Origin of the sequence: Nocardiopsis sp. CNR-923, assembly GCF_001942255.1 — a bacterium.
In the GTDB taxonomy this organism is placed as follows: domain Bacteria; phylum Actinomycetota; class Actinomycetes; order Streptosporangiales; family Streptosporangiaceae; genus Nocardiopsis.
Genome location: NZ_MKKC01000044.1, coordinates 55,500 through 113,170 on the forward strand (window position 1 = coordinate 55,500; position 57,671 = coordinate 113,170).

Consider the following 57,671-nt stretch of genomic DNA (forward strand, 5'->3'; position numbering starts at 1 on the left):
GGAGTGAGCCGTCCCCCCGCGCACGCGGAGTCCACGCTGATCTCGGGCCCCTCCACGCATCGCTCCACGAGCACGCCCGCGTGGTACCGGCGGGCGATGGACACGTGCGCGGCGCGGGCGTGGGCGTAGGCGGCGGGGACGTCCCCGGGCGCGTCCGCGCGGACCACCCCCATGCTCGCCCCCAACGCGCGGGGTTTGAGCACGACGGGGAACCCGATCCGGTCCGCCGCGACCCCGGCCTGCTCGGGCGAGGCGACGAGCAGGGAGTCGGGTTGGCCGACCCCCGCGTCCGCCAGGGCGCGGCGGGTGCGGTGCTTGTCCCGGCAGCGGTCGATGACGTCCGGGTCCTCGCCGGGCAGCCCCAGTTCCGCGGCGACCATCGCCGCGTGGGCCATCTTGAGCTCGTCCCAGCACAGCACGCCGGCGACGGGGTGGCGCGCGGCGACCTCGCGTGCCGCCGCCAGCAGGGCCGCCCCGTCCGAGGTGTCGACCACGGTGTGCCCGATGAGGTGCTCGTCCTCCCAGGTGGTCTCGCGCTCGGCCAACAGCCACACGTCGGCGACCTCCGCCACGGCGCTCAACAGGTGCCCCCGGTAGTGGCGGAAGACGACGCCGACGAGGAGGACGACGGGACGGCGGGCCGGACGCGGGGCGGGCGGGCTCACGCCGCGCCCTCCCGGTCCAGGACCGCGGGCCGGATCGCGCGCAGGGCCCTGCCCGGGAAGTCGCAGTACCACAGCAGTCGCCCGTCCCAGGTCATGCCCGTGGGGTTCCCGGCAGCGGGCAGCGTGACCACCCCGCGTTCGGTCCGCACGTCGTAGCCGCGGATGACGCGTTGCTCGAAGTCGGAGTAGAAGACGATCCCGTGCGCGTACGTGAGTCCCGAGGGGTTGCCCTCGACCGGGAACTCACGCAGGACGGTCATGGTGGCGAAGTCGCGCAGCTGCACGACCGGAGGGCGACGCAGGCACATCCACACGCCCTCGGGGCCGGCCTCGGTGCCACACAGGCGTCCGTTGGAGGGCCGGACCGCCTTGTGCCCGGTGACCTCGCCCGTGTCGGGGTCGACCAGCAGCAGCCGCTTGGGGCGCATGCCCACCTGGCAGAGCCGGCCCTCCACGTGAGTCAGGTCGGCCCTGGCCGAACGGCACGCGAAGCGCCGGACGACGGCTCCGGTGTCCGGATCGAGCGCGTAGAGTTCTCCGGCTCTTTGGTCCGAGTGCCAGAACCTGGTCCCGTCCCAGGTCAGCCCGCACAGGTAGGTCCCGGGGGTGGGGAGTGAGGCCATCACCGAGCCGTCGTCGGTGTGCTGCGCAGTCATGGAGGTGCGCTCCGTTCGTGATCGGTGCCCGCGCCGTCCGGGACGACGTCGGGTTCCGACGTCCTCCCCTTGTCAGACCAGGGGTGTGCAACTTTATATAGATATAGTCAACATGCCGACACGGGAAGTCAACCCGTCCGGCCACGCGCTCACCCCCACCGCCCGACCCGCATTCGAGGGAGAAGGACCATGGACGACCACCAGTCGGCGCTGTTCCTGTACGACGAGGCGATGGCCTTCGCCTACTCCGCCGCCCTGCGCGTCGCGGCGGCGATCGGCGTCGCCGACCACCTCGTCGAGGGACCGCGTTCCGTCGACGAACTCGCCGAGGCGACGGGAACCCGGCCCGACGCCCTGAACCGGGTCCTGCGCGCGCTCGCCTCCAGAGGGATCGTCCACCACCACGGCGTGCGCGGGTACTCCTTGGCCGAGCGCGGCCGAGCGCTGCGCGGCGACTCCGCCGTGCCCGCGGCGACGGGCGTCCTGATGTTCACCGACACGATGTTCTGGACCATGACGCACGCGCTCGCGGCCAGCGTCACGGAGGACAAGCCGAGGTTCGAGCGGCACTTCGGCCGCACGTTGGCCGACTACCTCGACGGCGACCCCGGGGTGGACGCGCTCTACCACGAGGGCATGGCCACCGTGTCCGACGCCGAGAACGCGCTGGTGGCGCGCGCGTGCGAGCTGCCGGAGACGGGGACGGTCGTGGACGTCGGCGGGCGCAACGGAAGTCTGCTGATCGCCGCCCTGCGCGAGCGCCCCCGAACGCACGGGATCCTGTTCGACCGAGCGGGCGCCGTCGAGACCGACCGGTTGGAGGCGGCGGGCCTGGACGGCCGGTGGACCGCGGTCGAGGGCGACTTCTTCGCCGAGGTCCCCCGCGCGACGTGCTCGTGCTCAAGCGCATCCTGCACAACTGGGACGACGACCTCAGCATCGGCGTCCTGGACAACTGCCGCCGCGCCCTGCGCCCGGGAGGCCGGGTCCTGGTGGTGGACGCGATCATCCCCGAGGACGCGACACCGCACCAGGGCAGGGCGATGGACCTGATGATGCTGGCCGCGCTGACCGGACAGGAGCGCACGGCAACCGAGCTGGAACCCCTGTTCTCGGCGGCGGGACTGCGCCTGAACCGGGTGACGCCCACCGCGTCGGTCATGTCGGTCGCCGAGGGAGTCCCCGCCTGATCCGCCCGGACCACGGTCTCCCTTGTGTCCTCCCATCAATGCAGGTATATATATTTAAAGTAACTTGTGCCGATATGACCATCACCGACGCCTACGGTCCGGTGACAGTCGACCCTGCGGGAGGGGCGCATGCACACTGACGCCGAGGATCGCTCGACCCGCGCGGAGGGTCTCACGGAGCGGTTGGGGGTGTCGGCCCGAACCCGGTCGCGACGGCCGCGGGGCGCCGACGCCTGGCTGGCCGAGCGCCGTCGGCGGGGGTCCTTCCGCGTGGAGCCGACACCGCTCGACGGCCTCCGCGGCTGGGGCTTCGCCCCCGACACCGGCGACCTCGTCCACGACAGCGGCCGGTTCTTCGCGGTCCAGGGCCTGCACGTGCGCACCGGCCCCGGGCCGCGCACCCGGTGGCAGCAGCCGATCATCCACCAGTCAGACGTCGCGATCCTCGGAGTGCTGGCCAAGGAGATCGACGGCGTCCTGCACTTCCTCATGCAGGCCAAGATGGAACCGGGCAACCTCAACACCGTCCAACTCTCCCCGACCGTCCAGGCCACCTCCAGCAACTACCTGCGCACCCACCGGGGGGCCCGGCCGCGCTACCTGGAGTACTTCACCGAACAAGGGCACGGACGGGTGCTCGTGGACCTCCTCCAGTCCGAACAGGGGTCCTGGTTCCGCGGCAAGCGCAACCGCAACGTCGTCGTGGAAACGAGCTCCCCCGTCCCCGACTCCGACGACTTCACCTGGCTCACCCTCGGGGACATCCTCGACCTGCTGCGACGCCCGCACCTGGTGAACATGGACACGCGTACCGTCCTGTCCTGCCTTCCGGCGTTCTCCCGGGCGGACCGCTCGGCCCCCGACGCCGGCGCCTTCGCCGCACACGTCGAGCACTCCTTCGCGGCCTCCGACGCGGAGTCCCTGCTCCCCCACACCGCGGTCGAGGCGTGGCTGGCCGGACGCAAGGCGGCCCACGTCCTGCGCGCGCGCCCGATCCCGCTGCGCGACGTGGCCCGCTGGCGGCGCACCCGCGACGAGATCCACCACGAGTCGCGGCGCTACTTCAGGATTATCGGCGTCGACGTCGAGGCGACCACCAGGGAGGTCGCGAGCTGGAGCCAACCGCTGCTCGCACCGTGCGGGACCGGGGTCACCGCGTTCGTCGTCCAGCTGATCGGAGGCACGCTCCACATCCTGGTCCGCGCCGACCTGCGGGCCGGCTACCGGGACACTGTCGAACTGGGCCCCACGGTCCAGTGCTGTCCGGACAACCTGCGCGGTGCGCCCGCCGATCTGCGCCCCGCCCACCTCGACCTCGTGCTGTCCCAGGACCGGACCCGGGTCCACTACGACGTCGAGCAGTCGGAGGAGGGAGGGCGCTTCCACCACGCGACCACGCGCCACCTCGTGGTGGAGAGCCTCGAACCGCTCTCGGTGACGGCACCACCCGACCACGCCTGGGTCACCGCCCGCCAGCTCACCCGGCTGGTCCAGCGCAGCCACCACGTCAACATCGAGGCCCGGAGCCTGCTCCTGTCCTCAACGCCCTGCGCCAGCGCTCCTGATCCCCACCCGTGACCACGCAGGAGGAGACCGTGGCTTCCACCACGCACCCCGCCGAACCCGCCCCGTCCACCACGGGCCGCTCCCCCGGAGGTCTTCGAACGGCGTCCTGGGACCGGATCCGCGACCTGTTCGCCCTCGACCGGAACAGCGTCCACCTCAACACCGGGACCGTCGGCGCGATGCCGCACGAGGTCCTGGAGGTCAACGACCGGGTGACCAGGGAGTGGACCGGCGGTCTGATGAACGTCTATCCCCCCGCCATGTACACGGAGCACCGGGCCAACATCGCCCGCTCCTTCGGGGTCGACCAGGACGAGATGGTCATCTGCCACAGCGCCACCGAGGGCGTGGCCAGGGTCATCCACGGACTGGACCTCGCAGAAGGCGACGAGGTCCTCACGACCACCCACGAGTGCTACTCGGTGCTGTCCAACTTCAACCTGCTCCGCAACCGCCACGGACTGACCGTGCGGACCGTCACCCCGCCCTCGGGACCCGACGTGCGGGCGGAGGAGATCGTCGAGCTCTTCGAGCGGCGGATCACCCCGCGCACCAAGGTGCTCGCCTTCGCCGGGGTCACCCTGTTCACCGGAACGATGATGCCCATCCGCGACCTGTGCGAGCTGGCGCACCGCCACGGGCTGACGACCGTGATCGACGGGGCGCTCCTGCCCGGCATGCTCGACTGCGACTTCCGTTCCTACGGCGCCGACTTCATCTCCTGCTCCGGCGCCAAGTTCCAGTGCGGCCCCCTGGGAACGGGCCTGCTCTACGTCCGCAACAAGGTGCACCCCCAGCACAACCCGCTTCCGCTGCCGACCTTCTGGCCGATCATCTCCACCTGGTACCCGATGATCGGCAGCCCGCCTCCGCGCACGACGACGTCGGTCGAGAGCTGCAACATGGGCGACTACCTCCAGAGCGCCGGAAGCGCGAACATCGCCAGGGGGGCCGCCCTGGCCCGCGCGTGCGAGCTGTGGGACGAGATCGGACGGGACCGCATCGAACGCCGCGTGCGGGACCTGGCGGAGCACGCCCGGAGCAGGCTGGTGGAGGCCTTCGGCTGGAACTCCCTGTACTCCCCGTCCGCCGATCCCAGGCTCCGTTCACCGCTGATCGCCTTCCATCCCTTCCGTGACCGCGCGGACGCGTGGAACATCAAGAAGTTCGTCGAGTTCGTCGACCGGCTGGAGCACGAGCACCGGATCTGGATCCGGTGGACGGAGTTCGACGTCCCCGGCTCCCCCCACCAGCACTACGCCGCGCGCCTGTGCACGCATCTGTTCAACGACACCGCCGAGATCGACCGCGCCGTCGCGACCATGGCCGGTCTCGCACGGGAACTCTCCTGAAGGGGTGAGGACGCTGAAGGACTCGACCGACGCGCCGACCACCGGCGGCACCCTGCGCCTCAGGGGCCCCGGGGACGTCGACCAACTGGATCCGGCCCGCTCCCTCCAGTCCCCGGCCGACCAGCTCCAGCGCCTGTACGCGCGGCAGCTGTTCACCTACCCGCCGAGGGAGAACCCCGACGACTGGCAGGCGATCGACCCGGTGCCGGACCTGGCGGCGGCGGTGCCCTCGACCTACAACGCGGGTCTGGGGGCCAGCCACACCTACCACGTCGTCCACCTGCGCCGGGGCGTGCTCTGGGACACCGAGCCCGCGCGCGAGGTGACCGCGCACGACGTCATACGGGGGATCAAGCGCATGTGCGCCCCCACGGCCCGACCCGCCGCCCTGGGTTACTTCACCAGTGTGGTCCGCGGCATGGCGGCCTACTGCGCCCGCTACGCGGAGGCCGTGGGGGGAGCCGCCGCCGATCAGCACCGCCACGCCGGGTTCCAGAACGCGCACGACATCCCGGGGATCTTCGCGCTCGACGCGCAGACGCTGGTGGTCGAGCTGCTGCGGCCCACCCTCGACCTGCCCCAGATCCTGGCGCTGCCCTGCGCCGCCGCGGCGCCCGCCGAGTACGACGCGGTCGTCCCCGCGCCCGCGACTTCGCCGCGCACGCGCGCTCCAACGGCCCCTACCGGATCGCGGAGCACCGCCCCGGCGCGTCCCTGCGGCTGGAGCCCAACCCGACCTGGCGGAGGGAGACCGACCCCGTGCGGGCGCGGCGCCTGGACGCGGTGGAGGTGACCGTCGACCGCTCCGGTCCGGCGCGCCTCGCCGCGCTGATCGACGCCGGCGCGGCCGACCTGACCTGGGGATCTCCGGCGTCCCGGCCGGGCGGCGACCGCCCGGGGAGGCCGGGGCGCCGACTAGGCCACTCGCTCGACCCCTACCTGGTGTTCAACCTGGCCGGAGACCCCGGCGGCCCGTCGTCGGACGCCGCCGTGCGCAGGGCGGTGGCCGAGGCGATCGACCGGGAGGCACTGGCCGCCATCGTCACGGCCTCGGGCGGGACCGCCCGCGCCGCGGCGACGATCGTGCCCCCTGGCAACGACGGACACCGCGAGGGGACCGCCTCCCCGCGGGCCCGTGCCGAAGCCGCGCGGAGGCGATCGCGGGCGCGGGTCCCGGCGGGGTCGACGCTGACCGTGATCCACCCCGACGGCGAGCTCGACGCCGCGCTGGCCGCCTCCTACGCAGCCGACCTGGAGAAGGCCGGCGCAACCGTGCGCCTGCGGGCCCTGGACCCGGTGTCCCACCGCGGGGCCCTGGCCGGACACCGCGGTCCCGCGCTCGGCCACTGGGACCTGGCGGCCCTGTCGTGGTCACCGCCGTGGTTCCCCCACAACGCGCGGGCGTTCCTCCAGCCGTTGTGCGCCGGCGGGGCGACGGGGAGCTGGAACGTGGGGGGGTACCGGAACCCGGACGTGGACACGCTGATGGAGGAGGCACTGGCCTCGGTCGAGGATCCCCTGCTGCGCGAGACCTCCTGGAGCCGGGTCGAGGACCGGATCACGCAGGACGCCCCGATCGTTCCGCTGCTGTTCCGGCCCCCCGCGCCCCGGGGCGCGGGGCGCTCGGGTGCGCGGCGCCGTCGCCCTCCCCGCCCTCGGGTTCTCCTACGACCTGGCCACCCTCTGGCTGGCCGGGGGCGGTCAGGAAGACTGACCGGTCCGCGGCGCGGGCCACCGGTCCAGCCAGATGTGGCTCGCGTCGTACCACCGGTCCACGTGGGGGAGCGGCACGGCGCCGCGCACCCGGGCGCTCATGATGTGGGGGATCGTCGGCTCGCACACCAGGATCGGCACGATGGCGGCGTCCTCGATCACGGTTCGGTCCACGCGGTGCCACAGCTCCTCGGCGCGCTCCGGGGCGCTCTCGGTGAGGGCGAGGTCGATCAGCCGGTCGACCTCCGGGTTGCGGTACCCGCCGTAGTTCGCCGTCCCGCTGGCGAAGTGGGACTGGAAGAGCGGCTGCACGCAGGTCCGGCCGTTGTTGCCGAACCAGTCCGGGGTCCACGCCGCGGCGGTCACGTCCCACTCCCCCGCCTCGGCCCGGGCCGGGTCCTGGAGGATCCGGTAGTACTCGTCGGCGTGGCGGATCATCCGCAGCTCGGTACGGATTCCCGACCGCGCGAAGTCCGCCGCCAGGCGTTCGCCGATGTCGCGGTGCGGGTTCTCCTCGCGGTACAGCAGGCGCAGGACGAGGTCGTCGTGGCCGGCCTCGGCCAGCAGGGCCCGTGCGACCTCGGGTGATCCGCGGTCGCCGGGGGTCGGATACCGGTCGTAGGGACGGTGGCCGATGTTCCCGGGCGGGATGGCCGTGCTCGCCGTCTCCGTCACGGTGCCCAGATCCATGTCGTCGAACAGGTGGACCATCCCGGCCTTGTCGACGGCGTGGGCCACCGCGCGGCGGACCCGCAGGTCGCTCGTGGCGCACCGCTCGTTGGGGCTGCGCATGTTGAAGACCAGGTAGGGGTTCATCGCGTAGCCGACGTGCCGGTCTGAGTCGGGCACCACGCGATCGGGGCTGATCACCGGCGCCCCCCAGGACAGGTCGGCTCGGCCCTCCAACACCGCCCGTCGCACCTGGTCGTCGGTCACCCGGCGCATCCGCACGTCGATCCCGTCCACGTACTGGTGGCGCAGGGGATCCGTGGCCTGGCGCCAGACCGGGTTGCGCTCCATGGTCAGGCGGACACCCCGTTCGTAGGCGGTGAGCCGGTAGGGGCCGTTGGAGCGCACGGCCGCGACGAACTCCGGACTGTCGGGAAGGACGGCGTCGTACTCGGCCGGGGCCGCCGAGGCGAACAGGGTCGACAGGATGTTGACGAGGTCGTTGGCCGGTCGGATCAGCTCGACGACCAGGGTTCGCTCGTCCGGCGCGCGCAGACCCCGGATCTCGTGGGTGTTCTGGTAACGGGCCAGGTCGGCGGCGGTGACGGCGCCGGTGTCCACCGCATCCCGGTACCCCTCGGCGAACTCGGCCATGCCCGCGACGGTGCTCGTGAAGTAGGTGAGCGCACCCGCTCCGACGACCGGGTTGCACAGCCGTTTCAGGCCGCGGACGAAGTCGTGCGCCGTGACCTCCCGGGCGGGGTCGGTGTCCCAGAGCACCCCGGGGCGCAGCCGGAGGGTGTGGGTGAGCCCGTCCTCGCTCAGGCCGCCGTTGGCCGCGGTGGGCACCTCCCGGGCGACGTCGGGCACGGGGGTGAGCGCGGACTCGTCGAGGGCGGTGGGGTAGCCGAAGAGCTGTCGCGAGAACAGCCGGATCACCTGGTGGGAGAAGGCGTAGTAGGCGCACGCGGGGTCCACGTGGTCCATGCCCCCCGGTCCGAAGTAGCGCAGTGTCCCGCCGCGGCGCGGCCCGGTTCGTCTCATGTGACGGCTCCCTTCTCGGTCCACCACGGGTTCCGACGCGCCCATGCCACGGTCCGGGCCACTCCCTCCTCCAGGGGCACGCCCCACCGCCAGCCCAGGACCCGGCTGGCCTTGCCGACGTCGGGTACCCGGCGGTCGATGTCCTCGTAGGCGGCGCCGAGGCTGGCCCGGGTGTCCACGTCGAGGGGCGCGGCGGCGCCGGCGCCGACCGAGGCGCGTACCGCCTCCACGGCCTCGGCGATCGTCCACTCCTGGTCGCTGCCGACGTTGAACGTCTCCCCCTCGGCGGCCTCGCTGTCCGCGACCAGGAGCGTGGCCGCGACCGCGTCGTCGACGAAGGAGAAGCAGCGGGTCTGGGCGCCGCCGTCGTAGAGGAGCGGCGGCGCCCGCGCAGGAGTCGGTGCAGGGTCCTGCTGATGACGTAGGCCGGGCGTTGCCGGGGCCCGTAGACGTTGAAGTAGCGCACGACCGACGTCCGGGTTCCGTACCTGCGCGCGTGTGCGTGGACGAGGTGTTCGGCCACCGCCTTGCCGGAGGAGTAGGACCACCGGTCCGCGGAGGTGCTGCCCAGGACCCGGTCGGCGTCCTCGGCCCACGGGGTGACCGGATTCCTTCCGTACACCTCGCTCGTGCTGGCGAACACGAGCCTGGCGCCCGACCGGCGGGCGAGGTCCAGGACGTTGCGGGTGCCCAGGACGGCCGTGTCGATCACGTCGAGCGGGTCGTCGAGGTACTGGTCCACCCCCACCACGGAGGACAGGTGGTAGACCTGACGCACGCCGGACAGGTCGAGGCGGCCGAGGGCGTCGGCGTCGCGGACGTCGGCCGCGACGTGACGGACACCGCCCGGATCACAGTCCAGGTCCGGCGGGGCGTCGGCCGGGTCGAGCACGAGGACCTCGTCGCCGCGTGCCACCAGGCGCTCCACCAGGTGACTCCCGATGAACCCGAATCCTCCCGTGACGAGGGCCCTGCGGCGGCTCATCGCCCCACCCCCCGGTAGGCGAGCCCGAGTTCGCGCAGTTCGCGCGGAGTATCCGGGGCGAGGACCGCGCGTCCGTCGAAGACCAGCCCGGCGCCGGACAGCAGCGAGCGGAGCCGCGCCGGGGGGATCTCGCGGAACTCCCGGTGGCCGGCGAGCAGGGCCACCGCGTCGGCCCCGCGTACGGCCTCGTCCAGGGAGTCCGTCACTCTCTCGCCCAGCTCGGCCCTGACCTGGTCGGGCTCGGCCAGGGGGTCGAACATGCGCACCCGGACGCCGGCCTCGCGCAGGCGCTCCACCACCCCCTTGACCGGTGTGTTGCGCAGATCGCCCGTGCCGCCCTTGAAGGACACGCCGAGGACGGCCACGGTCGCCTCCTCCGGGTCGGAACCGAGCTTGACCAGTTCCTCCAGGATCGTCTCGGCGGTGTACGAGGGCATCGAGTCGTTGGCATGGCGGGCGGTGCGCACGGTCTCCAGCCGCACACCCCGGTCGCGGGCGACCCGCCAGGCCATCCACGGGTCCTTGGTCAGACACGCTCCGCCCACGCCCACTCCAGGACGCAGGATGTTGACCCTGGAGTCTCCCTTGGGCAGGGAGTTGGACGCCGCGATGACGTCCATGACGTCGACGCCGAAAGCCGCGCAGAACCGGGCGAGCTCGTTGGCGATGGCGACGTTGGCGTCGATCCACCAGTTCGTGGCCAGCTTCACGGTCTCGGCGGCGTCCGTGCCGGGCACCACGTGGGTGGGCACGCCGAGCGACTCCTCCCAGAAACGGGCGGCGGCGGCCGTGCCGTCGCGGCCGTCGCCGCCGACGACCACGGTCAGCTCCCCCAACTGGGCGAGCGCCTCGCCCTCCGCCAGGCGCTCCGGGCAGTAGGCCAGCCCGAAGTCGGTTTCGCAGGTCAGACCGCCCTGCTCCAGGAGGGGGGCCACGAGGGTCCTGGTCGTCCCGGGGACCACGGTGCTCTTGACGATCACCAGGCGTCCGGGCTCCAGTCGCGGGGCGATCTGCTCGCACACCCGCTCCAGCTGCTCGGTCACCAGGCGCCCTGCTCGTCGACCGGCGTGCCGACGGTGATCACGACGACGTCCGCCGAGTGGATCGCGTCGTAGTCGGTGGTGAAGGAGAGCGATGCCGAGGCGGAGAGCCGTGCCAGCGCCTCGGCCACCCCGGGTTCGGGCACGGGACAGCGCCCGCCGTCGAGCTCGGCGACCAGTGCCGGGTCGCTCTCCACCCCGACGACCGCGGTCCCGCGCTCGGCGAGCGCCGCGCCCAGACAGCACCCGACGTAGCCGAAGCCCACGATCGCCACTCTTCGCATTCGGTGTTCGGGCAGGAACCGCACGGACCACTCTCCGCTTCGCTCGGGCGTGTGCTCGTGGACCGTCGACCTAGAAAAGCTGGTCGAGGATCCGCCGCTCGGTCTCGACCGGGGTCGGAAGGGCCCAGACCTCGTCACGCACCTCCTCGGCGGCGCGGCGCATCGTCTCGTCCTCCAGCAGCCGGGTGATCAGGGCGGAGTCGACGTCCTTCGGGGCGCCGGTCAGGCCGATGCCGCGGTCGCGCACGGCGGCGCACGCCGTGTACTGGAGCCGGTCCCTGGGGTCGGGCGTCAGCATCTGGGGGATGCCCGCGTCGACCGCGGTCAGGGTGGTCCCGCCGCCGCCGTGGTGGAGCACGGCCGCGCAGTCGCGCAGCAGGGTGTGCAGCGGTGTCCACCCCACGGAGGTGACGTTGGACGGCACGACCAGGCCGGAGACGTCGATGTCGCCGAGCGCGAGGACGAAGTCCGCCGGGGTGTCGGCGGCCGCGGCCAGCAGGGGGTCGAGCATGTCCAGGCCGAAGGTCTGCAGTTCGATGGTGCCCATCGTGATGGCCACCCTCGGCCGTGAGCCGGGCCTGGGCAGGCGGTCACCGACGACGTGACCGCCGCCGTAGGGCACCCAGCGCATGAACCAGCCCTCCTCCGGCGTCCCGGAGAGCATGCTGGGCGGGAAGGACTCCACCGTGACGTCGGGCTCGGGCACGGTGAGGTCGTAGCGCTCGCACAGGTCGGCCAGCTCACGTGCGACGTTCTCGTGCAGGGCGCCGGTACGCCAGGCGCTCTGGTTGCGCTGGACCGAGGGGACGCCCCGACGGGCCGCGGCGAGCAGGCCCACCGTGGCGCCCTGGTCGTAGACCACGAGGTCGGGGCGCCACTGGTCGGCCACGTCCATGGTGCGTTCGACCATCGGACGGTTGACGGCGGCGACCTGGATCGCCCAGTCCTCGATCGGCGCCTCGGCGCGCTCGGCCATCCTGGCTGCGAAGTCCGGGTGCTCCCTGGCGACCCGTTCGAAGACGGCGACGGCGCTGTAGTCGGGGGCCACGTCGACGACTTCGAGTCCCGCCGCGGCCGCCTTGTCGGCGTGCTCGGCGATGGTCACGAGCACGTCGTGGCCGTCGGCCCTGAAGGCCCAGGCGAGCTGGACGAGGGGAAGGAAGTGGCCGACGCCGGGTGAGGAGGAGAAGAGGACGCGCATGGAGTGCATTCCTTCGCTGACGGGGGAGGGGTCGGGTGCGGGTCGCGGCCGACGGCGGGGACCGGTCGGTCACCAGCCCGCGCGAACGGTGTCGGCGATGTGGCCGAGGTCGTCCTCGGAGAGCCACCACCCGACGGGGAGGTAGGCGACGCGGTCGTAGACGTGGTCGAGGCCGGGCAGGTCGGTACGGTAGGCGGCGACGCAGGAGTGCGCGTCGTTGCGGCGGGAGATGAGGCTGGTCATGATTTTGGCCTCGGTCATCCGGCGCATGAAGCCGTCGCGGTCCTCCACCTTCAGGGGGTAGGCCCAGAAGGAGGGTTCACGGTCCGGCGCCCGTTCGGTGAGTTCCACTCCGGGGACCGCGGCCAGCTCCTTGTCGAGGTAGGCGGCGTTCTCCCGGTGCCGGGCCAGGAGCGGTTCGACGATCTCCAGGTTGGCCATGCCGATCGCCGCCGCCGTGTCGTTCATGGGGAAGCGGAAGCCCCACTCGGCGACGTCGTAGTCGCCGTGGACGCGGTCGGCCCGGCGGTCGATGCCGAACCAGCGGCGGAGCACCGCCCTTCGGCGCAGCTCCTCGTCGGGGAGCACGACCAGCCCTCCCCCGCCGCAGGTGAGGAGCTTGATCGCCTGGAAGCTGTAGACGCAGACGTTGCCGTGGTTGCCCAGGGGTCGGTTCCGGTAGGTGGCGCCCCAGGCCTGGGCGCAGTCCTCGATCACCGGCGGACGGAAGCCGAGGCGGCGTTCTGCCCGGTCGACGATCCCGCGCAGCCGGTCGAGGTCCAGGGGGTAGCCGAGCCAGTGGACGAGCATGATCGCCCTGGTCCTCGGGCCGATCTTGCGTTCGAGGTCGGCGAGGTCGGCGTTGAGCGTGTGCGGGTCCACGTCGACCCAGCGCACGCGCAGGCCGTTGGCGAGGATGGGCCAGTTGGTCCCCTCGAAGGTCAACGGCGTGGCCAGGACCTCACCCGGGTCATCCGGCGTCGCGGCGGCCTCGGGGCCGCCGGTGAACAGGCTCAGGGCCAGGTGGAGACCCGAGGTGCCGCAGTTGACCGTCGCGACGCGCGGGTTTCCCAGGCGACGTCCGAGGACGGCCTCGAACTCCTCCACCCGGGGGCCGTGCTCCAGCTGGCCGCTCCGCAGGCCTCGGCGACGCGGTCGGGGGCCTCCGGCGACATCGCGACCTTGAACAGCGGAATCATCCCAGCATCCCCTCATGTGCGCACATCGACCGCACTCGTTGAAACCCAGCCCAACTAGAAATATGATTTTAAAGTGAAATGAACACCATCAGCAAGAGTTCCCACGATTCGAGCGGACGACACTTGAACATCAAGGAGCACCGTGGGATCGTCACCCCTGCTCGCCGAGCACGAACCCGAGGAGCAACGGGATGTCGCACCAGGACTCGCAGCACACCCGCCTGGGCAGGACCGGGCTGAGCGTCAGCCGCCTCTGTCTGGGCACCGTCAACTTCGGCGGACGCGTGGAGGAGCCCGAGGCGCGAAGGCTCCTCGACCACGCCCTCGCCCGGGGCGTCGACTTCGTGGACACCGCCAACATGTACGGGTGGCGCGTGCACAAGGGGTTCACCGAGGAACTGCTCGGCCGGTGGCTGGGTGAGAGCCCCTCCCGCCGCGACGCGGTCGTCCTGGCCACCAAAGTGGGCAACCCGATGGGCGGGGGACCCAACGACTCCGGGCTCTGCGCACGCCACGTCATCGCCGCGTGCGACGCGTCCCTGAGACGGCTGCGCACCGACTGGATCGACCTGTACCAGATGCACCGCATGGACCCGGGCGTCGCCTGGGACGAGGTGTGGCAGGCGATGGAGACCCTGACCGCACAGGGCAAGATCCGCTACGTGGGCGCCTCCAACTTCAGCGGCTGGGGTCTGGCCTCCGCCCAGGAGGCGGCCCGTGCCCGGGGCTTCACCGGCCTGGCCTCGGAGCAGTGCCTGTACAACCTCCTCGTCCGCCAACCGGAACTGGAGATCCTGCCCGCCGCGGTCGCCTACGGCCTGGGCGCGCTGGTCTGGTCGCCCCTGCACGGCGGCCTGCTGGGCGGAGCGCTGCGCAAGCTCGCCGCCGGAACGGCCGTCAAGTCGGCGCAGGGCCGCGCCCAGTCCGCGCTGGCCGCACACCGCGCCGCGGTCGCGGCCTTCGAGGAGCTGTGCGAGGACGTGGGCAGGCCTCCGGCGGAGATCGCCACGGCCTGGATCCTGTCCCGTCCCGGGGTGACCTCGGCGGTCATCGGTCCGCGCACTCCCGAACACGTCGACGGCGCCCTGCGCGCGTTGGCGAGTCCGCTCGACGCCGACGTCCTGGCCCGGTTGGACGACCTGTTCCCGCCGGTCGGACGCGGCGGCCCCGCCCCGGACGCCTGGCTCGGCTGACGTCCGTTCCGCACCCGCCCCGAGGAGGTCCCGTGAGTCACATCCTGTTCGTCAACGTCGCCGAGCGCGGACACGTCTACCCCACTCTGACCGTGGTCGAGGAGCTGGTCCGACGGGGGCACCGGGTCAGCTACACCGGCACGCCCGAGGTGTCCGACCAGCTCGTGTCCGCCGGGGCCGACGTGGTCCCCTACCGGTCGGCGATCGCCGAGGCCGACCCGGCCGAGGTCTTCGCCCGCGACGACGACGGCGCCGCCGCCCACCTGATGTACCTGGAGGAGAACACCGCGATCCTGCGCGCGGCCGGAGAGGCGTTCCCCGACGAACACCCCGACCTCCTGGTCTACGGGGACTTCCCCGTCATCGCCGGGCAGGCCCTGGCGTCGCGATGGAATCTGCCCGCGGTCCGATCGAGCGCCGCCTTCGCCTCCGACGAGATCTACTCCTTCTCCCGGGACCTGGTGGAGTCCGCCGGATTCGCCGACCCCCTGACGATGCCCCGGTTCCGTGCGCACCTGGCGGACCTGCTGGCGCGGGAGGGGATGGAGGCGACGGTCGAGGAGTGCTGGAACCACGTGGAGGAGGCGAACCTGGTGTTCGTTCCGCGTTCCTTCCAGATCCAGGGGCCGCGTTTCGACGACCGCTTCGCCTTCGTCGGTCCCTGCCTGGGCGACCGCGGATTCCTGGGCGACTGGCGGCCCCCGGCGGGCGACCTCCGGTCGTGCTGGTGTCCCTGGGCACGACCTTCGGCCACCGGACGGAGTTCTTCCGTGCGTGCGCGCGGGCCTTCGCCGACTCTCCGTGGCACGTCGTGATGACCCTGGGCGGGCGGCACCTCCCGGAGGAGCTGGGGCCGCTGCCGCAGAACGTCGAGGCGCACGCGTGGGTCTCGCACCGAGCCGTGCTGCGGCACGCCAGCGTGTGCGTGACGCACGGGGGCATGGGGACTCTGATGGAGGCGTTCTCCCAGGGCCGACCGGTCGTGTGCGTGCCGCACTCCCCCGACGTGGCCCCCATGGTGCGGCAGGTCGAGGCGCTCGGACTGGGCGGGGCGCTGCCCGCGCAAGGGGTCAGCGGGGCCTCCGTGCGGGAGGAGGTGGAGCGGGTGGCCGCCGACCGGCGAGCGGCGCGCTGGTCGCACGGATGCGCCAGGAGATCGGTCGGGGCGGCCCCTCCCGCGCCGCCGACGCCCTGGAGGCGATGCTGTTCCGCACTCCCTCCGCCCGCGCCTGACCGGAGGCGACCGCACCGGCGGGGCTCAGTCCCGCACGGCCAGCAGCTGCCAGAACCGCGCGGTGTGCCAGAACTCCTCCCGGTCGCACAGCGCGGTCTCCAACCGGAGCAGCCGCGCGAAGAACGCCGGGTCGTGCTTGAGCTCCTCGTCGGCGATGAGGTCGGTGACGCAGCGCAGTCCGAAGCGGTGCGTCACCGGGCATCCGGCCTCGCGCAGAGCCGACTCCACCGCCTCGCACGGCACCCTGTGCATGTCGTGGCCGAAGGTCCGCGACCGCACGGTGTCGGCGTCCAGCAGATCGAGCGCCGCGTCGGGGTCGGCGCGCCGGACCGCCGCGGCGAGCACGTCCATCGCGGGGTTGGGCGCCACGACGGAGACGGTACCGCCCCGTCGCGCCATCCGCACGGCCGTGGCCACGGTCGCCGCGACGTCAGCGCTGTACTGGACCACGTTGTGGCAGAGAACCAGGTCGTAACCGGCGTCGATCCCCCCGGGGAGGGGGTCGGCGCTCAACTCCTCCAGGTCCGCGTGGACGGTGCGCACGCGGGCGTCCACACCCGCGGCCGCCGCGCCGTCCCGAGCTCTGAGCAGCAGCTCGCGCGCGCTGTCCACGATGGTGACCTCGTGCCCCTGCCGGGCGAGCGGAATCGCGTCGCCCCCGTCGCCTCCCCCGATGTCCAGTACCGAGCTGCGCCTTCCCGGCCGCAGGGTCGCGCCCAGCGTGTGCGCGACGAGGAGGTAGCGCAGTCGTCCCCACGGCGTGGCCCGCCAGCCTCCCAGGCCCGCGCCCCGCGGTCGAACACGGTCCCCTCGGCGCCTTCCGGTTTCCACGACATGCCCGCGATACTACGCCGTGGCCTCCTCGGCGTTCAGCGAAGTGACATACGGCACCCTCTTGACCACAATCAAAGAATGTTTTACTAGCGCCAAATTGGAGACTGTTAACTCAGCTCACATCAGCACCATGGCGCATACGGGACCTAAATGGTCCGCGCAGGCTGGTGGGAGTTTGGGGGCCGCACATAACGCAAGGCAACTCGCACCCATGTTCGATTAACACGAGCGATCAGAAAAGTTAGTTATGGACACGAAAGAGCAATCTTGGAGACGCTAACCCGCGAACCCCTAAGAAGGATGGAGCGGTGAGTCGCGCGCTCCCCCCCACAGGCTCGCGCTCACGTCGACTCCGTGCTGACCCGTCACCGTAGGAGTGGTAGTGCGCGAAGCAGTATGCAAGGCCGTCACGATGATCCACAGACGTTTTTCCGAGCGCATCACCCTCGAGGACATCGCCAGCGAGGTCTTCGTCAGCCCCTTCCACCTATCTCGGGTCTTCGCGCAGGAAGTGGGAGTCCCCCCGGGCAAGTACCTGACCGCGGTGCGCATGTTCGAGGCGAAGAAACTCCTGATCAGCTCACCGATGAACGTGTGCGACATCGTCTACAGCGTCGGATACAACAGTGTCGGCACGTTCACCAGCCGATTCACGCGCACGGTGGGAATGACTCCGCGCCAGTACCGTCGCCCCGACGTCGAGCGGCTGCTGGTGGCCGCCTCGGGCGGGTTCAGCCGCATGCCCAGCTCCCGAGAGCTGGAGGGCCTCGGTCCAGCGTCCGGGAACGGTCGCCCGTCGGGAACCCTGAGCGGCACGGTGGACCTCCCCCGCCACGCCAAGGGCACCAACATCCTGGTCGGCGCGTTCCACTCCCGGATCCCGCAACAGGCCCCCGTCGCCCACAGGATCCTCCCCTTCGGACCGCGCGTCGGCTTCACCCTCACGGACGTGCCGACGGGGAACTGGACGATCGTCGCCCTGGCCATGAGGAACGGGATCTCCTACGGCCGCGAGAACGTCTTCGTCGGCGTCTCCCCGACCCGCGTCGGCATCTCGCCGGACACCGAGGCCCGAACCCATCTCTCGATGCGGCGGCTCGCCTCCACCGACGCCCCCATCGCGGTAACCCTCGCGGACACCTCCCCCGTCCACTCCCAGTACCAGGACGGCCGGTCCCCCGCCCTGGTCTGCGGCTGATTGACCCCACCCCAGGAGGCACCGTGCACACCTCCGTCAGGGCGCTGCGGCGCCACGTGCTGACCCCGAGCACATCCGAGACCCACGTCAGCCGACGCGGCTTCCACCCGGGTGAACCGAACGACCGGCACATGATCGAGACCGTGGGCGGGACCTTCCTGACCGGGTACGGGCACGCCGTGGAGACGGGGGACCCCGAACGCGTCGTCCCGCTCCTGCGCGGGACCCCCGCTCGCTTCCGCGGCTTCGCGCACGAGGGCGCCGCGATGGGCTTCACGGTGTTGGACGCCCTGACGCTCCGCGGCACACGGCTGACCGCCTACCTCGACGGTCCCGGGCGGCCGCACGTGTACATGGCGCACGTGGGCGCCGGCTGGGCCCTGGCCCGCCTCCCCCGGCCGCTGTGGCCGCGCGCCGACCGGTTCGATCCCCTCCTGCGCTGGCTGGTCCTCGACGGCTACGGATTCCACGAGGCCTACTTCCGCACCGACCGGACCGTCCGGCGGCGCCGGGTCGACGACCGGCCCGCGCGCTGGTCCGGCCATCCCGACTACGCTCCCCGTGCGATCGACCAGGGGATCGGCCGCGCGCTCTGGTTCGTCGCCTGCGCCGACCCCGTCCGCGCCGCCGACCTGGTCGAGGGCTTCCCCGTCGGCCGCCGCGCCGACCTGTACGCCGGCGTCGGCCTGGCCGCCGCCTACGCGGGCGGCGGCGACGACCGCCTGGCGGCCCTGCGCGAACGCGCTGGAGAGCACACGCGGTGGCTGGCCCAGGGCGGCGCGTTCGCCGCCGAGGCCCGCGTCCGTGCCGGATTGGAGGTGCCGCACGTCGCGACCGCGACCGAGATCCTGTGCGGGTTGACTCCCGAGAGGGCGGCGCGGCTCGCCCGGGAGACCCGACCCGCGTCGGGAACGGCCGAGGGCCCAGTACCCGCCTACGAGGTGTGGCGGACCCGTCTGGCCGAGCGGCTGGCCAGGTGAGTCCGCGCCGCGCGGATCCGCGCGTGCGCGAGGCCCTGGTGGGGATCGCCGCCCGTGTCCTCGCCTCGGAGGGACCGCGCGCCCTGACCACCCGCCGGCTGGCTCGCGAGGCGGGCTGCTCGACGATGGCCGTCTACACCAACTTCGACGGGATGGCGGGGTTGGTGCGCGCCATGGTGTACGAGGGGTTCGCCCGGCTGGACCGGCACTTCGGCCGGGTGCGGCCCGGCGCGGACCCGGTGGCCGACGTCGCGCTGATGGGGCGCGCCTACCGCCGCAACGCCCTCGCCAACCCCCACCTGTACGCGGTCATGTTCGGAGCCGCCTCCCTGGCCGGATTCTCCCTGACCGACGACGACCGCCAGCACGGCCGCTACACCATGGTCGGCCTGATCGAGTCCGTGCGACGGTCGGTGGAGGCGCGGCGGTTCCGCGCGTCCGACCCCGTGATGGTGGCCCACCACATGTGGAGCGCCGTCCACGGGATCGTCACGCTGGAGCTGGGGGCCTACCTGGTCTCCCCCTACGAAGCCGACGACTGCTTCGAGACCCAACTCTCCTCGCTGATGGTCGCGCCGGTGACCGGTGGGAGGCCGCGGCGAGCTCCGTGGCCGCCTCTCGGGAGGCGTTCCACGCGCTGTTCGGCGCGGCCGACGACGGGCCCGCGGACGTGGGAGACTCCGCTGGCGCGGCGCCGCGCAGCGACCCGCCCACGAACAGCAGCGGGTCGGTCCCCTCTCCCGGAAGCGCGCTGAGCACACCGCCCAACAGGATGACGTGATCCCCGCCGGGCAGGCGGCGTTGCACCTCGCACTCCAGCCAGCCCACGGCGCCCGACAGCAGGGGGGCGCCGGTCCTGGGACCGGACCGCCATCCGAACCCGGCGAACTGGGCGACGCCGTCGGGGCGGGAGCCGTCCGCGAAGTGGCGGGCGGCCCGGGTCTGGTCCGCGCCGAGCAGGGAGACCCCGAACGCCCCGGTGTCGGCGACCGCCGTGCACAGCCGCGCGGTGCGGGCCACGCAGCACAGCACGAGCGGCGGATCGAGGGACACCGAGGTGAAGGCGTTGGCGGTCATCCCGTGCGGGACGTTTCCGCCCGTGGTGAGGACGGTGACGCCCGTGGCGAACCGGGACATGACCCGGCGCAGGCCGACCATCATCCCCCACCGGTTGCGGGCGGGCGGAGGCGAACGGCGCCAGCGCCGCGCGCAGCTCGGCGGGCACCCGTGCCGGAACGGTGGCGGCGTTGGGGCCGCGCATGCACGCCACGCGCTGGCGTCCGCGAGCGACGAGGGTCTGGCCGTCGGGCCCGTCCAGGCGCACGTAGTCGAAGGCGAATCCGATCTGGGTCTGGGTGAGCTCCTCCAGGCGCAAGCGGACCGACAGGTGGTCGAAAGCGGTGGTCTCGGCGAGGTACTGGCAGTCCACGTGGAGCGTGAACAGCTTCAGGTCCGCGCGGAGCTCGGCCAGGACGCCGGGCGCGTGTTCGCGCAGGAAGAGTTCCCGGCACCGGCCCTGCCAGCGCACGTAGTGGGCGTAGTAGACGTTGCCCACGAGATTGGTCTCCTCAAGTCCGACGACGTGGCGCATCTCGAAGTAGGCGTCGTTGCCGTTCACGGTCGGGGTTCCTCTCGGTCGGGGTCGGACGCGGTGACGGCCACCACCACGGGGGGCTCGTGCCCCGCCAGGGTGGTGGCCCAGGTGGCGGTGCGCGCGGTCCCGGCGGCCAGGACCGTCCAGCCGTCGGAACCGGCCCCGTCCAGGACCAGGTCGCGCGTGGCGGTTCCGGTCTTGCGCAGGCACTCCAGGGCGCACCACACGCGGGTGGCGGCCACGGTGAACGGTTCACCCGACTCCTCGGACAGCAGGTCGGCGACGGCCAGCCCCGTGGGCCCGAGCAGGTCGGCCCAGTCCGGGCGGGGCCGTTCGACCGCGGTCTCGATGTCGCAGCCGACGGGGGCGGAGGCGGCGACCGCCAGCGTGACCCCGGCCCCGTGCGACGCGGACACGTGCGCTCCGGCGACCTCGGGGCGGCCGTCGGGCCGGTGCTGGAGCGGAGCGCCCCGGTCCAGGAGGCGGCGCACGGCGCGCGCGGTGCGTTCACGCCGTTCCGCGCGCCGTCGGCCGGGGAGCGCGTCGTCCGGTTCGACGGCCGCGCGGATCCGGGCTCCGAGGACGCGGTCGAGCGACCGCTCCAGGTGGGGGCCGAGCAGCGGCGGCGGCCACGGGCCCTCGCCCCCGCGGGAACGCACCGCCCTCAGCCGCAAACCCTCCCAGCGTTCGAGCACGCGACCGGACTCCTCGCGCACCTCCACGTCGTAGGTGTGGGCGTCGCCGTCCTGGTCGCGTTCGCTCGCGACCAGGAGAGGGGGACCGGCGGGGCGCACCGCCGGGTCGGCCAGCCGGATCCGGTCGACCCTCTCGGGCAGGAGCACGGCGTCGGGGACACCGCTCTGGAGGGCGTGCATGACGGTGTCGCGCGCGCCGGGGTCGGCCAGGACGAGCCGCTGCGGCAGATAGGGGGCGAACCAGCCGTCGGTGTCGCGGGCGGCGATCTCGGCCACCGTGTGGCGCGCGGCGACTCTGCGGTAGGCGAGCAGACGCTGGAACCTCTTGCCCTGGAAGAGGAGACCGCCGTAGAGGTCGGCCGCGGGGTCGAGGGGGACCGGGTCGTCCGCGGCGCCCGGCACGTCCACCCGGGCCCGGTCGTCGCCCGGGGAGGTCGGCCAGCGCAGGACGGCGCGGAAGTGGTCGGTGGCGTACCCGGTCTCCTCGCTGCGCACGGCCACGTCCACGGTGCGGTCGTCGCGGACCAGGGCCGCGACCCGGATGGTGGTGGAGCCCGCGGCCGGGACGGTGACGGGGCGGAGGAAGGAGGCGTCCTCCAGGACGGGCACACCGCAGTGTCCGCTGACGGCGGCGGCCGTCTGCGTCATCGCCTCCATGCCCAGGACCGCGGGGAGGAGGGCGTCCCCGTCGAGCCGGTGGTCGTCCAGATAGGGGTCGGTGTGTGCGGACAGGATCGTCTCGGTGACGAGTTCGACGCCCGTGTAGTGGACCACCGCGCGGTCCACGAACCGGCCCAGAGGCAGGTCGGCGGGACGGGGCAGGGTGGGCAGGGGACCGGTGCGGCCGCTGACCACGACCACGGGCCCGGCGTCGGGGTCGGCCAGCAGGGCGCGCAGGATCGCCAGTCCCTCGTCGACGGAGACGGGGGTGACGCCCTCGCGCGACAGGGCCTCCACCACGCCCATGCGCTCGCCCATCCCGGCCCCGGACCAGACCGACCACTCCACAGCCAGGGTCCGGGTGCGGGGGTGGCGACGCGCGTGGTCGGCGGTGAGGGCGCTCATGCGGTCGTTGGCGGTGGCGTAGTGCGCCTCGCCGCGCAGACCGGCGCGTCCGATCACACTGCCGAAGGTGACCAACAGGCGCAGCCGGTCGGGGTCGACGGCGGACAGGACCGCGCGCAGGCCCTCGACCTTGGGGGCGAGCGTCGCGCGCGTCCGCTCCGCGGTCAGCGCGTGCAGGGGCGTGGGCTCGTTGCGTCCCGCTCCGTGCAGGACGGCGGTCACCGGCCCGAGGTCGCCGGCGGCGTGCCGCACGGCCGCCGCCACCTCGTCCGGGCGGGTGACGTCGGCCCGAGCGTAGCGCAGGCGCACTCCGGCGGCGGTCATCCGTTCGAGGTTGGCGGCCAGCTCGGGGTCGGCACCGGGGTCCGAGCGGCCCAGGAGGAGGAGGGCGGGGCCGTGCGCGCGGGCCAGGTCCAACGCGCACTCGGCGGTGATGCCTTGCCTCCGCCCGTGACGAGCAGGACGTCGTCGGGTCCGAGCGGGGGCTCGGTGTCGGGAGGCGGGTCGGCGGGGGTGAGAGGGGTCAGGACGGGGACGTCGCGCTCCCCGTCGGGTCCGTGCCGGACCTCGGTGTAGGCGGTGGTGGCGGCGGCCTCGGCGACGACCCGGTCGACGAGCCGCCGGGCCGCGTCGGGGTCGGCCGGGGCGGTGTCGGCCACCTCGACCACGGTCACCGGGACCTCCGGCCGCTCCAGGTGCAGGGTCCGGGCGAGTCCGGAGGCGAGCGGGCGGTCTTGGACGAGGACACAGCGGACACCTCGGCGGGCGGCCTCCCGTACCGCGTTGAGGGGGACGTCGGGGTCCTCGCCGGTGGGCACGAGGAGGACGCCCCCGCCGATGCCCGCTCCGGCCAGCGCCTCACCCAGTGCCACGGCGAGGGGCTGGCGGCCGTGCGCGTGCACCGACCACTCGGCGGGCCCGGTGCCGGTCCCGGGCCGGACCGCGGTCGGAGCGGGCGCGGGAGACGGGGCGTGATCGACGCGGAAGGCACGGACCCAGGGGCCGACGCCGGCCGGTTCCGCGGTCCGCTCGGGTACGGAGTCGGCGCTCGCCGCCAGTCCGTCGATGGTCGCGGCCAGGTCCGCCAGGCTTGAGGTGGCGTGGCCGGAGACGGCCTCCAGCGGCGGAAGCCCCCGCGCCCGGGTCACCTCGTTGACGATCTGACCGACGGTGATGGAGCTCAGGTGCAGCTCGTCCAGGGGCCGTGTGTGCGCGGTGACGGTCTCCACGGGCAGTTCCACGCGGGCTGCGACGAGGGCGCGCAGGGCGCTCAGCGTGTCGGCGGCGCCGACCGTGTCGTCAGCCGTGGCCGTGGGTGCGTCGGCCGGGCTCGCCTGCGGGGTCGCGGTCCTGTCGAGTGCGAGGTCGGGAGCGGTCTCGCAGGGGCTGCTGAGGAAGGTGAGGGTCTCGGGCAGGGGACGTGCGAGCCGGCCGTGGAACAGCCGCCCGGCGTCGACCGGGGCGCCCAGCGCGAAGGCGGCTCCCAGGGCCCGCAGGAGGGGCCCCAGGGTGGGTGCGTCGGTGTCCAGCGGCAGCGCGGGCGTGTCCGGTGCGAGCCTCGGACCAGGCCGGACAGAACCCGTCCGGGCCCGGCCTCGACGAAGAGGTCGGTGTCGGGCGCACGCGGGCGACGGCCTCGTGGAAGAGGACGGGGCGCACCACCTGGTCCCGCAACAGGTCGCGCAGGGGTGCGTCCGGGGCGAGGTCGCGCCGGTGACGGTGGAGACGACGCGGCCGGTGAGCGGGCGCAGCGGCAGGTCGGCCAGGACGCGGTCGAGGGCCCCGGCCGCCCCGGCGACGAGCGGGGAGTGGAAGGCGTGGGAGACCCGCAGGCGGGTGCCGGCGATCCCCTCCGACCGCGCGCGGGCCAGGAGTCGGTCCACGGCGTCGGCCCGACCCGAGACGACGGTCTGCTCGGGCCCGTTGTGCCCGGCCACGACCACCGAGGAGCCCGGGTCGGGGTCCTGGGCGGCCAGGAGGCGTTCCACGCGGTCGGGGCCGGCGGAGAGCCCGGCCATCGCCCCATCGGGGGATCCGTGGTCGGCCATGGCACGGCCGCGCGCGACGGCCAGGTCGAGCGCATCCTCGGCGGACAGGGCGCCGGCCCAGTGCAGGGCGGTCAGCTCGCCGAGGCTGTGTCCGACCGCGGCGCGGGCCGTCACGCCCAGGTCGTGCAGGACGGCGAGTGCGGCCAGGGAGCCCGCGACGATCCGGGGCTGGGCCGTCTCGGTCGCCACGTGGTCCGCGCTCTCGGTCGGGCGTCCCCCGTACGGACCCGGATCGGCGCGGGGGAAGCGCCGGGACAGAGCGCCGTGGACGCCGCTCCCCGTGCCCTGACCGGGCAGGAGGAGGGTGAGGCGGGGCGGGACGGCCCGGGCTGCGACGAAGACCCCTTCGGCCGGGGCCAGGACCTCGGTCTCCCCCGCGTCCAACCGTTCGCCGAGCGTGCGTGCGGCCCGTGCCGCCCCGTGGGGGTCCGCGGCGACGATCGCGCAGCGCACGCCCCCGACGGCCGCGTCGGGCCGGTCGCGGGCCAGGTCGGCGGCCAGGTCGGTGAGTTCGGCGTAGGACAGACGGGGCAGCAGGTCCGCGAGGTCGCGCAGGCGTGCCCGCAGAGCGTCGTGGGTGGGGGCGGCCAGGAGGAGGAGTTCGGCGTCCTGGCGTCCGGCGACGAGCGCGTGGGTTCGGGCGTCGGGTCCGCTCGCGTGTCCGGGCGCGGCCTCCAGCGCGACATGGGTGTTGACGCCCCCGAACCCGATCGCCGACACACCGGCGCGCACGGGGTGGTCGGCGGGCCAGGGCTCGGCGCGGTCGGACGCGCAACGCTGGCGCGTCCCCGGTCATGAGGGGGTGGGGATCGTGGTGGCCGGTTCCCGGGGGGATGGTCGCGTGCCGCACGGCCAGGGCGGCCTTGATGAGTCCGGCCACCCCGGCGGCGGCCTTGGTGTGGCCGATGTTGCCCTTGACGCTGCCCAGGGCCGCGGGGCGGGCGGGAGCGGGGCCGCGCGCGTGGGACAGCGCGGCGATCTCGGTGGCGTCGCCCAGGGCCGTTCCCGTGCCGTGGCCCTCGAAGTAGCCGACGGTGTGGGCTCCGTATCCGGCACGCGCGTAGGCGCGCTCCAGCGCGAGGCGGTGGCCGTCCTCCTCGGGGCGCGTGATCCCGCCCCGGCCGTCTGAGGAGACCGCCCACCCGGTGAGCAGGGCGTAGACGCGCGCGCCGAGGGCTCGGGCGTCCTCCTCGCGCACGAGGACGAGCACGCCCGCCCCCTCGCCCGGCCAGAATCCGTTGGAGCCCCGGTCGTAGATCCTCATCTCGTCGGTGGCCAGGGCCCCGGTGCGGGCGAAACCCACCAGCTCGAAGGGGTCCACGGACAGGTCGACTCCCCCGGCCAGGGCCGCGTCGAGGGTCCCGTCGGACAGTGCTCCGGCCGCGGTGGCCACGGACAGGAGGGAGGAGGAGCAGGCGCCGTCGACGGTGTAGCCGCCGCCGTTGAGGTCGAAGTGGTTGCACACGCGTCCGGCGATGGTGTTGGACAGCCCTCCGGCGAGGGTGTCCTCGTCGGTGACGGGGAAGGGCGCCTTGTAGGCGCTCTCCAGGTCGGCGAGGAAGGGGGCGAGCTCGTCGTCGCTCCAGCCGCGGCCGCGCAGGGCCGCGGCGAGCGTGCGCCGGACGTAGGGCCAGCGCAACCGCAGCGTGTTGGCCCGCGCGAACTCCCCCGTGAGGCTGTTGCCCAGCACCACTCCCGTGCTCCGCCGGGGCAGCCCCTCGCCTTCGGGAAAACCGGCGTCCTCCAGCGCCCGCGCGGCGGTGTCCAGCGCGAGCCAGTGCGTCATGTCGGTGGATCTGAACGTCCGACCCGCCACTCGGAATTGCTCGCGGTCGAAGCTGAATCCGCGCAGCAGGGCGGCTTTGTCGGAATAGAACCGGTCCGGCGCGTGGGTGTCCGCTGACCAGTAGTCGTCCAGGCTCACCCGCTCCGCGGGAATCGTCCGGAAGGCCCTTTTGCCTGCGAGGACGTTCTCCCAGAGTTGTTCGGGGGTGTCGGCGTCCGGATAGCGGAGGCCGATGCCCACGATCGCGATCCGACCGGTTCCCATGACGCACCTCCGCACTGTCGGGCGGAGTTATTCCGCCGCCTTCGAGCCCTCAGGATCCGTGATACTCGAAAGCGTTTTCTTCTTCGCAGTTACGCAATGGGGAATCGTAATTCCATAACGCTGTCATTCTTCTTTCACGCCGCACGGCGATCCACCCCTCCCGGACGCGGGGAAAGACCCCGTGGCCAGGTCCGGCCAGGGGACCGTGCACGGACCCCCAGGAGGTTGCGGTGGGCCGCGACACGCGTATGGTGTTGACTCGCGAGTAACATACTCGCGAGTAACCAGTCGGACCCCCTCTGCATCTGCGACTCCAACCCCGATCACGGAGCCACCGCCCGCCGAGACGAGCCAAGAACCCCCGGGACTGACCACCATGCGCACTCTGAGAACCCTCGCCCTGGCCCTGGCCGTCACGGTCCTGACCGCGTCCTGCGGCGGGGAGCAGGCGGACGGCGCGGCCGGCGAGGCGAACCTCGCCCAGGGGGTGACCGACGACGCCGTCGTCATCGGCACTCACCAGCCGCTCACCGGCGCCGCGGCGCCCGGCTTCCGACACGTGTCCACCGGCGCTCGGGCCGTGTTCGACTACGTCAACGACAACGGCGGCATCCACGGCCGACGGATCGAGTACCAGGTCCAGGACGACGGCTTCGACCCCGCGCACACACAGGAGGCCACCCGCACGCTGTTGGACGACCACGGGATCTTCGCGATGCTCGGCGGTCTGGGCACCCCGACCCACGAGTCGGTCGTCGACGAGCTCAACCAGCGGGGCGTGCCGGACCTGTTCGTCTCCTCCGGGGCGCTGTCCTGGGACCAGCCCGAGGCGTACCCGTACAGCTACGGCTTCCAGGTGGACTACACCCGCGAGGCCAAGGTGCAGGGCGCGTTCATCGCCGAGCACTTCGCCGGCGACCAGGTCGGGCTCCTGTACCAGAACGACGACGTGGGCCCCGCGTCGCACGCGGGAATCGAGCAGTACCTGTCCGAGGAGATCGTGGCCTGGGAGTCATACGACCCCGGTGTGCCCGAACTCGCCGGTCAGATCGCGGCGATGAAGGAGTCCGGCGCGGACATCGCGGTGTGCTACTGCATCCCCTCCTACCTCGCCCTGGCGGTCACGGAGTCCGCCGCGATCGGCTACGAGCCCCAGTGGATCGCGCCCAGCTTCGGCGCGGACGTGCGGATCGTGACCGGCCTCATCGAGGAGTACGCCCAGGGCACCCCGGCCGAGGACATCCCGGCCGAGGCCTTCCTGGACGGACTGATCATCACCGCGTTCCTGCCGATGGCCGCCCAGTCCGACGACCCGTGGACCGAGTTCTTCCGGGAGATCCACGAGCGGTACAACGAGGGGACTCCCTTCACCGACACCACGATCTACGGCATGGCGCAGGCGACGCTGTTCGCCCAGCTGCTCATGGCGGTCGGCCCGGACCTGGACCGCGAGTCGCTCCTGGCCACCCTGAACTCCCATGAGTGGGCGGGGCCGGGCCTGGTGCCCTTCGTCGCGACGGAGGACGACCACAGCGGATACACCGGGGTCATGGTCGTGCAGCACCACGCCGAGGGCGGTGTGGAGGTCCTCCAGGAGCCCAGGACCACCGACGGCGGCGGCGGCGAGATCCTGGAGTTCGCGCTGGACCGACCGAGCCCCGTCGAGGTCCCGCTCTCGGACGCGGACGCGGCCGGGTAGGCGGCGCGGGTCAGGCCAGTCGGCCGGGCTCGGCGGGAAGGGTGAGCGTGAACACCGCCCCACCGAGCAGGTCGCTGTCCGCGACGGTCAGCGTGCCGCCGTAGTCCTCCGCGATCTCACGGGAGATCGGCAGGCCCAGACCACTGCCGCCGGGGTCGCGCTCGCGTGAATCCTGGAGCCGGGCGAAGCGTTCGAAGACCCGCCCCCGATCGCGCTCGGGCACCCCGGCGCCGTCGTCGTGCACCCGCATGACGGCGCTGTCCCCCTCGCGGTCGACGGTGATATCGATCCGGGACCGGGCATGCCGTTCGGCGTTGACGACCAGGTTGGTCAGTACCCGCGTGATCCGCAGCCGGTTGACGAGCACCCACACCGGTCCCGCCGAGTGCACCCTGATCACGGGGCCGTTGCGGCGGCCGACCATCTCGTCGGCCACCAGCGCGGACAGGTCCACCCGCTGGCTGTCGGCGACCGCGCCGGTGTCCAGACGGGCCAACTCCAGCAGGTCGGCGACGATGTTCTCCAGCCGTTCGGTGTCGGCGAGGAGTGCGGTGAGCAGGAGTTCGCGAGCCCAGGGATCGGGCGCGGGGTCGGACAGCTCCACCTCGATCCGGGTGCGCATCCCGGCGATGGGGTTGCGCAGTTCGTGCGAGGCGTCGGAGACGAACCGGCGCTGCTTGGCGACGGCCTCCGAGAGGCGTTCGAGGCTGGCGTTGGCGGTGCGCGCCAGGTGCGCGATCTCGTCGTGGCTGCTGGGGACCGGCAGCCTGCGGTCCAGGTTGCTCGCCGACAATCGGTCCAGTTCCGCGCTGATCCGCTCCACGGGACGCAGGGCCCGACCGACGCCGTACCAGGTGACCAGCCCGCTGGCGCAGAGCAGCACCCCCGACATACCGACCAGTACGAACTCGGGGGTGGCCGTCTCCACCAGCGTGGGCCGGAGGGAGGCGGCGAGGACCCAGACGTCTCCGTAGGCCGTCGCGTCGGCCTCGTAGCCGACCACGAGCAGGCACTCGCGTCCCGCGAGATGGGCCTCGGGGGCGCAGACGGTGGTGTCGAAGCGCACGGAATCGGATGCGGACTCCGGGTCCGGCACGGCGAGCGCCGGCTCACCGTACATGGCCGCGCTGGCCGCCAGCACCTCGTGGGTGTCCTGGTCGACGATCTGGAGCCACAGAATCGGCGCGTCGGTCGGGATCAGCCTCTCGTAACGGCTGTCGACGATGTCGCCGACCACCAACCGCGCCGCCCTGGCCGCCTGGTCCCGGTCTCGGTCGAGGACGAACTCCCGGACCGCGATGGTGGTCGCGAGGGACCACAGGCCAATCACGATGATCAGCACCGCCACGGCCCAGAGGGTGACACGGGCACGGATCGACTTCGGACGCAGACGGCGCCACATGGCTTGAACCTTGTCGATCCACTCTGACACCCGGCCATTGTCACTCAAAGTGACGCACTTGCGTCGGATGGTGCTCGGTGTGGCGAAGCGGAACTGCTCACCGGGGCACGGAGCGCGGGGGGCGACCGGGGTCCCGAAGACGGCCACCCCGGTGCACCGGAGGCCACCGCGGCTCCCGCCGCTCCCGCGACCGCCAGGCCGCGGGCGGCCGGGGACCGGCCGACGTCACGCCTCATAGGGGTCCGGGGGGTTGGCCACCTCCGAGCGCTCCAGCGCCTCGAACCTGTGCTCGCTGACGTCGACCAGCTCGCCCTCCGGCTCGACCCACGTGCCGCGGACCGTCCACCAGGAGTCGGCCTCCGGCTCCGGCACGTTGGTGACGAGCACCCGGTTGACGATGGCGTCCGCGGCGCAGCACGCCATCTGGAGCCGGGCCAGGTACCACCCCTCGCCCTCGGGGTCGGGCACGGCGAACCCGGTCAGCTCGACCTCGCGGCCCGACAGCGTCCGTTCCTCGTCGACCCAGGCCCGCATCACGAACTGACGGATGTCCATGGCGACCACCTCGCCCGGCTCCGCGTCGTCCAGGCCGTCGTCGAACCGCCCCGAGGGCGGCCCCTCCCGCGGCGCGCTGGAGGGTTCACTGCGCTCCACGCTGTAGGAGCCCAACGCGGGCGGGGCCACGACGAAGACGGCCACGACCGGCACCAGCAGCAGCCAGGACACGCGAGGCGCGCGGGAGTGGTCGTGCCCGCGTCCGCCCCCGCAGGAGTGACCGCCGTCCGCCTCCCCGTCCGCGGTCGAGGCGGTGCAGAACGCGTGGTCCCGCCCGTCGTCCCCGCCTCGGTTCCCGCGCCGCATCTCGCGACCACGACCACCGCGCCGAGCGCGACCGTGACCGCCCCGGCGGCGACCAGGAAGGGACCGAACCCCGGTTTGACCCAGTTCAGGTACATGTCGGTGGGAATGGTGCTGGTCAGCGCGGCGGCCCCCAGCAGTACGAGGGTGAGTCCCTGGGCGATGCGGTTCACAGGAGCAGTCCTCCGATCAGGAACGTGCTGAGCAGACCGACCACCAGGCACAGCGGAGCGAACCGAACGGCGAAGCGCCACCCGAACACCGCCGCCTGCATCGCGATGAGCTTGAGGTCCACCATCGGGCCGATGACCATGAAGGCGAGCTTGGCCGTGGGCGAGAAGTCGGTGAAGCTCAGCGCCACGAAGGCGTCGGCCTCCGAGCAGATGGACAGGACGACCGCCAGCGCCGCCAAGACGAGCACTGACACCACGGGCTCCTCGGCCACCGACAGCAGCCACTCGCGCGGCACGAGGATGTTCAGGCTCGCCGCGGCGAGCGCGCCGACCACGAGGTAGCCGCCCGCGTGCATCATGTCGTGCAGCATCGAGTCGCGGAAAACCAGCCAGCGGCCGGCGCCCTCGGCGTGTGTGGGGGCGGGCAGGCGCAGCCAGTCCGCCCGGCCGAACCGGACCCAGATCCAGCCGATCACCACCGACGCCAGCAGTGAGGCCGCGAACCGGGCCAGCACCACCTCGGGCCGTCCGGCGAAGGCCACGGCCGTGGCGATCATGACGACCGGGTTGATGGCGGGCGCCGCCAGCAGGAACGTGAGCGCGGCCGCCGGCGCGACCCCGCGCTTGACCAGGCTTCCCGCGATGGGCACCGACGCGCACTCGCACCCCGGCAGCAGTGCCCCCGACAGTCCGGCGACGGGCACGGCCGCGCCGGTCTGGACGGGAAGAAGCGCTGGTAGACGGAGGCGGGCACGAAGGCCGTGAGCGCGGCGGACAGCGCGACGCCGAACACCAGGAACGGCAGCGCCTGGAAGCTGATCGCGGTGAACACCGTGGCCCAGGCGAGGAAGGCCTGACTGGTCAACTGGTCGGACAGCCACGCGTGCGCGAGCGCCATCGCGGTGATGAACAGGGCGAACAGCCAGACCGTGCCGGTCCTTCGCGCCCCGGGGCGGGGTCTCCACTCGGCGGGGGGCAGATCGTCCCCGCGCTCGTCCCACCCTGGGGCGAGCGAGTCGCCGAGGGAGGCGTTGGGGGTGGAGCCGGCGGTCGAAGGGGTCCGGTCGGGCACGGTGCTACTCCGTGTTGTCGGTTGGATTCTTCAGGAATGGTAACCGGAAATCGTTTTCGTTCGGGTCCGGCGGGCGCGGCCTGTGGACAATCCCGGCCGCCCCCGCGCGGACATCCGCCGGGTCAGCGGCCGGCGGCTCCGCCGTCCTCGCCCTCGTCGGGGCGGTCCTGGTCGTCGGTCGACACCACCGGGTCGCCCAGTCGCACGCCGTGGGCGCGCGCGATGTCCTCGGGCAGCGCGCCCTCGGCGTCGCCCCAGCACTCCACGTTCCGCAGGTCGGGCATCTTGGCAGGGTGAACTGGGGGTCCAGGCCGGTGCGGTACTGGCGTCCGTAGTCCGCCAGCAGCCGGAAGGCGGTCTCCGACAGCGGTATCAGCGCGACGAGGTTGATCACCGCCATCAGGCCCATGAACACGTCCGCCAGGGCCCACACCATGGTCAGCGGCGCCACGCTACCGACGAACACGGCCACCAGGACGAACGCGCGGAAGTACGTCAGGTGGTGCGGGTCCGCGTCGAGGAACCTGAGGTTGGTCTCACCGTAGTAGTAGTTGCCCAGCACGGACGAGAAGGCGAGAAGGAACAGGATGACGGTGAGCGCGTGCACCGCCCATCCGCCGAGAGCGGACTCCAGCGCGACCTGGGTCACCTGGACACCGCCCTGCCCGCCGTACTCGGGCCCGGACACCAGGATGATGAACGCGGTGACCGAGCAGATGAGGAGGGTGTCGAAGTACACTCCCAGGCACTGCACCAGGCCCTGTTTCACCGGGTGCGACACCGACGCGGTGGCGCCCGCGTTGGGGGCCGACCCCAGACCCGCCTCGTTGGAGAACATGCCGCGGCGCATGCCCTGCACGATCGCCACTCCCACCCCCCCCGGCGACGAACTCCCGCGCGCCGAAGGCCGACGCGAAGATGTCGCGACGACCCGCGGCACCTCCCCGGCGTTGAGCAGGACGACGGCGAGCCCGAGGAGGAGGTACAGCAGGGCCATGGCCGGGACGAGCGTCTCGGTCCAGTGGGCGATCCGGCGCACGCCGCCGAAGATCACCAGGCGACCAGGCCGACCAGGACCAGTCCCACGAACGCGTTCAGCGGCCAGCCGCCAGGCCCTCCGAGCGCCGCCACCGTGGTGCCCACCGAACCGGAGATGCTGTTGGCCTGCACGGAGTTGAACACCAGGGGGAACGTGATGGTGATCACCACGGCGAAGAGCACGCCCATCCAGCGCTGCCCCAGCCCGTACCGCATGTAGTAGGCGGGGCCGCCCCGAAACCCGGTGTCGGTGCGCACCTTGTACAGCTGGGCCAGGGTGGACTCCACGAAGGCGGCCGAGCCCACGACCGTCGCCATCAGCCACATCCAGAACACCGCACCGGGTCCGCCGAGGACGATCGCGGTGGCCACGCCGACGATGTTGCCGGTGCCCACACGGGAGGCGGCCGAGATGGCGAAGGCCTGGAAGGAGGAGATCTCCTTCCTTCCGTCGGGCGCGTACCCGGACTGCTGAGGATCACCCGGAACATCTCCGGAAACAACCGGAGCTGGACGAAGCCCGAGCGCACGGTGAAGTAGACGGCCAGGACGATCAGGAGCGGGATGACCAACCAGCTCCAGAAGAAGTCGTTGACTGCGATGACGGCGTCGGTCAGCACGTTCACCCGTTCCCCTTCTGGCGGCGCGGTCACCCCGGACCGGGACCGGGGCCGTCCCGCCACTGTCCACAAGGACAGGCGTCCGGAGCACGCCGGACACGCGAAATCGGGGTAAAGGAGCGTCAGGTTCCGACAGCGCCGGCCTATGCCCGCGTCCCACATGGGAACACGCCCACCTGTGGGGAACGCGAACATGGCCCAGGTCACGTTCGGTCCCTACCGTTCGTTCCATGGAACCGAACACCGCCTCCTCCCCCGCCCCGGATCAGCGCAGAACGCCCATCCTGCGCGTGGTGACGGCCAGCCTCGTCGGCACGACGATCGAGTGGTACGACTTCTTCCTGTACGGCGCGGCCGCCGCCCTCGTCTTCAACCAGGTCTTCTTCCCCGAATCCGACCCCCTGGTCGGCACCATGTTGGCGTTCACCACCTACGCGGTGGGCTTCGTGGCCCGACCGCTGGGCGGGCTGGTCTTCGGGCACTTCGGCGACCGGATCGGCCGCAAGCAACTGCTCGTGATCAGCCTGCTGATGATGGGTGGCGCGACCTTCGCCATCGGCCTGCTGCCCACCTACGCCGCGATCGGTGCGGCCGCGCCCCTGCTGCTCACGCTCATGCGGGTCATCCAGGGCTTCTCCCTGGGCGGTGAGTGGGGCGGCGCGGTCCTGCTCGTGTCCGAACACGGACGGCCCGAGCACCGGGGCTTTTGGGCCTCCTGGCCGCAGGCGGGGGCGCCCGGCGGCAACCTGCTGGCCACGGCCGTCCTGGCGATCCTGTCCGTGACGCTGACCGACGCGAGCTTCCTCGCCTGGGGTTGGCGCGTGCCCTTCCTGCTGTCGGGAGTGCTGGTGCTGGTCGGGCTGTCGATCCGGCTCGCCGTCAACGAGTCAGAGGTGTTCCGCCAGGCCCGTGAGCGCGCCGAGACCGCGGCCGCCCCGGAGCGCGCCCCCATCGTCGGCGTCCTGCGCGACCACCGGCGCGAGGCCCTCGTCGCCATGGGCGTGCGCATGGCGGAGAACGTGTCCTACTACATCGTCACCGCGTTCATCCTCGTCTACGCGACACAGGAGGCCGACCTGTCCAGAGGTGAGGTGTTGAACGCGGTCCTGGTCGCCTCAGCGGTCCACCTGGTCACCATCCCCGCCTGGGGCGCGCTGTCCGACCGGATCGGCCGTCGGCCGGTCATCACGGTCGGCGCGGTCGGGATCGCCCTGTGGGGCTTCGTGTTCTTCCCGCTCATCGATGTCGGGACCTTCGGGTCGGCGACCCTGGCCGCGACCGTCGGACTGATCTTCCACGGCGCGTGTACGGCCCCCAGGGCGCCTTCTTCTCCGAACTGTTCAGCACGCGCGTGCGTTACTCGGGCGCCTCCGTGGGCTACCAGTTGGCGTCGATCGTCGCCGGCGGTCTGGCGCCGCTGATCGCGACCGCCCTGCTCGCCGCCTTCGGCACCTCGCTGCCGGTGGCGCTGTACCTCACCGCCATGTGCGCGGTGACCCTGCTGGCCGTGGCCGTCGCACGTGAGACGCGCGGGCGCGACCTGGGCGAGTCGGCGCCCGAGCCGGCCGCCCGCTGACCGGGCACGTACGGAGGGCTCGGGCCCGGCCGAGGCCGGACCCGAGCCCTGTGCGCGAAAGCCCGTGTCAGGGCCGCCCGTCAGCGCGGATCAGTACCGCGAGGCCGCGTCGTAGCGGTCGCCGCGGCGGTTGTCGCCGCGGAAGCCGCCGCGACGGTCGCCGTCGCGGAAGCCGCCGCCCTCACCGCGACGTTCGCCCCGGGGACGGTCACCCCGGTAACCGCCGCGCGGACCGCCGCCCCGGTAGCCGCCCCGGCGCGGACCGCCGCGGCCGCGCCGCAGACGCTCGGGCTCCGGCGGCTCGATCCACGGCTCCCAACTGGGCTCCTTGGCCCCGGTCACCTCGGTGAGCAGCTCGTCACCGGGGTTGACCAGGTGCTGCTTGGCCTCGACACCGGCGTCGCTGAGCAGGCGGCGGGCCATCCGGCGCTGGTTGGGCGCCACCAGGGACACCACGGCGCCCGAGGAGCCGGCGCGCGCGGTGCGACCGCCGCGGTGCAGGTAGTCCTTGTGGCCGGTGGGCAGGTCGATGTTGACGACCAGGTCGATGCCGTCGACGTGGATGCCGCGCGCGGCGACGTCGGTGGCGACCAAGGCCTGGATGCGGCCTTCACGGAACTTGGCCAGGGTGCGGGTGCGCACGCTCTGCGTCTTGCCGCCGTGCAGGGACGCGCAGGGCACCCCGGCCTGGACCAGCTGCTCGCTGATCGTGTCGGCGCGGTACTTGCTGCGCACGAACAGGATGGTCCGGCCCTCGCGCGCGGCGATCTGGGCGACGATCCTGTTCTTGTCGCGCGGCAGGACCTTGAGCAGGTGATGCTCCATGGTGGTGACCTGCGAGACCGGCGGGTCCACCGAGTGGGTACGCGGGTTGTTCATGTACTTGCGCACCAGCCTGTCGACGTCACCGTCGAGCGTGGCGGAGAACAGCAGGGTCTGACCGTCGGGGTGCACCTGGTCGAGCAGCTCGCTGACCTGCGGCATGAAGCCCATGTCGCACATCTGGTCGGCCTCGTCGAGAACCGAGACCTCCACGTCGCCCAGGTCGCAGGCGCCTGCTCGATCAGGTCGGTGAGGCGGCCCGGGGTGGCGACGAGGACGTCGACGCCGCGGCGGAGCTCGTTGATCTGGCGGGTGTAGGAGCTGCCGCCCACGACGTCGCCGACGCGCATGCCCAGCACGCGGGCGTAGCCGCGCAGGGCGTCGCGCACCTGGTGGGCGAGTTCGCGGGTGGGCACGAGGATCAGGGCCCGGGGTCGGGCGGAGGCGGCGCGGCGCTCGGAGCAGCGGGTCAGGACCGGCAGGCCGAAGGCCAGGGTCTTGCCAGATCCGGTCCGGCCGCAGCCGAGGACGTCGAGTCCGTCGATCGCGTCGGGGATGGTCGCGGCCTGGATCGGGAACGGGGTGGTCACACCGTTCTTGGCCAGCTCGTCGACGATGTCCTGGGGCAGCCCGAGGCCGTCGAAGGCAGGCTCTACGGCAGTGTCCGTCAAGTGACGTGTACCTTCCTCATCGTTTGGCGGCGTTTCGAGGAAGGCTCCACACGGCCACGGGGACCCAGCGAAGAAATCACACAAACGCGCCTGATCACACGCGGAAGCGGGCCCCGATGGACATGGGGCTCCTGGGCTCTTCGAGTTGAGAGTGGTGTCGACACCGTCGACACGCTGTCCGCGTCTTGTGCGGCCCGGCACGCTCGGATGCGCGCGGCAATGGAATGACCGCTTGGAGCAGCGTACTAGAGATCCCCTGGGATCGGGGACGGGATGGGCGGATTTCACCGGTGATCCAGGTCTCCCCACCCCGCCCCGCGTGGGAGCGCGCCCTACCGCCGCCCCGCAGCCGTCCCCGCGGCGAGCGCCGTGAGCCGACCGATCTGGGCCCGGCGCTCGGCCTCGGCCTGCTGTTCGAGCGTGTTGCCCGTGGCCCGCTGGAGCAGGTCCTTGGTGGCGGTCGCCGCGTCGCGGTCGGTCGCGAGCAGTCCCTGGATCAGGTCGTCGACGGCGCCGGGGAGTTCGTCGACGCCGACGACGAGTTCGGCTAGGCCCAGCTCACGGGCCTCGTGGGCGCCCACGCGGCGCGCCGTCAGGCAGATCTCGGTCGCGCGGTGCACGCCCACGATGTCCACCAGGGGCTTGGTGCCGGTCAGGTCCGGCACCAAGCCGAGCGCCGGTTCCTTCATGCACAGGGAGGCGTCGTCGGCCAGGACGCGCAGGTCGCAGGACAGGGCCAGCTGGAATCCGGCCCCGATGGCGTGGCCGCGCACGGCCGCGACGGTCACCAGGTCGGGGCGGCGCAGCCACAGGAAGCCCTCCTGGAGGCTGGCGATGTACTCCTCCAGCCCGGCGGCGTCGGCCGAGCCGTCGGCCAGGCCCGTGACGATGGACCGCTCGCCGTCGACGCCCTCGGGGGTGAACATGCCGAGATCGATGCCCGCGGAGAAGATGTCACCCTCTCCGGCGATGACGACGATTCGGACATCGCCGGGCAGCGTCTGGCCGATGTGGGCCAGCGTGGTCCACGTACGCCCGGTCATCGCGTTGCGGCGCTCCGGACGGCTGATGGTGATCCGGGCGACCGGCCCGTCCACCGCCAGCCTCAGCCCCGCCCTGGACAGCTGCTCCTCGGTGGGCGCCGTCCCGGCGTCGTGCGCTGCCTGTGCCATGGGTTCCTCCGTCGTGTCGGGTTCGACCCTGACATTACTCGCTGGTAACCGAAGCGTCTCGGTCGGGCGCGCCCAGCGCGGCGCCGCCGACCCCCTACACGACCGGTCGCCGGCGGCGGGTCGCCCCACCCCTCCCACGCAGTTCGACCCCCGCCTCACCGAGCAGCCGGTGGACGAACCCGTAGGACCGGCCGGTGGCCGCAGCCAGCATGCGGATGCTCTCGCCCTCGTCGTAGCGGCGCTTGAGTCGAACGGCCAGAGCCGAGCGGTCCTCCCCGGACACGCGCGTGCCCTTGCTCAGCGCATCGTTCACAGATCACTCCTCGGAGTCGTCGTGAGCCGGATCGGGCTCACCGCCATGATCCGACACCGGTACGGGACGAGGCCACACCCACGGTGCGCCACGCCCCCGTCACTCTCCTCGGACAGGATTTCGGAACACCGCAATACACGGCCGAAACGCACGGGGGTGAACCTCGCGGCGCGCTGGGCGTCCGCGCCCCCGACGTCGGGCCGCGGGCCGCGGGCCGCGGGGCGCGGGGCGCGGGCCGCGGGGCGCGGGGCGCACGGCTCACGCGAGCGCGATGAGATCCTCGAACTCGGCGTTCCAGACGTCCTCGACTCCGTCTGGCAGAAGGATGACCCGCTCGGGCTGGAGCGCCCCGACCGCGCCCTCGTCGTGCGTGACCAGCACGATCGCGCCCTTGTAGTTGCGCAGCGCCGCCAGGATCTCCTCGCGGCTGGCCGGGTCGAGGTTGTTGGTCGGCTCGTCCAGCAGAAGCACGTTCGCACTGGACACCACGAGGGTGGCCAGGGCCAGCCTGGTCTTCTCACCGCCCGAGAGCACCCCGGCGGGCTTGTCGACGTCGTCGCCGGTGAAGAGGAAGGAGCCCAGGGTCCTGCGCGCCTCGACCTCCGGGAGGTCGGGGGCCGCGCTCATCATGTTCTCCAGCACGCTGCGATCCACGTCCAGGGTCTCGTGTTCCTGGGCGTAGTACCCGAGTTTGAGCCCGTGACCGGGCACGATCCGTCCGGTGTCGGGTGTCTCGACCTCGGCCAGCAGGCGCAGCAGCGTGGTCTTGCCCGCACCGTTGAGTCCGAGGATCACGACACGGCTGCCCCGGTCGATCGCCAGGTCCACGCCGGAGAAGATCTCCAGGGACCCGTAGGACTTGGACAGCCCCTCCGCCGTGAGCGGCGTCCGTCCGCTGGGGGCGGGGTCGGGGAAGCGCAGCTTGGCGACCTTGTCGACCTTGCGCACCCCCTGCACCCCGCCCATGATCCGGTCGGCACGGTTGAGCATCTGTTGCGCCGCCCGCGCCTTGGAGGCCTTGGCCCGGAACCTGTCCGCCTGCTTACGCAGGGTGTCGGCCTGCTTCTCGGCGTTGGCCAGCTCCCGGCGGCGACGGCGCTCATCGGCCTCGCGCTGGGTCAGGTACTGCCTCCAGCCCATGTTGTAAACGTCGATGACGCTGCGGTTGGCGTCGAGGTAGAAGACCTTGTTGACCACGTGCTCGACCAGGTCGACGTCGTGGCTGATCACGATCAGACCGCCCTGGTGCGACTTGAGGAAGTCACGCAGCCAGACGATCGAGTCGCCGTCCAGGTGGTTGGTGGGCTCGTCCAGCAGCAGGGTGTCCGACCCGCTGAAGAGGATGCGCGCCAGTTCGATCCGGCGGCGCTGGCCACCGGAGAGGGTGTGCAGCGGCTGGGAGAGCACGGTGTCGGGCAGTCCCAGGCTGGAGGCGATCGCGGCGGCTTCGGACTCGGCGGCGTACCCGCCCAGCACGTGCAGCCGCTCCTCCCACCGCGCGTAGGCGCGTACGCCCTTGTTCCGGGTCTTGGTGTCGGTGCTGGCCATCTTCTTCTCGGCCCCGCGCAGCCCCTCCAGAGCCTCGTCGATGCCCCGCGCCGACAGGATCCGGTCCCGGGCGATCACGTCAAGGTCGCCGGTGCGCGGATCCTGGGGCAGGTAGCCGATGGAGCCGGAGGACGTGACGGCGCCGCCGGTGGGCATCCCCTCGCCCGCGAGCACCTTGGTCATGGTGGTCTTTCCCGCGCCGTTGCGACCGACCAGGCCGATCCGGTCTCCCGCCGCGACGCGGAACGTGCTCGGCTCCAACAGGACCCGGGGTCCGACGCGCAGTTCGAGGTCGGTGGCGATCAGCATGGCAGGGGCTTCCTAGCGGTGGTGGGACGGATCGGTCGGGGCCGGGGCCGGGAACGGCCCGGGGCGCGGGGGTCGGCCCCGGTCACCGATGCGGACGGCAGGTCCGACCGGTCCGGGCGGCCGACACAGCCTAACGGCACCCGTTCGGGGTGGCACCGGGATTTCGACCGCGGGCCGGGGCGGGCGGCCCCGCCCCCACAACGGGAGCGGGGCGGCACGCATTCCCGGCCGGGCCGCCCCGCGTCGATCGCGGACGTCCTCCCGAACGCATCGGGTCCGCGCCCGGGATCAGGTCCTGGTCGCCGAGGCGCCGCCGACCCCCTCGCCGCCCGGTCGTCCCGCGTCACCGGGCGGGGCCGCACCGCCGGTGTCGACCGCCCGCCCGGAGTCGGGAGCCGCGACGGCGTGGTGCGTCGGCGGGCGGTTGCGCAGCAGGGCGGCGAGCACGGCGGCGATCGGCGTGGCCAGGAACAGGCCGGGGATGCCGCCGAGGATGCCGCCGACGGTGAGGGCGATGAGCACCACGGCCGAGGGCAGTTCGAGGGCCTGGCCGTAGATGCGGGGGGCGAAGACGTTGCTCTCCAGCTGCTGCACGAGGATCACCCCGCCGAGCACGACCAGCGCCACGATCCAGTTCTCCGTCACCAGGGCGACGAGGACGGCGAGCAGGCCGGAGAGGAACGCCCCGATGATCGGCAGGAACGCGCCGACGAAGGTCAGCACGATCAGCGGGATGGCCAGGTTGGTGTCGATGAGGAAGACGAGGAAGATTCCGATGCCGACGGCGTCGAAGAGGCCGACCATCGCCACACCGCGCACGTACCGGCCCATCACCCCGTAGGCCACGTGGCCGCTGTACCGCAGACCCGGACGGGACTTGGGCGGCAGCAGGGTCACGATCCACTCCACCAGCCGGTCGCCCGAGTGCACGAAGTAGACCGTCAGCGCGAGCATCAGCACCAGCCCCAGGAGCAGCTGGAACACGGCCGTCGTCGCGGTCCAGGCGCCGGTGAGGATCTGGTCCTGGTTCTCGGTGATCGCGTCCTCGATCTGCTCCCAGGCGCTGTCGATCAGACTGCTGAACAGCGCGGGGTCCAGACCGAAGGGCACCTCCAGCTGCTGGAGCTGGATGACCGCGCTGTTGACGCTCTCGACGAGGTCGTCGAAGCCGCTCACGGCGGGCGTGACGATCATCGAGATGACCCCGCTGAACACGGCGAGCCCGAAGACCACGCTGACCGCGGTGGACGTGCCCCGGCCGAACCCGGAGCGCTTGACCGGGTTGGGGCGGCGCAGCCAGTTGGCCATGGGCATGAGTAGCGCGGTCAGGAACACGGCCAGGATCAGGGGCAGCGTGACGACGCTCAGGTAGACGAGCGCGTAGACGAGCAGCCCCGCCACGACGCCGATGATGAGCGCCCGCCAGGCCACGTCGCTGACCGTGCGGAGGATGTCGCCCGCACCGACGTCGTCCTGTTCGGCCAGTTCCGCCTCGGGGAGTTCGGGCTCGGGGGCGGAGGCGACGGGGTCCGCCGCCCGGACGCGGCGCTCGGCACGGACTCTGCGGGCCGAGATCCACTTGTTCAGGAGCGCCCACACTCCCGGCCGCTGGGCTTGCACATGGACTCCATTCTCTGGGGGTCGCTGGTGGGGCGTCCGGGAGCCGACGGGCGGAGCCGCCGTCACCGGGATCGCCGGGGTGCGCGATCCGGCTCTCCCACGTCACGTGGTTCCCAACGAATCAGAACTGCCAGGGTTCCCTGGAGCCGCCGCTGCGGACGATCTCGTTGCCGAAGGGTGCGAGGGCCACGGGGATCATCTTCAGGGACGCCCACGCCATGGGTAGTCCGATGATAGTGACGGCCAGCCCCACGGCGGTGACGACATGGCCGATGGTCAGCCACCATCCGGCGACGATCAGCCAGATGACGTTGAGGGCGGTGCTGCCCCCGCCCGCTCCAGGCCTGCGCACGAGCTCCCGGCCGAAGGGCCACAGGGCGTAGCTGGCCATGCGGAAGGAGGCGACGCCGAAGGGGATCGTCACGATGAGGACGCAGCAGATCACTCCCGCCACGACATAGCCGACCGCCAGCCAGAACCCGGCGACGAACAGCCAGATGACGTTGAGGACAAGTCGCAGGAGAGCCATGGTGTGCCTCATCTCCTCGTGTGTCGGGTCGGGGGGACGGCCCGTGTGGCCGCCTCCGCGCTTGTACCGCTACCGCCTATGACGCGGGGACGCCTCGACCCGTTCGGCGCCGTTTCTCGAACCCTTCCCGGGTTGTGACGGGGGGACGGCGCCCCTGGAGCCCCTCCCGACGGCCGTCGCCCAGGGTGAGGACATACGGTCAAGCCCTATCACGCGACCCGGTGTTGTCCGCAATGTGATCGGCGCATCAGGGGGAGCCCCTAGGCAGGCGGGACATCGCCCCATACGATGTGCTGTGTCCTTCGCAAGGCCATAGAACTTGCGATTTGCGACAAACTCGGACAATCCTCCAGATGCCACCCAGCACGCATCAGGTTTCGGTAACGGTTCTGCGAGTAATTTTCCCACCCCCCGTGCATGAGCGGGAGTGGGGATGGCATGATTACGTACCGGCTCGGACGGAGGCCGTCACCGCCTCCGCAGCCGTTCGTGTGAGAGCACTCCGTCCCCGGCGGACCAGCGCCGCCAGGACCGTGTCTTCTCGTGGTCTCAGCCACACCGGGGAACACCGCCACACCGTCCGGCGTTCGCGTCGTGCGGGGTGCCTCACGCCGCACGACAACTTTTGGTGACTGAAGCTTTTTTCGACAGCTTACTAGCGATTTCAGTAGAGGTGGTTCAAGCATGTCTCAGGTACGTCGGCAGGCCGCGCTGCGCCCCCGCCCGAGCTGGGGGTGGCAGGATGCCGCCGCGTGCCGGGGCGAGGACCTTGTGCTCTTCTTCGGCCCCGATGGCGAGCGCCAGCCGGAGCGGGAGATCCGTGAGCGCAAGGCCAAGGAGATCTGCGCGGCCTGTCCGGTGCGAACCGACTGCCTGGACTACGCGATCTCGCGTCCGGAGAAATACGGCACCTGGGGCGGGCTCAACGAGGACGAGCGCGCCTCCGAGCGCCGCCGCCGGATGCGCCGCGCCAACGCTGCCTGACCCAGGCTCCCGACGCCCGCTCTGCGGATCTCCCCCGGTGGCCCCGGCCCCCGAACAACCCCGCCGGCGCCCCGACGATCACTCGTCGAGCGCCGCGGGTTTTCTCGTGCCCGTGCCCCCGGTCGCCCACGGCGCGCGAACGAACGCCTCCGGGCGCGAACGCGCGCTCACCCCTGACGCCCCGCGAGGTGTCGATCGAACCAGTCGAGTGCCTCGGTCGCGACCCGCCGCCACTCCTGGCCCCCTTCGAGAAGCTGCTCGGCGCCCTCCACCACACGCAGATCCGTGGGCCCGCCCATACGCCCGCGCGCCCACTCGCTCAACTCGCGGACGAAGGAGTCGCCGCTCTCCAGCATCACCAGCGTCGGCGCCCGCACCTTGGGCAGACTCGGTTCGGCCAGGTCGATCCGGCCGCCGTAGACCACGACCGAGTTCACGTCCCGGGGGTGTTCGGCCGCGGTGAGCAGTGCCGCCGGGGCCGCGGTGCCCGAACCGAGGATCCCCACCGGTTCGCTGGCCGCGTCCGTGGCGCGCCGCAGCCACGTGACCGCCGCGTTCAGCCGATCGCCCAGCACCCCGGTGTCGGCTCCCTCGGCGCGTTCGGCCCGTTCGCCCGTGGTCAGCAGGTCCAGGAGCAGGGTGGCGTAACCGGCGCGGCGCAACACGGAGGAGATGGCCCGCCAACGCGGATCCGCCCTGCCCTCCCCCATGGCCACGACGATCGCACCGCGCAGGGTCGCGGGCATGGTGAGATCCCCGTCGAGGTAGTCCTCTCCAGAGCGGATCCGCACGCCGCGGGTGACGTCGGACGGGGGTTGGGCACGGCCGCGCTCGGCGAGGATCGCGGTGACGTGCCCGTCGGAGAGCTGGGAGAAGTCCCGGTACCACTCCCCGACCGCGTGGAAATTGTCCGGGGCGCTGAGGACGACCAGGGCGTCGGCCTCCGACCGCAGGCTCTCGACGGCCTCCGGCGCCGCGACGGGCACGGCCAGGATCAGCTGGGCGGGCTGGGCCTGGCGGACCATCCGGAGCGCGGCTCGGGCGGTGCCGCCGGTGGCGACCCCGTCGTCGACGACCACGCAGTCGCGCCCGGCGATCCGCGGCGCGGGTCGGTCCGCCCGGTAGGCGCGGCGGCGACGTTCGAGCTCGTCGCGCTCGGCCTCGACGGTCTCGGCCAGCGCCTGGCGCGGGATGCGCATCCGGGCCAGAGCGAGGTCGTCGAAGGTGACGTGCCCGTCCTCGGAGATCGCGCCGACTCCGAGTTCGGGACGGCCGGGAAGGCCGACCTTGCGGACCATGAGCACGTCGAAGTCGGCGTCGATCAGCCGGGCGAGTTCGGCGCCGACCGGAACCCCGCCTCGGGGCAGGGCGAGCACCAAGGGGTCCGTGACCGCGTACGGACGCACGCGCTCCGCGAGGCGGCGACCCGCCTCGGACCGGTCGGTGAAGGGCAGCGATACGGGTACCGGGTTCATGTCCTCACCGGTGCCGGGACCAGGGCCCCGGCACCGCTCCTCTCGGCTGTCCGGGTGAGCCGTTGGAAAAGTGGTACCGGCATACCCCGCGCGACGGCGGTCACAACCCCGCCGACAGGCAAAAACCGTGAGTCAGGTGTTTTTCAGGGAGGTTCTGAGCACGGCCATGAGCAGCGCGTCGTGCCTGCGCCCCTCCCACAGCAGCGCGTCGCGCAGCCTCCCCTCGACGGTGAATCCGCACGATCGGTACACCGCGATGGCCCTCATGTTGAAGGCGTACACGTACAGCCAGACGCGGTGCAGTCCGATCCGGTCGAAGGCGTGCTCCAGCACGAGCTCGGTCGCCTCCCGGCCCAACCCCTGACCGGCGAACTCGATCCCCGACAGCGCGATGCGGTATCCGGCGCTCTCGTTCTCGGGGGACACGTCGTAGAGGGACAGCTCGCCCAGGTAGCGGCCGTCCTTGGGGGCGGTGATGGCCAGGTCGAGGCGGTCGGTGCGGCCGGCCCGCGTCTCGCACCACTCGCGCGCCTGGCCGTAGGTGAGATGTCGGTGCGTACCGGTGAGCCTGCGCACCTCCTCGTCGAGGCTGGCGGCGAAGTAGGCGTCCGTGTGCTCCGGGCCCAGGGGTACCAGGCGCACGCGTTCGCCGACGAGGGTGGGCGCGTCTCGCAGCGCGCTCGCGTTCATCATGGGCACTTCCGGTTCCGTCCGGGCCGTGCGCACGGTTCCCGGCATGGGGGTCGGCGGACAGGGGTGGGGCCCGTGCGGGAGGGGCCGCGGGGCCGGTGCGGAACGTGACGGTGACGTTGGCGGAACACCTATGTAAATCGGCCGCGGCGTCGGAGGCAAGCCCGGGGACGGACGCGAACGAGAACGGGATGTCGGCCCGGAGGCGGAGTGGATAGCATCCGCACGCACCGTCCGCCCCCTGGGAGCCACCGTGAACAGGCCCACCGACCCGACGACAGCGACCGCGGCGCCCCCGTCCGAGGCGCGGCGCGCACGGGTGGCGGTATCCACCCTCTTCTTCGTCAACGGGTTCACCTACACGAACGCGGTGCCGTGGCTACCCGTGATCAAGGCCGAACTGGGCCTGAGCAACACGGAGCTGGGCATGGCGATCGCGTCGGGGCCCGCCGGCGCGATCCTGACCGGGATGCTCGCGGGACCTGTGATCCACCGGTTCGGCAGCGGGCGTGCGGCCGTCGGCACCAGCCTGATCACTCTGGGCGCGCTTCCGCTCATCGCGCTGGCGCAGAACTGGTGGTTGCTCGCGACCGCGTTCCTCGTCCTGGGCAGCGCCGACGCGTGGACCGACTCCGCGCAGAACGCGCACGGTCTGCGGGTGCAGCGACGCTACGGACGCACCATCATCAACACTTTCCACGCGGTGTGGAGCATGGCCGCGGTCGCGGGCGGTGTGGTGGGCGCGACGATGGCGGGTGTGGGTGTGCCCCTCCTGGCGCACCTGGGCGGGGTGACGCTCGTACTGGTGTGCGTGAACCTGCTGGTGAGCCGGATGCTGCTGCCCGGGGCCGAGCACAGCGAGCGCGAGGACGGAGCCGAGGGCGCGGACGGGCGGCGCGCACGCGTGCCCGTGCGGGGTCTGCTCCTGCTGCTGTCGCTGGGTGTCCTGCTGGTCTTCGCGGCCGGGATCGAGGACTCGGCCGCGTCGTGGGGGGCGGTGTACATGACCGCGGAGCTGTCGGCGCCCCTGTTCCTGGCGGCCATGCCGTTCGTGGCGTGCCAGGCGATGATGACGGTGGGGCGCCTGGTCGGGGACCGGGTGACCGACCGCTTCGGCGCCGCCGCCGTGGGCGCGGGATGCGGTCTGCTGGCCGCGGGGGGCATGGCGCTGGCGCTCCTGGTCCCGTATCAGGTGGCGGCCGTCGCCGGGTTCGGGATCATGGGGCTGGGCGTGTCCACGCTGTTCCCGTTGACGCTCGCGGCCGCCGGTGACGTGCCGGGGGTGCGCACGGGTGACGGTCTGGCCGTCGTGGGCTGGTTGGGGCGCGCTGGGCTCCTGGCCTTCCCCCCGTTGGTGGGGATGTTGGCGGACGCCACCGACCTCAGCGTCGCTCTGTGGGCGGTCGCGGCCGCGGGTGCGGCGGCCTTCCTGCTCTCCCCCGCGCTGCGCCCGCGTCGCTGAGGAGCGTCGTGAGCCGGGCCGACCGGATGGGTCCGGGCCGTGCCCCGAGGCGCCGAGAGGGCCCCCGACCGCGAAGGGTCGGGGCCCGACGCACGTCACGGCCCGTGGGGGCCGTGGGGTGCGCTCCTCAGGCGACCGACGCGGGGCGGCGGGCACCGGCCCAGAGGGCCATCGCGCCGATCCCGGTCACGACCACGCCGCCGAGCACGAAGCCCTGGAGGTCGACGCCCGTCGTGGCGAGCGCCTCCTGCTCCTCGTCATCGTCGGACGACCCGTTGGAGTTCGAGTCGTCGCTCGGGGCCTGGTCATCGCCGTCGTCGTCGCCGGAACCGCCGTCACCGGGGGGGGTACCGCCGCCGTCGCCGTCACCGTCGCCAGGGGGAGTGCCCCCGCCGTCACCAGGGGGGTTACCGCCGTCGCCGCCGTCACCAGGGGGGTGCCGCCGTCGCCCGGGGCGGGAGCGTCGAGCTGGGCCGCCGCGGAGGCGCGACCGTCTGCAGCTCCACCTCGGGGGAGGTGGTGGACGCGGTCTCCTCGGCCGTGTCGGCGAACGCCGGGCCGACCGAGAATCCGGCCACGAACAGGCTGGCGGCGGTCACCGTCAGAGCCCGCTTCTTGGGGGACATTCGTCTCCTTGTCTTTTCCTTTGTCGAGTACTCACTGAGGGGGAATGGCATAGAGGTGGTCGTCGTGGACCACGATCGCGTGGTCGCCGAGCAGTCCTCGCGGCGGCTCGGCCCCGGCGGGAAGTTCGGTGGCCGTACCGTCGGCGGTGACGGCCGCCGACCGTCCGTCCATCTGGCCGAAGACCTGGCGGCCGACGGCGATCTCCGGCTCGAACCCGGGGACGACGGCGCTCTCACCCGTTTCGAGGTCCACCACGGTGGGGCCGTAGGAGGCGACGCGCGTCCCGATCGGCAAAGAGGCGTAGCCCGCCTCCGCCACGTCGGTCTCCTCGACCTCGACCCCGCCGAGCACGGTACCGTCCTCGCGGTCGTGGAAGGCCAGGTAGCGTCCGTCGCCCTGGTTCGACCGCCACAGAACGATCACGTACTCCTGGAGCGCGGTCACCACCCGGTCCATCTCGCCGGCCTCGCTCGGGCGCTGGGGGACGACCTGCGTGGAGCCGCCGTCGGGATCGATCCACTCCCAGGGGCCGTCCACGACCGCGGTGAGGACCCGCTCTCCATCGGCCAACATGGCCGCCGAGCCCTCGGGAACCTCGACCTCCCGAAGCACGCCGTCCGCCGGGACGAGGCTGCCGTCGCCCGTCCGCACGAGTACGGAGGAGTCTCCCGCGTACTGGACGACCGCGTCGTCGGGGAGGTCGACGCTGGTGGGTTCGCCTCCCTCCACCGGCCAGAACCACAGGGCCGCGCTGGTCTCCAGCACGACGGCGGGGGCGCCCTCGTGGAGGGCGAACCGCGCAATGCCCAGGGAATCCCCCATGTCCGCGGGGAGGTCGGCCGCCCAGAGCCGCTCGCCCGCGGCGTCGTACAGATGGAGTTGGTCGCCGGGTGCGACGAGGGCCAGGTACTCGCCGTCGCGGCTGGTCCTGGGCCAGGTCCCGGGCGCCACCGCGACGTCGAAGACGGAGGTCTCGGAGTAGCCGGGCGGCGCCGGGGCGGGCAGCGGCTCACCGGGGTCGTCGGTCTCCGCCGCCACGGGCCCGGTGGAGTCGTCCGGCAGGAAACGCAGGGCCAGGGCTCCCGCGCCCACGATCAGCACGAGGGCGAGCACGGCGGCGCCGGCGACCAGTGGTGCCCTCCCGCGTCGGCGTCCGTCATCCTCAGCGGGCCGCGGCCCGTGCGCGGGATCCGGTTCGACGCTTCGGCGGCCTGGACCACCCCGTCGGGGGTGGCGACCAGCCGCCAGAAGCCGTTGGCGTCGCGGGCGCTACGAGCACCGGCTGCCCGATCCTGGCGGCGTAGCCGGTGGCGACGTCCAGCGCCGCGCGTCTGGTCTCCTTGGGGACGTGACCGGTGACGATCTGGCGGTGCCCCTCGATGGAGATCTCGGCGCTGCGCTCGTCGGGAGCGATGACGATGACGACTGTGGGCCGGGTCCGCCCCGGTCGGGACGCCCGGCTCATGGTGCCTCCGAAGGCATGGGAAGGGTGGACCTGTTCCTGTGAGCGGGTGACGGGTGGCCTCGATCGGCTACGGCGGTGGCTCGCGGCCCGAGGCCGCCGGGAGTCGGTACGGCGCACGCGTGGTCAATGCTGGACGAGATGATACTGACCGTCGATGGTCGTGCCGGAGCGGGTCTCCGGCCAGGGATTCGGTCACTGGCGGACACATGCACACACCTACTCCCCCCGTTTCCCGCATGACCTGGTAGATCTCCTCTTACCCAGGCGGACCACCGGCCTCCAGAACAACCTCGCCTGTGGAGTGGACACCTGAGGGAGGCAATTGGTTCACACCGAAACTGGCCGAATCTGGCCACCCAGGGCCTCCGCGTACCCGCCGCCGTCAGCGACCGCCCGCCATCGTCTCGATGACGGCCTTCTCCCGCCGACGGACCAGTCGGTCGGCGCGTTCGAAGCCGCGGTCGGCGATCTCGGCGCGGGCGGAGGCGGTGCGCACGGTCGGCCACATCGCGTCGATCTCGGAGTTGAGCGAGGAACCCGCGAGAACCGCGAACGCCATGACGTAGAGCCAGGCGAGGATGGCGATCGGCGCGGCGAGGGAGCCGTAGATGCTCACGTCGCCGAACGAGGCGTTGAGATAGGCGCGCAGCCCCGCGGACCCGACCATGAGCACGACCGTCGCGAGCAGGGCACCGGGCAGGTGGCGCCACGGCGGCGTGCGCACCGGCACGCTGAGCGCGTACAGGAGCGTCACGGCGGTCGTGGCGAGCAGGCCGACCACCGGCCAGTAGAAGTGGTTGAGCAGTCCCACCGTCGCCGGGAGCAGCCGGTGGACCAGGTCGGGCCCGGCGACCAGGATCGGCAGGACCAGGATCGCGAAGAGCAGCCCGCCCAGGTAGGCGACGAACGCCAGAACGCGTCGGCGCAGCCATCCCCGTAGTTCGTCCAGACCGTAGGCGATCGTGATCGACCGGATGAACACGTTCATCGCCCGCGACCCCGACCACAGCGACACCAGGAAGGTCACCGACAGCAGTCCGCCCCTGACCCCGCCGAGGAAGTCGTCGACCAGGGGCGCCACGACCGTCCGGACGGTGTCCGGAGTCAGCGTTCGGGCGGCCAGGTCCAGGATCCACACACGGATCTCCTCGACCAGGTCCGGGCCGAACACCGCCGCCAGCGGTCCGAGCGCGCCCAGCAGGCACAGCAGGAGGGCGGGAAGGGAGATCAGCGAGAAGAAGGCCGACTCGGCGGCCAGTCCGAGCACCCGGTAGCGCGAGAACGAGCGCAGCGTGCGCAGGAACAGGAGGACGGCACCGTGCGTGAACGGGTGCCGACGCTGCCACGCGTCGATCGCCCGCCAGAGCCCCTCCCAGAAACCGGCCACGGGGAGAACGTTAGCGGCCGTCACGGAGTCCGCCCCCTCCCCCACCCCCCGAGGGTGACGTGACTCACGCACCGACGTGGCGCACGCGCCTGGACAGGGCGGCTGGCCACGTGCCATTCTCGATGCATGATCGCTGCTCTGGACCCCATGCTCTGCGTGCGCCGCCACGTGGACTTTCTTCGGGTCCGTAGCGCCATCTGTTGCAGCGTCGGTTGATCTCGCCGCCTTTGTGACGCACCCGTTATTCAGGAGTGCGCGCGGCCCCGGCGCTCGCCCTCTTCGTTTCCCACACCCGTGGTCTCCACCCGTCCGACCAGCACGATGACGTGCGGCGCGAACGGGCCAGCGGTGCGGGCGCCGGGCCCGTGAGCACCCCGCGACCTCATCGGAGACACCCGCGATGCCTCCCTCTTCCGCGCAGCCAGGCACGCCGACTTCGGCGACCAAGCCCAGCCGCCGACGTGGCGAGGGCCAGTGGGCCCTCGGCTACCGTGAGCCGCTGAACAAGAACGAGGAGAACAAGAAGAACGACGACGGGCTCAACGTCCGCGATCGGATCATCAACGTGTACTCCAAGGCCGGATTCGACTCGATCGACCCGGCCGACCTTCGCGGGCGGTTCCGCTGGTACGGGCTCTACACCCAGCGCGCCCCCGGCATCGACGGCGGTAAGACCGCCGTTCTGGAGCCCGAGGAGCTCGACGACCGTTACTTCATGCTGCGCGTGCGCATCGACGGCGGACAGCTGTCCGTCGCCCAGCTGCGCGCGATCGCGGAGATCTCCCGTGACTACGCGCGCGACACCGCCGACGTCACCGACCGGCAGAACGTCCAGCTGCACTGGGTGCGGGTCGAGGACGTCCCCGCCATCTGGGAGAAGCTGGAGTCGGTGGGCCTGTCCACGATGGAGGCCTGCGGCGACACCCCGCGCGTGATCCTGGGCTGTCCGCTCGCGGGCGTGGCCGAGGACGAGATCCTCGACGCCACCCCGCAGATCCGCCGCGTCCACGACGACCACATCGGCAGCCCCGTGTACTCCAACCTGCCGCGCAAGTTCAAGTCGTCGATCTCCGGGTGCTCGTCGTACTGCACCAACCACGAGATCAACGACGTGGCCTTCGTCGGGATCCGCGGCGAGGCCGGTGAGGTTGGCTACGACCTGTTCGTCGGCGGCGGCCTGTCCACCAACCCGATGTTCGCCAAGCGCCTGGGCGCGTTCGTCCGCCCCGACCAGGTGAGCGAGGTGTGGGCCGGGGTGTGCTCGATCTTCCGCGACTACGGATTCCGCCGCCTGCGTACCCGCGCCCGGATCAAGTTCCTCGTCAAGGAGTGGGGACCGGAGAAGTTCCGCCAGGTACTGGAGGAGGAGTACCTGGGCTACTCCCTGCCCGACGGGCCGGCGCCGGAGTTGGACCCCGGTTTGGAGCGCGACCACGTGGGCGTGCACCGCCAGCGCGACGGCCGCTTCTACGTCGGCTTCGCGCCCAAGGTGGGCCGGGTGTCGGGCACCACGCTGCTGCGCGTCGCCGAGATCGCGCAGGCGCACGGGTCCGACCGCATCCGCACCACCGCCGACCAGAAGCTGGTCGTCCTGGACATCGGCGCGGACGACGTCGACTCGATCACCGGGGCGTTGGAGGCCGAGGGGCTTCAGGTCAGGCCGAGCACGTTCCGCCGTCAGACCATGGCGTGCACCGGCATCGAGTTCTGCAAGCTCGCCATCGTGGAGACCAAGGGGCGCGCCTCGTCCCTGATCGAGGAGCTGGAGAAGCGCCTCCCGGACTTCGAGGAACCGCTGACCATCAACGTCAACGGGTGCCCGAACTCCTGCGCGCGCATCCAGGTCGCCGACATCGGACTCAAGGGCCAGTTGGTGATGAACGACCGGGGCGAGCAGGTGGAGGGCTACCAGATCCACCTGGGCGCGGCATGGGACTCACCGCGTCCTTCGGCAAGAAGGTCCGCGGCCTGAAGACCACCGCCGACGAGCTGCCCGACTACGTGGAGCGGGTGCTGCGCCGGTTCCAGGTCCAGAAGGAGGACGGGGAGTCCTTCGCCGCCTGGGTCGGCCGGGCCGACGAAGCCGACCTGAAGTAGGCCGCGTCCGGCCCCGCAGGCGGGGCCGGACCCACCACCAAGGAAGAAGAGGTGCGCCATGTCCGAGAGGGCCGCGCCCTACTACTGCCCCTACTGCGGTGACGAGGACCTGGTGCCCGAGGAGGGCGCCGCGGTCAAGGGCGAGGGATACCCCTGGTCCTGTCTTTCCTGTGCCCGGGTGTTCCGGGTGAAGTACGTCGGGTTGCGCTCCGCGTCGTTCTCCGCGGGAGGCGCCCCCTCCAGACCGACGGAAGGCAACGCATGAACGCCATCACCACCTCCCCGGGCGGCCCCGAACTCGCCGAGCGGGCCGCGCGTGAACTTGAGGGGGCCACGGCCCGGGAGATCATCGCCTGGGCCGCGGAGACCTTCGGCGACGGCCTGTGCATGACCTCGTCCATGGCGGACGCGCTGATGGTCGATCTGGCCTCGCGGGTCAAGCCCGGGATCGACGTGATCTTCCTGGACACGGGGTACCACTTCCCCGAGACCATCGGCACGCGCGACGCCGTGGAGTCGGTGTACGACATCACGCTGGTCAACGTGGAGCCGAACCGCACGGTGACCGAGCAGGATCAGGCCCTGGGCCCGCGTCTGCACGGTCGGAACCCGGAGCTGTGCTGCCACCTGCGCAAGGTCGAGCCGCTGCGGCGGGCGCTGGCGCCCTACTCGGCGTGGCTGACGGGCGTGCGCCGGGGTGACTCGGCGACCCGGCGCGGCACCCCGGTCGTCCAGTGGGACCGGCGCCGCCGCATGACCAAGGTGAACCCGATCGCGCGGTGGACGCAGGACGAGGTGGACGCCTACGTCGTCGAGCACGGCGTGATCGTCAACCCGCTCCAGTACGACGGTTATCCGTCGATCGGTTGCGAGCCGTGCACCCGGCGTGTCGCCCCCGGGGAGGACCCCCGGAGCGGCCGGTGGGCCGGGACGGGCAAGACCGAGTGCGGAATCCACGTATGAGCACGGAGTCCCGGGGTGGAGTGGAACGGGGATCGGTCCCGCTGTTGGCGGTGGCGCACGGAAGCGCCGACCCACGGTCGGCGGCGGCCGTGTCAGCGCTGTTCGACCGGGTGCGGGCGCTGCGGCCCGGTCTGGACGTGCGCGTGTCCTACCTCGACCACGTGTCGCCCAGCGCCGAGGACGCGCTGACCGCCCTGGCCAGGGGCGGCGCGGGTGAGGTGGTCGTGCTGCCGACCCTGCTGACGGCGGCCTACCACAGCAAGGTGGACCTGCCCCGGGTCCTGGACAGGGCGCGTGAGGAGAGCCCCTGGCTCCGGGTGCGCTACGCCGACCCCCTCGGCCCGCACCCGCTGCTGCTCGACGCCGTCGAGAGGCGGCTGGCGGAGGCGGGTGCCCGGCCGGGACCGGGCACCGCCCTGGTGCTGGCCTCGGCGGGGTCCAGCGACCCGGCGGCCAACGCGACCGTGGGCTCCCTGGCCGCGCGGCTGGCCGAGCGGGGGCCGTGGCGGGAGGTCGCTACGGCGTTCGCGTCGGCCGCCGCGCCCGGACCCGGTGAGGCCGTGGCGGCGCTGCGGGAGCGGGGAGCCGAACGGGTGGCGGTGGCGAGCTATCTGCTGGCGCCCGGGTTCTTCGCCGACCGGGTGCGCGACCGGTCGGTGGCTGCGGGCGCGTCGGCGGTGTCCGAGGCCCTGGGCGACGCCCCCGAGCTCGCCCGCGTGGTGCTGGAGCGCTACGACGTCGCGATGGCGCCGCGCAACGCGCGCGTGTGAGACACGGGCGGCCTTTCTCGGCGAAGGGCCGCCCGTCGTCGTGCGGGTCGGTGGCACCCGCCGTCCACAGGCTCGCGATCGGCCCTTGTGAGGCTTCCCGCCAGCGAGAAGAATCGTGGGCACGGCGCCCCGTCCGGGTCGCCGAGGCAACGTCGAACACGGGGGGCGCAGGTGTCGGAGCACGGGGGGACGCGGGAACTGCTGCGCGGGTTGACGGTGTTCGCGGGCCCGCTCGCGGAGTTCGATCCGACGACCGCTCCGGAGGATCCCGCGCGATTGTTCCGGGACTGGTTCGCCGAGGCGGTCGAGGCCGGTGTCCGGGAACCGCACGCGATGACGGTGGCCACGGTGAACCAGCACGGGGAGCCGTCCTCCCGGGTGGTCATCATGAAGGACTTCACGCCCGAAGGATGGTGGTTCGCCACCACGACGGGCTCACGCAAGGGGCGGGACCTGGCCGGGAACGCCGCCGTCGCGCTGTCGTTCTACTGGGGCGAGCAGGGGCGCCAGGTCCGGGTGGGCGGGTTCGCGGAGTTGGCGAGCCCGGAGCAGTGCGCCGCCGACTACCTGGCCAGACCGCTGGAGTCGCGGGTGGCCGGTCTGCACGGGAGACAGAGCGAGCCGTTGGCCGAGCTGGCGCAGATCCACCGCACGGCCGACGAGAGCCGCGCGCGGTTGGCGGCGGATCCGGAACTGGTCCCGCCGGACTGGGGGCTGTACCGGGTGACGGCGACGGAGGTCGAGTTCTGGCAGGCCGACCGGGACCGGCGGCACACCCGCCTGCGCTACACCAGGCCCGCCGCGAAGGCTCAGTGGAACCGTGAACTGTTGTGGCCCTGAGCCCGCCGTCAGTCGTGGCAGCGACCCGGACGGTGGGCCGGTCGCGAGTGGCTCCGCGCGGGGAGCACGGCCCGCTCCTGCCGATGGTGTTCGAGTGCGTGTGCGCATGGCTCCGCGCGGGGAGCACGGAGGCCATCACAAAACCGAACCCGATTCGGGTCCGGGTGGGCGCACGGGTTAGGATGCCGCCACTCCCACCGCTGACCCACGGACGGAAAGGCGACGATGCCCGCCACACACGAGGTGTTCAACCAGGCCATCCCGCTCGGCGACTACGCGGCCGCGGAGGACCCGGCGCTCCTGGAGGGGCTGCGGCGCGAAGGCGCCGGGTGGGCCGAGTCCGAGGTGCGCGAGGTCGGCGACGCCGCCGGGACCGAACGGGTCCGCGCCTGGGGCGAGTCGGCCAACACCTACCCGCCCGTCCTGCGCACCCACGACCGGTACGGCCACCGCGTGGACGAGGTCGACTACCAGCCCGCCTACCACGTGCTCATGGAGCAGGCGGTCCACCACGGCCTCCACGCGGCCCCGTGGGCCGACGACCGCGAGGGCGCGCACGTGGCGCGCGCCGCCAAGTTCTTCCTCTGGTCTCAGCCGGAGAGCGGTCACGGCTGCCCGATCTCGATGACCTACGCGGTCGTCCCGGCGCTGCGCCACGCCCCCGAACTGGCCGCGCGGTACGAACCCCTGCTCACCTCGCGGACCTACGACTTCGGCCTGCGCCCGCCCCTGACCAAGCGGGGCCTGGTCGCGGGCATGTCGATGACCGAGAAGCAGGGCGGGTCGGACGTGCGGGCCAACACCACGCGCGCCGTGCCCACCACCGGGGACCATCACCTGCTGACCGGGCACAAGTGGTTCACGTCGGCGCCCATGAGCGACTTCTTCCTCACCCTGGCCCAGTCGCCCGAGGGACTGAGCTGCTTCCTCGTCCCCCGTGTGCTGCCCGACGGGACCCGCAACGCGCTGCACGTCCAGCGGCTCAAGGACAAGCTGGGCAACCGGTCCAACGCGTCGGCGGAGCTGGAGTACGACGGCGCGGTCGCGCACCTGGTCGGAGAGCCGGGCCGAGGCGTGCGCACCATCATCGACATGGTCAACAGCACCCGCCTCGACTGCGTCATCGGGTCGGCCGCCGGGATGCGCGCCGCCGTGGTGCACGCCCTCCACCACGCCGAGCACCGCTCGGCCTTCGGCGAGCGCTTGGTGGAGCAGCCGCTCATGCGCAACGTCCTGGCCGATCTGGCGCTGGAGTCCGAGGCGGCCACCACGCTGATGACCCGCCTCGCCGGAGCGGTGGACCGGTCGGTGCGCGGGGACGAGGCGGAGACCGCCTTCCGCCGCCTGGGCGTGGCCGTGGGCAAGTTCTGGGTGACCAAGCGGCAGCCCCCGCACGCGGCCGAGGCACTGGAGTGCCTGGGCGGCAACGGCTACGTCGAGGAGTCGGGGATGCCCCGGCTGTTCCGGGACTCCCCGCTCAACTCCATCTGGGAGGGGTCGGGGAACGTGGCCGCGCTGGACGTCCTGCGCGCGATGGGCCGCGGCCCCGAGTCGGTGGAGGCCGTGCTCGCCGAGCTCCGCGCCGCCGCGGGCGCCGACGCCTACTTCGACGCCGCCCTCAAGCGGCTGGAGCAGGCCCTGTCCGACACGGAAGGGGCGGAGTACCGCGCTCGGTCGGTGGTGGAGCTGATGGCGCTCACCCTGCAGGCCTCGCTGCTGCTGCGGCACGCGCCGACCCCGGTCGCCGAGGCCTTCACCGCCAGCCGTCTGGGCGGTGAGTGGGGCCGCGTCTTCGGCACGCTGCCGGACTGGGTGGACACCGAGGCGATCCTTGAGCGGGCCCGTCCCCGGAAGTAGTCCCGGCGGTCGGGCAGGGTTCCCTCCCCGACCGCCCGGCTCTGACCAGACCACGCTGATAATTCCTACGAAAAGCCACAAATCGAGACAGGGCGCGAATGATCATCGCCCCTGACCGGCATAATTCGGCGGCCGTGGCGGAAGGAAGAAGGCGAACGCGACCGCTCGCTTTCGAGCCGTGGTGGGACGCAGTGCCCCCGAACCGGCTGGCGAAGGCCCCGACACCAAGAGACTGACGACGCCAATGGTGGAAGTCTGGCCCGGTAGTTCCTATCCGCTCGGTGCGACCTTCGACGGGTCCGGCACCAATTTCTCCCTCTTCTCCGAAGTGGCCGAACGCGTGGACCTGTGTCTGTTCGACGACGACGGGGAGGAGACCCGTGTCTCCCTGACCGAATACGACGGGTTCGTCTGGCACGGCTACCTTCCCGGTGTCGGTCCGGGACAGCGGTACGGATACCGCGTCCACGGTCCCTACGCGCCCGAGCACGGTCTGCGGTGCAACCCCAAGAAGCTGCTCACCGACCCCTACGCCAAGGCGCTGAACGGCGAACTCACCTGGCACGAGTCCCTGTTCAGCTACCACTTCGCCGATCCCGCGCGCCGCAACAACGCCGACAGCGCGCCCTACGTGCCCAAGTGCGTGGTGGTGAGCCCGTTCTTCGACTGGGGCAACGAGTCCCGCCCCAGCACGCCCTACCACCGCACGGTCATCTACGAGGCGCACGTGCGCGGCCTGACCATGCGCCATCCCGGGATCCCGGAACACCAGAGGGGCACCTACTCGGGGCTGGCCCACCCGGCGATGATCGACTACCTCACCTCGCTCGGGGTGACGGCCGTCGAACTCATGCCCGTCCACCACTTCGTCCCCGAGCACGCCATGGTCGCCCGCGGGCTGACCAACTACTGGGGCTACAACACCCTGGCCTACCTGGCCCCGCACAGCGGCTACGCGGCGCTCGGGTCGCGCGGCCAGCAGGTGCAGGAGTTCAAGGCGATGGTGAAGTCCCTGCACGAGGCCGGCATCGAGATCCTGCTCGACGTGGTGTACAACCACACCGCCGAGGGCGACCACATGGGCCCCACCCTGTCGCTGCGCGGCATCGACAACCTGAGCTACTACCGGGTCAGCGACGAGGACCAGCGCTACTACCTCGACTACACCGGCTGCGGC

Annotated in this window: 43 protein-coding genes and 12 pseudogenes (2 of these 55 cut by a window edge); 22 read left to right on the top strand and 33 right to left on the bottom strand. The window is 72.2% G+C overall.

All coding sequences use genetic code 11. The features are described from left to right. Together BJF83_RS02880 and BJF83_RS02885 are read right to left on the bottom strand one after the other, a co-directional pair. Positions 1-665, bottom strand: the 5' portion of a protein-coding gene (locus BJF83_RS02880; protein ID WP_075925070.1) for an ATP-grasp domain-containing protein. 604 nt of this gene lie to the left of the window's left edge; the window shows 665 of its 1,269 coding nt (coding positions 1-665); its start codon is at positions 663-665; its stop codon lies off the left edge, out of view. After that, positions 662-1,321 (bottom strand): hypothetical protein, encoded by a 660-nt coding sequence (locus tag BJF83_RS02885; protein WP_075925071.1) that lies wholly within the window; start codon positions 1,319-1,321, stop codon positions 662-664. Before BJF83_RS02885 ends, BJF83_RS02880 begins: the two co-directional genes overlap by 4 nt. A gap of 513 nt (positions 1,322-1,834) precedes the next feature. Here BJF83_RS02885 and BJF83_RS02890 point away from each other — a divergent pair. The 5 genes and pseudogenes from BJF83_RS02890 to BJF83_RS30820 form a co-directional block, all read left to right on the top strand. After that, positions 1,835-2,511 (top strand): annotated as a pseudogene (locus tag BJF83_RS02890) (methyltransferase). Between the two features lie 129 nt (positions 2,512-2,640). Continuing rightward, the gene (locus tag BJF83_RS02895) at positions 2,641-4,089 is read left to right on the top strand and encodes an NDP-hexose 2,3-dehydratase family protein (protein WP_075925072.1); all 1,449 of its coding nucleotides are present in this window, start codon (positions 2,641-2,643) and stop codon (positions 4,087-4,089) included. A 17-nt stretch (positions 4,090-4,106) separates the two neighbouring features. Then, the gene (locus tag BJF83_RS02900) at positions 4,107-5,429 is read left to right on the top strand and encodes an aminotransferase class V-fold PLP-dependent enzyme (protein WP_262391264.1); all 1,323 of its coding nucleotides are present in this window, start codon (positions 4,107-4,109) and stop codon (positions 5,427-5,429) included. A gap of 4 nt (positions 5,430-5,433) precedes the next feature. Continuing rightward, positions 5,434-6,222: a hypothetical protein gene (locus BJF83_RS28355; RefSeq protein ID WP_262391265.1), complete on the top strand. Its 789-nt coding sequence runs from the start codon at positions 5,434-5,436 to the stop codon at positions 6,220-6,222. After that, positions 6,117-6,761: pseudogene (locus BJF83_RS30820) on the top strand (ABC transporter substrate-binding protein); the annotation flags it as partial. The gene BJF83_RS28355 and the pseudogene BJF83_RS30820, both read left to right, overlap by 106 nt. A gap of 369 nt (positions 6,762-7,130) precedes the next feature. Here the strand turns inward: BJF83_RS30820 and BJF83_RS02910 are convergent. The 7 genes and pseudogenes from BJF83_RS02910 to BJF83_RS02930 form a co-directional block, all read right to left on the bottom strand. Continuing rightward, positions 7,131-8,855, bottom strand: coding sequence for an ABC transporter substrate-binding protein (locus BJF83_RS02910; protein WP_143831767.1), 1,725 nt, complete (start codon positions 8,853-8,855; stop codon positions 7,131-7,133). Beyond that, positions 8,852-9,403, bottom strand: coding sequence for a GDP-mannose 4,6-dehydratase (locus tag BJF83_RS30825; RefSeq protein WP_394329288.1), 552 nt, complete (start codon positions 9,401-9,403; stop codon positions 8,852-8,854). The genes BJF83_RS02910 and BJF83_RS30825 overlap by 4 nt, the downstream gene beginning before the upstream one ends. Continuing rightward, positions 9,298-9,840: pseudogene (locus tag BJF83_RS30830) on the bottom strand (NAD-dependent epimerase/dehydratase family protein); the annotation flags it as partial. The gene BJF83_RS30825 and the pseudogene BJF83_RS30830, both read right to left, overlap by 106 nt. Next, on the bottom strand, positions 9,837-10,883 hold the full coding sequence (locus BJF83_RS02920; RefSeq protein ID WP_262391267.1) for a nucleotide sugar dehydrogenase: 1,047 nt from the start codon (positions 10,881-10,883) through the stop codon (positions 9,837-9,839). The pseudogene BJF83_RS30830 and the gene BJF83_RS02920, both read right to left, overlap by 4 nt. Then, positions 10,880-11,155 (bottom strand): 2-dehydropantoate 2-reductase N-terminal domain-containing protein, encoded by a 276-nt coding sequence (locus BJF83_RS28365; RefSeq protein WP_262391268.1) that lies wholly within the window; start codon positions 11,153-11,155, stop codon positions 10,880-10,882. The genes BJF83_RS02920 and BJF83_RS28365 overlap by 4 nt, the downstream gene beginning before the upstream one ends. A gap of 79 nt (positions 11,156-11,234) precedes the next feature. Further along, on the bottom strand, positions 11,235-12,365 hold the full coding sequence (locus BJF83_RS02925; protein ID WP_075925074.1) for a nucleotide disphospho-sugar-binding domain-containing protein: 1,131 nt from the start codon (positions 12,363-12,365) through the stop codon (positions 11,235-11,237). Between the two features lie 69 nt (positions 12,366-12,434). Then, positions 12,435-13,580, bottom strand: a complete 1,146-nt coding sequence (locus BJF83_RS02930; RefSeq protein ID WP_262391269.1) for a DegT/DnrJ/EryC1/StrS aminotransferase family protein — start codon at positions 13,578-13,580, stop codon at positions 12,435-12,437. A 175-nt stretch (positions 13,581-13,755) separates the two neighbouring features. Here BJF83_RS02930 and BJF83_RS02935 point away from each other — a divergent pair, with 175 nt between their 5' ends. From BJF83_RS02935 to BJF83_RS30835, 3 genes and pseudogenes are all read left to right on the top strand, one after another. Next, positions 13,756-14,757 (top strand): aldo/keto reductase, encoded by a 1,002-nt coding sequence (locus tag BJF83_RS02935; protein ID WP_075925075.1) that lies wholly within the window; start codon positions 13,756-13,758, stop codon positions 14,755-14,757. Positions 14,758-14,789: 32 nt separating this feature from the next. Next, positions 14,790-15,572 (top strand): hypothetical protein, encoded by a 783-nt coding sequence (locus BJF83_RS02940; protein WP_262391270.1) that lies wholly within the window; start codon positions 14,790-14,792, stop codon positions 15,570-15,572. After that, positions 15,485-15,835, top strand: a pseudogene (locus BJF83_RS30835) (nucleotide disphospho-sugar-binding domain-containing protein); the annotation flags it as partial. The gene BJF83_RS02940 and the pseudogene BJF83_RS30835, both read left to right, overlap by 88 nt. Positions 15,836-16,015: 180 nt before the next feature. On the opposite strand, the gene BJF83_RS02945 reads toward BJF83_RS30835, so the two are convergent. Continuing rightward, on the bottom strand, positions 16,016-16,822 hold the full coding sequence (locus BJF83_RS02945) for a methyltransferase domain-containing protein (RefSeq protein WP_262391271.1): 807 nt from the start codon (positions 16,820-16,822) through the stop codon (positions 16,016-16,018). A gap of 385 nt (positions 16,823-17,207) precedes the next feature. On the opposite strand from BJF83_RS02945, the gene BJF83_RS02950 reads away from it, so the two are divergent. Genes BJF83_RS02950 through BJF83_RS02960 form a run of 3 tightly spaced genes read left to right on the top strand, consistent with a single transcriptional unit; the run spans position 17,208 to position 19,758 of the window. Beyond that, the gene (locus tag BJF83_RS02950; RefSeq protein ID WP_143831768.1) at positions 17,208-18,023 is read left to right on the top strand and encodes a helix-turn-helix transcriptional regulator; all 816 of its coding nucleotides are present in this window, start codon (positions 17,208-17,210) and stop codon (positions 18,021-18,023) included. A gap of 23 nt (positions 18,024-18,046) precedes the next feature. Beyond that, positions 18,047-19,003: a DUF1702 family protein gene (locus BJF83_RS02955; RefSeq protein ID WP_075925077.1), complete on the top strand. Its 957-nt coding sequence runs from the start codon at positions 18,047-18,049 to the stop codon at positions 19,001-19,003. Between the two features lie 23 nt (positions 19,004-19,026). Further along, complete coding sequence (locus BJF83_RS02960) at positions 19,027-19,758, top strand: TetR/AcrR family transcriptional regulator (RefSeq protein WP_262391272.1); 732 nt, start codon at positions 19,027-19,029, stop codon at positions 19,756-19,758. Here BJF83_RS02960 and BJF83_RS02965 read toward each other — a convergent pair. The 5 genes and pseudogenes from BJF83_RS02965 to BJF83_RS28380 all read right to left on the bottom strand — a co-directional run. Then, positions 19,757-20,164 (bottom strand): annotated as a pseudogene (locus BJF83_RS02965) (flavin reductase family protein); the annotation flags it as partial. The gene BJF83_RS02960 and the pseudogene BJF83_RS02965 overlap by 2 nt on opposite strands. A gap of 49 nt (positions 20,165-20,213) precedes the next feature. Then, positions 20,214-20,594 (bottom strand): annotated as a pseudogene (locus BJF83_RS30840) (acyl-CoA thioesterase); the annotation flags it as partial. A gap of 23 nt (positions 20,595-20,617) precedes the next feature. After that, a complete protein-coding gene (locus tag BJF83_RS28370) occupies positions 20,618-22,774 on the bottom strand; it encodes an SDR family NAD(P)-dependent oxidoreductase (RefSeq protein ID WP_262391273.1) in 2,157 nt (718 codons plus the stop codon). Further along, positions 22,678-25,137: an acyltransferase domain-containing protein gene (locus BJF83_RS28375; protein ID WP_262391274.1), complete on the bottom strand. Its 2,460-nt coding sequence runs from the start codon at positions 25,135-25,137 to the stop codon at positions 22,678-22,680. Before BJF83_RS28375 ends, BJF83_RS28370 begins: the two co-directional genes overlap by 97 nt. Positions 25,138-25,240: 103 nt before the next feature. Then, positions 25,241-26,455 (bottom strand): annotated as a pseudogene (locus tag BJF83_RS28380) (beta-ketoacyl synthase N-terminal-like domain-containing protein); the annotation flags it as partial. 376 nt (positions 26,456-26,831) lie between these two features. Between BJF83_RS28380 and BJF83_RS02980 the strand changes: the two are divergent. After that, the gene (locus BJF83_RS02980; RefSeq protein WP_075925079.1) at positions 26,832-28,154 is read left to right on the top strand and encodes an ABC transporter substrate-binding protein; all 1,323 of its coding nucleotides are present in this window, start codon (positions 26,832-26,834) and stop codon (positions 28,152-28,154) included. Positions 28,155-28,164: 10 nt separating this feature from the next. Here BJF83_RS02980 and BJF83_RS02985 read toward each other — a convergent pair whose 3' ends face one another. The 6 genes and pseudogenes from BJF83_RS02985 to BJF83_RS30275 all read right to left on the bottom strand — a co-directional run bounded on the left by BJF83_RS02985 (position 28,165) and on the right by BJF83_RS30275 (position 33,323). Further along, complete coding sequence (locus BJF83_RS02985; protein WP_075925080.1) at positions 28,165-29,586, bottom strand: HAMP domain-containing sensor histidine kinase; 1,422 nt, start codon at positions 29,584-29,586, stop codon at positions 28,165-28,167. 195 nt (positions 29,587-29,781) lie between these two features. Next, a pseudogene (locus BJF83_RS02990) lies at positions 29,782-30,587 on the bottom strand (TIGR03943 family putative permease subunit). Beyond that, a pseudogene (locus BJF83_RS02995) lies at positions 30,584-31,659 on the bottom strand (permease). Before BJF83_RS02995 ends, BJF83_RS02990 begins: the two co-directional pseudogenes overlap by 4 nt. A gap of 4 nt (positions 31,660-31,663) precedes the next feature. After that, entirely contained in the window at positions 31,664-32,713 is a 1,050-nt protein-coding gene (locus tag BJF83_RS30265; RefSeq protein WP_316042185.1) for an alanine:cation symporter family protein, read from the bottom strand. Beyond that, entirely contained in the window at positions 32,710-33,093 is a 384-nt protein-coding gene (locus tag BJF83_RS30270; protein WP_316042186.1) for an alanine:cation symporter family protein, read from the bottom strand. The genes BJF83_RS30265 and BJF83_RS30270 overlap by 4 nt, the downstream gene beginning before the upstream one ends. After that, on the bottom strand, positions 33,015-33,323 hold the full coding sequence (locus BJF83_RS30275) for a hypothetical protein (protein ID WP_316042187.1): 309 nt from the start codon (positions 33,321-33,323) through the stop codon (positions 33,015-33,017). The genes BJF83_RS30270 and BJF83_RS30275 overlap by 79 nt, the downstream gene beginning before the upstream one ends. 224 nt (positions 33,324-33,547) lie before the next feature. Here BJF83_RS30275 and BJF83_RS03005 point away from each other — a divergent pair. After that, positions 33,548-34,893, top strand: a pseudogene (locus BJF83_RS03005) (MFS transporter). 90 nt (positions 34,894-34,983) lie between these two features. Here the strand turns inward: BJF83_RS03005 and BJF83_RS03010 are convergent. The 6 genes and pseudogenes from BJF83_RS03010 to BJF83_RS03035 all read right to left on the bottom strand — a co-directional run bounded on the left by BJF83_RS03010 (position 34,984) and on the right by BJF83_RS03035 (position 41,877). Beyond that, a pseudogene (locus tag BJF83_RS03010) lies at positions 34,984-36,386 on the bottom strand (DEAD/DEAH box helicase). A 332-nt stretch (positions 36,387-36,718) separates the two neighbouring features. Further along, positions 36,719-37,558 carry an enoyl-CoA hydratase/isomerase family protein gene (locus BJF83_RS03015; protein WP_075925081.1) on the bottom strand — a complete coding sequence of 280 codons (840 nt, stop codon included), beginning with the start codon at positions 37,556-37,558 and terminating at the stop codon, positions 36,719-36,721. Positions 37,559-37,652: 94 nt separating this feature from the next. Continuing rightward, entirely contained in the window at positions 37,653-37,871 is a 219-nt protein-coding gene (locus BJF83_RS03020) for a helix-turn-helix domain-containing protein (protein ID WP_075925082.1), read from the bottom strand. Between the two features lie 258 nt (positions 37,872-38,129). Further along, the gene (locus BJF83_RS03025; RefSeq protein WP_075925083.1) at positions 38,130-39,728 is read right to left on the bottom strand and encodes an ABC-F family ATP-binding cassette domain-containing protein; all 1,599 of its coding nucleotides are present in this window, start codon (positions 39,726-39,728) and stop codon (positions 38,130-38,132) included. Positions 39,729-40,016: 288 nt separating this feature from the next. Then, entirely contained in the window at positions 40,017-41,348 is a 1,332-nt protein-coding gene (locus BJF83_RS03030) for an AI-2E family transporter (RefSeq protein ID WP_075925084.1), read from the bottom strand. A gap of 121 nt (positions 41,349-41,469) precedes the next feature. Continuing rightward, a complete protein-coding gene (locus BJF83_RS03035) occupies positions 41,470-41,877 on the bottom strand; it encodes a YccF domain-containing protein (protein WP_075925106.1) in 408 nt (135 codons plus the stop codon). Between the two features lie 684 nt (positions 41,878-42,561). Here BJF83_RS03035 and BJF83_RS03040 point away from each other — a divergent pair. Beyond that, positions 42,562-42,861, top strand: a complete 300-nt coding sequence (locus BJF83_RS03040; protein ID WP_017588640.1) for a WhiB family transcriptional regulator — start codon at positions 42,562-42,564, stop codon at positions 42,859-42,861. A 167-nt stretch (positions 42,862-43,028) separates the two neighbouring features. Here the strand turns inward: BJF83_RS03040 and BJF83_RS03045 are convergent, their stop codons facing one another. Further along, the gene (locus tag BJF83_RS03045) at positions 43,029-44,336 is read right to left on the bottom strand and encodes a phosphoribosyltransferase family protein (RefSeq protein ID WP_075925085.1); all 1,308 of its coding nucleotides are present in this window, start codon (positions 44,334-44,336) and stop codon (positions 43,029-43,031) included. Positions 44,337-44,468: 132 nt separating this feature from the next. Beyond that, positions 44,469-45,029 (bottom strand): GNAT family N-acetyltransferase, encoded by a 561-nt coding sequence (locus BJF83_RS03050; RefSeq protein WP_075925086.1) that lies wholly within the window; start codon positions 45,027-45,029, stop codon positions 44,469-44,471. A gap of 250 nt (positions 45,030-45,279) precedes the next feature. Here BJF83_RS03050 and BJF83_RS03055 point away from each other — a divergent pair, with 250 nt between their 5' ends. Continuing rightward, on the top strand, positions 45,280-46,488 hold the full coding sequence (locus tag BJF83_RS03055) for an MFS transporter (RefSeq protein WP_075925087.1): 1,209 nt from the start codon (positions 45,280-45,282) through the stop codon (positions 46,486-46,488). Positions 46,489-46,913: 425 nt separating this feature from the next. On the opposite strand, the gene BJF83_RS28385 is transcribed toward BJF83_RS03055, so the two are convergent. The 4 genes from BJF83_RS28385 to BJF83_RS03070 all read right to left on the bottom strand — a co-directional run bounded on the left by BJF83_RS28385 (position 46,914) and on the right by BJF83_RS03070 (position 49,967). Further along, on the bottom strand, positions 46,914-47,114 hold the full coding sequence (locus BJF83_RS28385) for a hypothetical protein (RefSeq protein ID WP_075925088.1): 201 nt from the start codon (positions 47,112-47,114) through the stop codon (positions 46,914-46,916). 31 nt (positions 47,115-47,145) lie between these two features. Then, the gene (locus BJF83_RS03065) at positions 47,146-48,228 is read right to left on the bottom strand and encodes a hypothetical protein (protein WP_316042188.1); all 1,083 of its coding nucleotides are present in this window, start codon (positions 48,226-48,228) and stop codon (positions 47,146-47,148) included. Positions 48,229-48,277: 49 nt separating this feature from the next. After that, positions 48,278-48,580, bottom strand: coding sequence for a hypothetical protein (locus BJF83_RS30280; protein ID WP_316042189.1), 303 nt, complete (start codon positions 48,578-48,580; stop codon positions 48,278-48,280). 382 nt (positions 48,581-48,962) lie between these two features. Beyond that, positions 48,963-49,967 (bottom strand): YihY/virulence factor BrkB family protein, encoded by a 1,005-nt coding sequence (locus BJF83_RS03070; RefSeq protein ID WP_075925089.1) that lies wholly within the window; start codon positions 49,965-49,967, stop codon positions 48,963-48,965. A 400-nt stretch (positions 49,968-50,367) separates the two neighbouring features. Between BJF83_RS03070 and BJF83_RS03075 the strand changes: the two are divergent. From BJF83_RS03075 to glgX, 7 genes and pseudogenes are all read left to right on the top strand, one after another. Beyond that, positions 50,368-52,064: pseudogene (locus tag BJF83_RS03075) on the top strand (nitrite/sulfite reductase). 58 nt (positions 52,065-52,122) lie between these two features. After that, positions 52,123-52,329, top strand: a complete 207-nt coding sequence (locus tag BJF83_RS03080) for a hypothetical protein (protein ID WP_075925090.1) — start codon at positions 52,123-52,125, stop codon at positions 52,327-52,329. Continuing rightward, a complete protein-coding gene (locus BJF83_RS03085) occupies positions 52,326-53,027 on the top strand; it encodes a phosphoadenylyl-sulfate reductase (protein ID WP_075925091.1) in 702 nt (233 codons plus the stop codon). Before BJF83_RS03080 ends, BJF83_RS03085 begins: the two co-directional genes overlap by 4 nt. After that, positions 53,024-53,797 carry a sirohydrochlorin chelatase gene (locus BJF83_RS03090; RefSeq protein ID WP_187347072.1) on the top strand — a complete coding sequence of 258 codons (774 nt, stop codon included), beginning with the start codon at positions 53,024-53,026 and terminating at the stop codon, positions 53,795-53,797. The genes BJF83_RS03085 and BJF83_RS03090 overlap by 4 nt, the downstream gene beginning before the upstream one ends. Positions 53,798-53,968: 171 nt before the next feature. Then, entirely contained in the window at positions 53,969-54,637 is a 669-nt protein-coding gene (locus BJF83_RS03095; protein ID WP_075925093.1) for a pyridoxal 5'-phosphate synthase, read from the top strand. 225 nt (positions 54,638-54,862) lie between these two features. Then, on the top strand, positions 54,863-56,494 hold the full coding sequence (locus BJF83_RS03100; protein ID WP_075925094.1) for an acyl-CoA dehydrogenase family protein: 1,632 nt from the start codon (positions 54,863-54,865) through the stop codon (positions 56,492-56,494). A 244-nt stretch (positions 56,495-56,738) separates the two neighbouring features. Then, positions 56,739-57,671, top strand: the 5' end (the start) of a protein-coding gene (gene glgX, locus BJF83_RS03105; protein ID WP_075925095.1) for a glycogen debranching protein GlgX. The gene runs 1,221 nt beyond the window's last position; the window shows 933 of its 2,154 coding nt (coding positions 1-933); the start codon lies at positions 56,739-56,741; the stop codon falls past the right edge of the window.

What these genes read in the sequence shown, in the direction of transcription:
- BJF83_RS02885 (WP_075925071.1), bottom strand. Translation starts at nt 1,321, where the DNA reads ATGACTGCGCAGCACACCGACGACGGCTCGGTGATGGCCTCACTCCCC.
- BJF83_RS02895 (WP_075925072.1), top strand. Translation starts at nt 2,641, where the DNA reads ATGCACACTGACGCCGAGGATCGCTCGACCCGCGCGGAGGGTCTCACG.
- BJF83_RS02910 (WP_143831767.1), bottom strand. Translation starts at nt 8,855, where the DNA reads ATGAGACGAACCGGGCCGCGCCGCGGCGGGACACTGCGCTACTTCGGA.
- BJF83_RS02925 (WP_075925074.1), bottom strand. Translation starts at nt 12,365, where the DNA reads ATGCGCGTCCTCTTCTCCTCCTCACCCGGCGTCGGCCACTTCCTTCCC.
- BJF83_RS02930 (WP_262391269.1), bottom strand. Translation starts at nt 13,580, where the DNA reads ATGAGGGGATGCTGGGATGATTCCGCTGTTCAAGGTCGCGATGTCGCC.
- BJF83_RS02935 (WP_075925075.1), top strand. Translation starts at nt 13,756, where the DNA reads ATGTCGCACCAGGACTCGCAGCACACCCGCCTGGGCAGGACCGGGCTG.
- BJF83_RS02980 (WP_075925079.1), top strand. Translation starts at nt 26,832, where the DNA reads ATGCGCACTCTGAGAACCCTCGCCCTGGCCCTGGCCGTCACGGTCCTG.
- BJF83_RS03015 (WP_075925081.1), bottom strand. Translation starts at nt 37,558, where the DNA reads ATGGCACAGGCAGCGCACGACGCCGGGACGGCGCCCACCGAGGAGCAG.
- BJF83_RS03025 (WP_075925083.1), bottom strand. Translation starts at nt 39,728, where the DNA reads ATGCTGATCGCCACCGACCTCGAACTGCGCGTCGGACCCCGGGTCCTG.
- BJF83_RS03035 (WP_075925106.1), bottom strand. Translation starts at nt 41,877, where the DNA reads ATGGCTCTCCTGCGACTTGTCCTCAACGTCATCTGGCTGTTCGTCGCC.
- BJF83_RS03040 (WP_017588640.1), top strand. Translation starts at nt 42,562, where the DNA reads ATGTCTCAGGTACGTCGGCAGGCCGCGCTGCGCCCCCGCCCGAGCTGG.
- BJF83_RS03045 (WP_075925085.1), bottom strand. Translation starts at nt 44,336, where the DNA reads ATGAACCCGGTACCCGTATCGCTGCCCTTCACCGACCGGTCCGAGGCG.
- BJF83_RS03050 (WP_075925086.1), bottom strand. Translation starts at nt 45,029, where the DNA reads ATGATGAACGCGAGCGCGCTGCGAGACGCGCCCACCCTCGTCGGCGAA.
- BJF83_RS28385 (WP_075925088.1), bottom strand. Translation starts at nt 47,114, where the DNA reads ATGTCCCCCAAGAAGCGGGCTCTGACGGTGACCGCCGCCAGCCTGTTC.
- BJF83_RS30280 (WP_316042189.1), bottom strand. Translation starts at nt 48,580, where the DNA reads ATGAGCCGGGCGTCCCGACCGGGGCGGACCCGGCCCACAGTCGTCATC.
- BJF83_RS03080 (WP_075925090.1), top strand. Translation starts at nt 52,123, where the DNA reads ATGTCCGAGAGGGCCGCGCCCTACTACTGCCCCTACTGCGGTGACGAG.
- BJF83_RS03085 (WP_075925091.1), top strand. Translation starts at nt 52,326, where the DNA reads ATGAACGCCATCACCACCTCCCCGGGCGGCCCCGAACTCGCCGAGCGG.
- BJF83_RS03090 (WP_187347072.1), top strand. Translation starts at nt 53,024, where the DNA reads ATGAGCACGGAGTCCCGGGGTGGAGTGGAACGGGGATCGGTCCCGCTG.
- BJF83_RS03100 (WP_075925094.1), top strand. Translation starts at nt 54,863, where the DNA reads ATGCCCGCCACACACGAGGTGTTCAACCAGGCCATCCCGCTCGGCGAC.